This window comes from Pseudomonas sp. H3_A02, from assembly GCF_054671965.1.
Genome location: NZ_CP162807.1, coordinates 5289044 through 5346714 on the forward strand (window position 1 = coordinate 5289044; position 57671 = coordinate 5346714).

A 57671-nucleotide genomic window follows, 5' to 3' on the forward strand; every position below is an offset into this window, starting at 1 on the left:
CGATGCCTCGATCCAGAATATGTTGCAAGCCGAAATGGGCTTCTTGAAGTCGCCGCAAGGGGCGAATTTTGAGGTAAGTAAAGCAGTCGAGCATGAACTGTTGCCCGCGAAAACCGCGGTAGGTCTCGCCCAAGGCAACGCCGACCTCAAGGCCCTGCTAAACAAAGGCATCAAGGCACTGCATGAGGATGGCAGCTATGTAGCCATTCAGAAAAAACACTTTGGTGATCAGAATATCTACAGCGGTAAATAACACGCTGCGCCCATTTTCGGATGGGCGTTTTTCTTGATTGACGAAGGGCTGTCCAATGCTAGAAAACCTATTGCAGACTCTAGGCTTCAGCCTAAAGGGTTTCGGCCCGCTGTTGCTGCAAGGCTCCTGGATGACTGTCAAATTGTCCGCACTGTGCTTGTTGCTGAGCGTGGGCCTGGGATTGATCGGTGCCAGCGCGAAACTCTCGAAGTCAGCCTTGCTACGCATCCCTGCGCAAGCCTACACCACGCTTATCCGCGGCGTGCCCGACCTGGTCTTGATGCTGCTGATCTTCTATAGCCTTCAGACGTGGCTGACGAATCTGACCGATGCCTTTGGCTGGGAATATATCGAAATCAATCCGTTCAGCGCAGGGGTCATCACCCTGGGCTTCATCTACGGTGCGTATTTCACCGAAACCTTCCGCGGAGCGATTCTCGCCGTTCCAAAGGGGCAATTAGAAGCAGCCACGGCCTATGGCCTGACCCGCGCCCAACGATTCCGCCTGGTGCTTTTCCCGCAAATGATGCGCTTTGCATTACCGGGCATTGGCAACAACTGGATGGTGATCCTGAAAGCGACCGCACTGGTCTCGATCATTGGTCTGGCTGACTTGGTCAAGGTTGCCCAGGATGCAGGAAAGAGTTCCTATCAACTGTTCTTCTTCTTGGTCCTTGCAGCGTTGATCTATTTGGTTATCACCACCGCATCAAACTATGTCTTGCGCAGGCTGGAAAGTTTTTACGCCGCAGGAACTCGGGAGGCCGTGCGATGATCGAGCTATTGCAAGAATATTGGAAACCCTTCCTGTACCACGATGGTTATCACATCACGGGCTTGGCGATGACACTATGGCTGCTCAGTGCCTCGCTCTTCTTCGGCTTCTTGATGGCGGTCCCGCTGTCGATTGCCAGGGTATCAAGCAACCTTTTCGTGCGCTGGCCCGTGCAGTTCTATACCTATTTGTTCCGTGGCACGCCTCTGTATATACAGCTACTGATCTGCTACACCGGCATCTACAGCCTCGCTGCGGTGCGCTCCCAACCGCTGCTTGATGCATTCTTTCGCGATGCATTGAACTGCACCATCCTGGCCTTTGCCTTGAACACTTGCGCCTACACCACGGAGATCTTCTCCGGGGCGATTCGCAACATGAATCATGGTGAAGTCGAAGCAGCAAAGGCCTTTGGGCTTCGAGGATGGAAGCTTTACACCTACATCATCATGCCGTCTGCATTGCGTCGCTCACTGCCGAACTACAGCAACGAAGTGATACTGATGCTGCATTCCACCACGGTCGCTTTCACCGCCACGGTACCGGACATCCTCAAGGTTGCCAGAGATGCCAATTCAGCAACATTTCTGACCTTCCAATCGTTCGGCATCGCCGCAGCGATTTACCTCACTATCACTTTCTCTCTGGTCGGTCTGTTCCGTCTGGCTGAGCGCCGTTGGCTGTCGTTCCTCGGCCCAGCTCATTAATTCAGGGTGCTTGAATATGTACAAACTGACCGTAGAAAACCTGCATAAAAGTTATGGCGACCACGAAGTCCTCAAGGGTGCTTCACTGAACGCAAAGGCCGGCGACGTCATTAGCCTGATCGGTGCCAGCGGGTCGGGCAAAAGCACCTTTTTGCGCTGTATCAATTTTCTGGAAATCCCTAGCAACGGCGCCATGAGTCTCGACAATCAGCCGATACGCATGATCCATGACCACCACGGCATGCGCGTTGCAAACGCAGATGAACTGCAGCGACTGCGCACGCGACTGGCGATGGTATTCCAGCATTTCAATCTGTGGAGCCACATGACCGTGCTCGACAACATCACAATGGCCCCTCGCCGAGTGTTGGGGGTCAGCAAGAAGGATGCAGAGGAGCTGGCTCGGCGTTACCTGGACAAGGTTGGTTTACCATCGCGAGTTGCCGATCAATACCCGGCCTTTCTCTCGGGCGGCCAGCAGCAGCGCGTCGCGATAGCCCGGGCGCTGGCCATGGAACCGGAAATCATGCTGTTCGACGAACCGACGTCTGCCCTGGACCCTGAACTAGTAGGAGAAGTGCTGAAGGTCATTCAGGGCCTCGCCGAAGAAGGCCGAACCATGATCATGGTGACGCACGAAATGAGCTTCGCTCGTAAGGTATCGAACCAGGTGTTGTTCTTGCACCAAGGGCTCGTAGAAGAGCAAGGACCGCCTGAGGAAGTGCTGGGGAACCCCAAGAGCGAGCGTTTGCAGCAATTTCTCAGCGGCAATCTGAAATAACCGAAGTGCCTTAAGCCGGCTGGTCGCTTACCGCGCCTGAAAAATGTTCTCAGGCGCGATTGAGGCCGAAATGGTTCGCCGTTCTGTTGACTAGAAGAGCCCCGTGCGAGAGCAATCCCAGCGCCTTGCTATGGCTCAGCTCATGATCCCTGGCTGAAACTGTCACAGCGCGCCCAGTGCGCAAAGCTTGATGGCAAAACCTGCATCAATGCCATTCGAACGAAAAAACTAATCACGTGAAGATATTCATGCCGACAACAATAGCGGTCAAAAATCTGCTTGATTAAGCTTGTATATACATGATTATATTTACTCGCCAGATGTAGCGAAAACCAACAATAAGCTGCAAGTCATTTCGAGAGGATTACCGGTGAGCAAACCACTCCATTTCCGCAATATCGAAATCCGCGCCCCTCGCGGTAACACGCTGACCGCCAAGAGCTGGCTGACCGAAGCGCCGCTGCGGATGTTGATGAACAACCTCGATCCGGAAGTGGCCGAGAACCCCAAGGAGTTGGTGGTCTACGGTGGCATCGGCCGCGCGGCGCGCAACTGGGAGTGCTACGACAAGATCGTCGAAAGCCTCACCAACCTGAACGACGACGAAACCCTGCTGGTGCAATCCGGCAAGCCGGTGGGCGTGTTCAAGACCCACAGCAACGCCCCTCGCGTGCTGATCGCCAACTCCAACCTGGTGCCGCATTGGGCCAGTTGGGAGCACTTCAACGAACTCGACGCCAAGGGCTTGGCCATGTACGGCCAGATGACCGCCGGCAGCTGGATCTACATCGGCAGCCAGGGCATCGTGCAAGGCACTTATGAAACCTTCGTCGAGGCCGGTCGCCAGCACTACGACTCCAACCTCAAGGGCCGCTGGGTCCTGACCGCCGGCCTGGGCGGCATGGGTGGTGCGCAACCGTTGGCCGCGACCCTGGCCGGTGCGTGCTCGCTGAACATCGAGTGCCAACAGGTGAGCATCGATTTCCGTCTGAAAACCCGCTACGTCGACGAGCAAGCCAAAGACCTCGACGACGCCCTGGCGCGTATCGAGAAATACACCGCCGAAGGCAAGGCGATTTCCATCGCGCTGTGTGGGAACGCTGCCGAAATACTGCCGGAAATGGTCCGTCGCGGCGTGCGTCCGGACATGGTCACCGACCAGACCAGCGCCCACGATCCCCTCAACGGCTATCTGCCGGCCGGCTGGACCTGGGACGAATACCGTGCCCGCGCCAAGACCGAGCCCGCCGCCGTGGTGAAGGCCGCCAAGCAATCGATGGCCGTGCACGTCAAAGCCATGCTGGCCTTCCAGAAAATGGGCGTGCCGACCTTCGACTACGGCAACAACATCCGCCAGATGGCCCAGGAAGAAGGCGTCGAGAATGCCTTCGACTTCCCGGGTTTCGTCCCGGCCTACATCCGTCCGCTGTTTTGCCGCGGCATCGGCCCGTTCCGCTGGGCGGCGCTGTCCGGTGACCCGCAGGACATCTACAAGACCGACGCCAAGGTCAAGGAACTGATCCCCGACGACGCCCACCTGCACAACTGGCTGGACATGGCCCGCGAGCGCATCAGCTTCCAGGGCTTGCCGGCACGGATCTGCTGGGTTGGCCTGGGCCAGCGCGCCAAGTTGGGCCTGGCGTTCAACGAGATGGTGCGCAGCGGTGAGTTGTCGGCGCCGATCGTCATCGGTCGCGACCACCTCGATTCCGGCTCCGTGGCCAGCCCCAACCGTGAAACCGAGTCCATGCAGGACGGCTCCGACGCCGTTTCCGACTGGCCGCTGCTCAATGCCCTGCTCAACACCGCCAGTGGCGCGACCTGGGTGTCGCTGCACCACGGTGGCGGCGTCGGCATGGGCTTTTCCCAGCACTCGGGCATGGTGATCGTCTGCGACGGTACTGACGAAGCGGCCGAACGGATTGCCCGTGTACTGCACAACGACCCGGCGACCGGCGTGATGCGCCATGCCGATGCCGGTTACCAGATCGCCATTGATTGCGCGAATGAGCAAGGCTTGAACCTGCCAATGATCACTCTTGTTAAAGGAGCCAAAGCATGAAAACACTTAACGTTATCCCAGGCCAATTGAGCCTTGCCCAACTGCGTGCCGTTTACCAGCACCCAGTAAAAATCACCCTCGACCACAGTGCCTCTGCGCAAATTGAAGCCAGTGTCGCTTGCGTGGAGCAGATCCTCGCCGAGAATCGCACCGCCTACGGTATCAATACCGGTTTCGGCCTGCTGGCCTCGACCCGTATCGCCAGTGAAGATCTGGAAAATCTGCAACGTTCGCTAGTACTGTCCCACGCCGCTGGTGTGGGTGAGCCGATCAGCGATGCGCTGGTGCGGTTGATCATGGTGCTCAAGGTCAATAGCCTCAGCCGTGGTTTCTCCGGCATACGCCGCGTGGTGATCGATGCTCTGATAGCATTGATCAACGCCGAGGTGTATCCGCATATTCCGTTAAAAGGTTCGGTCGGCGCATCTGGTGACTTGGCACCTTTGGCGCACATGTCCCTCGTGCTGCTGGGAGAAGGCAAAGCCCGTCATAAGGGCGAATGGCTGGAAGCCACCGAAGCACTGAAGGTGGCCGGTTTGGCGCCGTTGACGCTGGCTGCCAAAGAGGGTTTGGCGTTGCTCAACGGTACCCAGGTGTCCACTGCTTATGCTCTGCGCGGTTTGTTCGAGGGCGAAGACCTGTTTGCAGGCGCCTTGGCCATCGGTGCGTTGACGGTCGAAGCTGTCTTGGGCTCCCGCTCGCCGTTTGACGCACGTATCCATGCCGCTCGCGGCCAGAAGGCCCAGATTGATACAGCTACTGCTTATCGCGACCTGCTGGGCCAAAGCAGTGAGGTCGCCGATTCGCACAAAGACTGCGGCAAGGTCCAAGATCCCTACTCTCTACGCTGCCAACCTCAAGTCATGGGCGCATGCCTGACCCAGCTCCGTCAGGCCGCGGAAGTATTAGTCGTCGAAGCGAATGCCGTATCCGATAACCCACTGGTCTTTGCCGTTGAAGGTGACGTGATCTCTGGCGGCAACTTCCACGCCGAGCCAGTGGCCATGGCCGCAGACAATATGGCATTGGCCATTGCTGAAATCGGCTCGCTGAGCGAGCGCCGCATTTCGTTGATGATGGACAAACACATGTCACAACTGCCGCCGTTCCTGGTAGCCAATGGCGGCGTGAACTCGGGCTTCATGATTTCTCAGGTGACAGCAGCAGCGCTGGCCAGCGAGAACAAGGCGCTGGCTCACCCCCATTCCGTAGACAGCCTGCCCACATCCGCAAATCAGGAAGATCACGTATCGATGGCACCCGCGGCCGGCAAACGGTTGTGGGAAATGGCTGAAAACACCCGTGGAATCCTGGCTGTGGAGTGGCTAGCGGCCTGCCAAGGCCTGGACTTGCGTGACGGCTTGAAGACGTCGCCCAAGTTGGAACTGGCCCGGAACAGTCTGCGAAGCAAAGTGGCCTATTACGAGAAGGACCGTTTCTTCGCGCCGGATATCAATGCAGCCAGTGAGTTATTGGCTTCCGGCTGCTTGAACGACTTGGTATTGAATAAGTTGTTGCCCAGCATCTGATAGATGATATCCGCCATGAACAAATGATGACTGCGTTAGGCACAGCGTTTTATGGCTGTGCCTAACGCGCGTAGGCGATCGCCTCGAAATACTGACACTCAAATCCACCGGGCCATCACAAGGATGACCGCTGGAAGTGCTAATCCTGCCAGCATGGTCTGGCAAGCGATGATCCCAGCCATAAGGGGGGCGTCTCCCCCTAATTGCCTTGCCATGATGTAGGAGGATGAGGCTGTGGGCAGTGCCTGGAATAGAAGTGCTGCAACCGCGGCCTTTCCTTCAAGTTCGAACAGGTGGCACGCCCAAAGCGTAACCAGTGGCATGATTAGAAACTTGGTCAGCGACGAGTAACCCACCGGGCGAAACCATTGCCTTATGCTTCCGAACTCAAGCGCAGCACCAACGCAGAGCAATCCGAGCGGCAGTGACGCTTGTCCCAAGGCCTTGAGCATCGGCTCAATACCGACAGGCAGTCCCCAGCCCGAGACCTGGACCAATCCGCCGGCGAAGCACGCGAGTATCAGTGGGTTCAATGCCAACTGCTTGAGGACTTTGCTAAATGGCATCCTGCCGGCTGATCCGTACTTCGCGAACACCATTACGCACAGCATGTTCACACTGGGCACTATGGCCGCGTTCGCGACCGCTGCCAGGGCTATACCCTGCACACCGAACAAGCCCGCGGCTGCCGACACGCCTACGTAGTTATTGAAACGTATCCCACCCTGAAAAACCGAAGTGAACGCAGCATCGTCCATGGTGATCAGCGACTTCGCGCCCAACAACATTAGCGATACCACCACAGTCGAGAACACGAGTACCGAAACCATGCTTTGAAAGGGCACGCCATCAAGGTTGGCGGTCGCCAGTCCGTGAAAGAAAAGTGAAGGCAGCAACACGTAGTACGCCAAGCGCTCTGCCTGTGCCCAAAAAGTATCCGTCAGAAAATGACGACGCTTGAGCCACGCGCCCAGCATGATCAGTAGTGCGATGGGCAACAAGGCAGTCAACAAGGAAAGGGTCATACGCGTGCCTTGGTTTTTTGTGCCGACGGTTCACATCCCACAATCAGTCGGCTCATCAGCGGCATGTCTACGGCAGGTCCAGTAATCATGGTGCCCTCAAGAACTCACTTGTACGAGGACCACGATAAGAGGTCGGACTCCAAAATAAAAACGTTTTAAACTTCAGCAATCAACAAGTATTACTCATGGTTTATCGTGCAAGACATGCGCTTTCACCGCGTTCGCCAGGGCTGCCGCCAGTCGCCCAAGGGGACGATCTTCGCGCTCCAGCAATACCACGCGCCTGGTTTTTTGAGGGATGCCGAAAGGCCCAACGGCCAGTGTTTTCAAGCTTGCGACTTGATGTCCAGAGAGCGGAATGATGGATACGCCCAGCCCGCTTGAGACCATCTGGATAATCGCATCCTGGCTATCCAGTTCCATGCTGGTCTGCACGCGCAGCCGCATAGCGCGAAGCTCTCGCTCAATGGTACGACCTGCCCAGGCGCGACGATCAAATCGAATGAACGGCTGGCTTTTGAGTAGAAGCTTCAAGTCCTCATGCGCATGGGACGCCGGCGCGATGATCCAGAACCCTTCCTCGTAAAGTACCGTGCTTGCCAGGCCATAAGGGTGTGGCTTCACCGGCTCCGTGGTGATCGCAACGTCAAGCTCGCCCGCCTCCATGCGCGAGGCCAACTCAGCGGACATTCCCGACGCAACAGTGATGCGCAGGTGAGGATGCTCAGCACGCATTGCCAACAACGCGAGGGGCAAGACGCTCGCCAGCGCTGTATGAATGGCACCGATTCTGAGCCTGCCGCGCAACTCAGTGTCGCCTCCAATCTCGGAGGAGATCCCGTCGTATAAGGCTAGAATTTCTCGCGCGTGCTCAACGGCAATATGGCCTGCATCCGTCAGCACCGGCAACCGTCGTGAGCGGTCAAACAGGAGCGTATTGAAATCCTCCTCCAATGACCGAACATGAAGGCTGACCGCTGATTGGGTCAGGTGCACGGCGTCCGCTGCCCGAACAAAAGAACCGTATTGGGCAATGGCAAGCAGTGTTCGAAGCGCGCGTAATGACATGGCCATTCATCCTGCAAATTGATGGCCGAGCTTACCAGTTGGGCAGGCGCATGGTTTGGATGAAGCCTCGTTCCTGCCTGGTGATAGTCGCGCGCTTTATACCGGAGTGACCGTGGATTTCTAAGAGCGATAATGACTGAAGCTTTGCGGTTTCAGTCATTTAGCTAGACAGTCCGGCAGTCTGCTCACTGTCGCTCGTCTTTCGGACCGGGCTCATGTCACGACAAAACATTCGCCTGTACTCAGACGGCGAGGTGCCGAGCTGAACGCCGAATTGTTGCCTCAAGGATAAGGGGGTGCCAAACCCTGCTTCACCCGCCACACACTCAATGGGCAGGTCAGTCGTTTCCAACAGTTCCTGCGCCCTGACAACGCGCTGGGCATTCAACCATTTAGAGACGGTGCTGCCGGTAGCCTCCCTGAAGCGCCGAGTGAAAGTGCGCCGACTCATCTTTGCCCTGTCCGCCAGGACGTCGAGCGTCAGGTCACTGGACAGATTCATCCGAGCCCATTCCAGTACGTCAGACAAATGCGTCTCTCTAGATAGGTGCGGCACAGGATATTCTATGTATTGAGCCTGCCCCCCCTGCCTATGTGGCGGTGTGACCAGCATTTTCGCGGTGCGATTCGCGGCCTCGGCTCCAAGTCGTTCGCGAACCAAATGAAGGCAACAATCAATTGCCGCCACGGTTCCTGCTGACGTCACGATATTCTCAGCGCTGACATAAAGCACCTCTGGCCTGAAACGAACATTTGGGAAGCGTCGCGCAAACTCGTCTCGAGCAGTCCAATGCGTGGTTGCTTCTTTGCCATCAAGTAGCCCGGCATCTCCAAGCACGAATGCGCCTAGACACAACCCAACGATGAGCTTTCCTTCGGAATTGGCAAGTTGAAGCGCTTTTACAAGTTCGGCAGATGCAAAAATCGCTTGATCGCCCCACGCAGGGATGATGATCAGGTCAGATGCCGCCATCAATTCCAGGCCCTGAGTGACCTCTAAACCGTCAAACGTATGGCAACGCTGTGCGGCCATTTTGCCGGCTGGTAAATTTTATGAGTGAGCCCAGCCATTGCTGTTCGAAGGACTACGACCGAACAAAGGCTGCCGGTCGTGAAAATCCACTATCGACTCATACTGCTTCAAACCGCAGGTCTTGAACTGCTCGGCGGTGTTTTCACACAGGCTGGGCCCGAAGTAGCCTGTCGACATGAGTGCAGACATTTTTTTGAATCTTGGAACGGGAAACGAGACTCGCATCTGGCGTCCGACCCATTGAAATCTAAGGGTTTTTTTCTTTCAGAAGCAAGAAAAGACTTGATTCTTGGCTTGTTTTTGACGTGCATCAAGGGCTAAGAGGGTGGCCTCGAATCTATGCGAATTTGTTCGATCTATAGCCCATCGGGCGGCAAAGTCCGCATTGGCAGCCGACTCGATGGCCGCTCACAACCGGATCCTGGCGATTAAAGCTGCATGCGGCGAATTGCCAATGACTATAAAAAGTCGCTTTTCGGTGATCCCAATTCCTCTACGCTGATTTCACGCATGCGGAATTTCTGCACCTTGCCGCTGACGGTCATCGGAAAATCGTCAACGAACTTGAAATGGCGCGGCGTCTTGAAGTGAGCGATCCGGCCTTTGCAATACTCGCGTAACTCGTCGGCGCTGACCTGGTGCCCCTCATGCAACCTGACCCAAGCTACAATCTCTTCTCCGTAGGCTTTGTCCGGCACACCGATGACCTGCACGTCTGCCACCGAAGGATGGGTAAAGAAGAACTCTTCGATTTCGCGCGGATAAACATTCTCGCCGCCCCGAATAATCATGTCCTTATTGCGCCCGATGATCCTCAGGTAACCCTCCTCATCCATGATTGCCAGGTCACCGGTGTGCATCCAGCCTGCGTCGTCGATGGCCTCCGCGGTCGCTTGCGGGTTGTTCCAGTAGCCGAGCATTACGCTGTAGCCTCGGGTACACAGTTCGCCGATCTGACCGCGAGCAACGATCCGGTTTTGCTCATCGACGATCTTGCTTTCCAGATGCGGCTGAGTGCGGCCGACACGGGTGACCCGGTGCTCGATATCGTCGTCCGGGCCGGTCTGGGTGGAGACCGGGCTGGTTTCGGTCATGCCGTAGGCGATCTGCATCTCCTTGAGGTGCAGGTCGTCGATCACCCGCTTCATGACTTCGATCGGGCAGGTGGAGCCGGCCATGATGCCCGTTCGCAGACGGCTCAAGTCCAATAATTGGCGCTCAGGGTGGTCGAGCATGGCAATGAACATCGTCGGCACGCCATACATGCCGGTCGCTTTCTCCTGTGCGGCGGCCCGCAGGGTCTCCAGCGGATCGAAGGCTGCGCTGGGGTAGATTATTGTCGTTCCGTGGGTGACACACCCCAGATTGCCCATGACCATGCCGAAGCAGTGATACAGAGGCACCGGTATCACTAACCTGTCGTGCTCGCTGAGCTTCAGGCTTTCACCGACCATGAAACCGTTATTCAGGATGTTGTAGTGACTGAGGGTGGCACCTTTGGGAAATCCAGTGGTACCCGAGGTGTACTGGATGTTGACGGGGTCGTCGAACTGCAGTTGCTCACCGCATTGCCGTAGTTGTTCCGCAGGCACTTGTTCCGCCAGGTCCAACAGGCCCTCCCATGACAACATACCGTCAGCCGGCGTGTCGCCGAGGCTGATCACGCCCTGCAATTCAGGCAACCGGTCGCTTTCCAGTGCGCCGACAGCGCAGCGGTGGAGTTCGGGCAGCAGCTCGTGAAGCATCGCGTGGTAGTTGGAAGTTTTGAACGAGTCGGCACAAATCAGCCAGCGACACCCCGATTGCTTGAGCGTGTACTCAAGCTCGGTCAGACGGTAGGCCGGGTTGATGTTCACCAGCACCGCCCCCACCTTGGCGGTTGCGAACTGGGTGATGCACCATTGCGCGCAGTTCGGCGACCAGATGCCTATCCGTTCACCGGCCTTGAGGCCCAGCGCGAGCAACCCTCGGGCGCAACGATCCACCTCCGCGGCCAACTGTGCCCAGGTATAGCGCAGCCCTTGATGCCGTACGACCAACGCTTCGCCATCGGTGAACCGTTCCACCGCTCGATCGAACGCCGCGCCGATGGTCATCGCCAGCAAGGGTGTGGTTTGCGGTCCACTGGTGTAACTGGGAACACTCATATCGATTCTCTCTGTACGATCCAGGTGTGGGCCGGGGGGTTTACCCCGCAGGTGCCCTGTTGAATGGCTTGTCCTCTTTGTTTTTAACGCGTGAATATTTGCGCCGTGGTAATCGCCATGTCGCCGCCGGGCAATTTGATGTTGCCGATCTGCTTCAAACTGTCGGCATCGAACACCGCTACGTCGTTGAAGGTACCCGCCAGATAAATCTTGCTGCCGGCCTTGTTGAACGAAATGCAGTAGTAGGAATGATCCAGCGTAGCGGCCTGAAGCAGTTTTTTCTGCTTGATGTCGTACTTGGCCAGCCGGTTGAGCACGCCGAACATCAGGTTCGGGTCTTTGGGCGAACGCATGCCACTGAAGTAGATTTCCGTCAGAGGGCCGAAGTCGGTGGTTTCGGTCTTGCCGGTTTTCAGGTCGATGCTGAACAGCCCATAGAGGTACTCGGCGGTCGCCGGGTCCTGCTTCTTGTCCTTGAATTTCGCTGCGGTGTAGAGCAGCGAAAAATCATGACGGTAGGTCTGCTGGTTCCACACGTAGAGCACATCCGGTGCGCTGTAATTGGCACGTTTCCAATGGCGACTGGGAATCAGCACGTCGAACTTGCCAGTGTTCACGTTGACCTTGTAGACATCCGCTCCCGCCACATACAACGTGCCATCGTCGCCGCTTTGCATGATGGTCAGCTGCCGGGGCGCCGGGAAACTGCGAATGGGTTTGGCGTCCATGCCGGCATCGGTGGCGTACACATCGAGCCGAGGTTGCTGCACCTCGTAACGATCGTTGAGCATCAACGTCGGATTGGCGATGGTGAACAGTTCCTTGCCGTCATGGCTGAGGGTAAAGGCGAACATCGACTTCGCTTTCTCCCCCGGTTTCTGGGTAATGCTGGCGTGGAAGACCTGCTTGCAGCTGTCCAGCTCAACGCCGTAGACATCCGCGTAGTGGTTGTTCAGCACGTAGGCGGTCTTGCGATCCGGCGACAGCTGCACGGTGCCAGGACCGAAGGCGTCGGGCATTTTGCAGGTCTTGAACAGGCTGTCGGTGGCCAGGTCGATCACGTGCAGGTTGTTCGGATAATTGGTGGTCACCATATATTCGTGACCGCTTTGGAGCGCGGTGTTTTCATCGGCCAAAACATTGAGCGATATAACGCCCAGGACACCGAACGCGGCCAAGCCGCAGGCTTTGATGCATTGCATGCTGGAATCCTTCTTCATGTCCGATCACTTGTCTTTCGGAAAGACAGTGCCGAGGTTGCGCCAGTTTTCGTTGGACGCCTGGGCATCCTTGTTCCAGTCCGGGTAGGTGCTCATCATGTCCGGCACCTGGGCCGGCCACCAGCATGGGTCGGAGCAGCCATACAGGTCGGCTTCCATTGGCTGGCACAGCGACGACACGCCGCCAAACGCGTCGATTTCCCAACCTGGATCAGTGGTCGAGGCACAGCCGGCGACGGAGCTCATCGCCACCACTTCTTCGATACGGTTTTCGGCCGCGGCCTGATCGAGCTTCTGGGCTTTGTTGTTGATTGCCTTGAGATGTTTCATATCAGTGAGCCTTGCGCGGAGTGATGTAGCTGCTGATAAACGCAGGGTTGTGAGCCATGATCCGGGTGTAGACCTCGATGCCGAAGTCGACCCAGTCACGCATCAGTTCGCAGTAGTGATAAGTCGGATGGGTCGGGTCGCCGTATCGGGCGTAGCTCTCGTGGTAGCAGCCGCCAGAGCAGAGATTGCGGATCTGGCAGTCTTCGCAACCGGTGTTGGTACGGTCCAGGCGCTGGGACAGGAAATCGTTCAACTCGACCTGTTTCACCCCGCTGTGAACGTTGCCGAACGTCGGCAGGCTCGAACCGGTAAAGCGGTGGCACAGGTTCAATTCGCCCTTGTGATCCACCGCCAGCATCTTCAGGCCGGCCCCGCAAGGCAGAGCCTTTTTGTGGCCTTCATGAATATCGGTGATCAACTGGTGCAGGTTGGAAAAACCGATGTTGCGGTGTTCCAGCGCCGCTTCCAGATAACGCCGACCGAGCTTCTTCATGTTGGCGAACACTTCGATCAGCTCGTCGCTGGACAGGTTGAAGCTACTGATATCGCCGGACGTCACCGGAGCAAAACCGACCTCCGCGAAGCCCAGTTCGTTGAACAAGTGATCCCAGATCGTTTCGACGTCGGTGACGCCAGTGGTCAGGGTTACCCGCGCGCCGACCGGGCGGCTGTTGTAGCGCGACAGCAGCATCTGGGCCTTGCGCCGTACCACGTCGTACGTGCCCTGCCCGCCCACGGTGATGCGGTTGCGGTCGTGCACGGTTTTCGGCCCGTCGATACTCACCGAGAGCCCGAAGCGGTGGGCGTTGAGGTAGTCCACGGTGTCTTCGGTGAGCAGCGTGGCGTTGGTGGTCATGACAAATTCGACGAACTTGCCCGCCTCGGCAAAACGCTTTTCACAGTAGTCGACCATGTACTCGATCAGCTTGCGATTGCTCAGCGGCTCGCCGCCGAAGAACACCACGGTGAAACGCTCTTCATCCGGGGATTCGCGCAGCAGCATTTCTACCGAAGCGACCGCTGTTTCAACGTCCATCTTCTTGCCGGCCGAGGGCTTGTCGAGGTCTTCTTTGTAGCAGTAGGTGCAGCTCAGGTTGCAGCCCGTGTTGACGTTGAGCACCACGGTATTGATCGCGGTGCGCTCGACGCGTTTGGTACCGATGTCCGGGGTCAGTGGTGAGCCGTCGCTGACCAGTTCCAGGGAGATCAGCTCACGCAGGGTTTCGGTGATTTCTTCTCCGTTGAAGCGCGCGGCCAAGCGTTGGATCAGGTCGTCCGATGAACAGCCGGGACCGCGCAAGGTATCGATGATGGTGCCCGTCAGCTCATCGCTGGCGAACAGCGAGCTGCTGGGAATGTGGAACAGCATGCGGTCGGCGTCGACATGCACTTCATGCAGATTGCGTTCGACCAGATTCAAAATAGCGCCCATTGCAAACCTCCTGTGCAAGCCCCAATTCATGAGGCCTGCGGTCATTCCGAAAAGTGTCTGGAACCGCTAAAAAACAGCCAACTTATGGAATGGGTGGATTGTTCCAGCGTTGGACGGTGACGATCATGTGGCCTTCGCCGGTCAGGGACCTCCCTGCGTCGTCGACGGCGGCGATCACCTTGAGATTGCCGGCATTGTTGGTGGACATCTTGCGCTGCGGGTTCGGCCCGGCATCGCCTGGGGTAAACACGCCGGTATCGGCCTGCATGGTGCCGGCAAACTTGACGTCTTCATCCTCTTTGGCGCGGTCATCGAAAGCCTCGACCGACCATTGCGCCGGGAACACGCCGATGCGATAGGGCCTACCGTCAGCGCCCTTGCCCCAGGCTTCAGCATCGAAACGACCCTGGACTTTCGGCGTCGAGCCACCGCCCTCGCCGATCCGCGCCACCGAGAATTCGGGCACGACTTTGACTTCAGCGATCTTGCTGTAGACCGACAGCGTCGGGCCTTTCAGCGTGCCGACCGTGACGTTGCGCAGGCCCGGTTGCGCATTGGCAGCCGCCTTGAGTTTGACCCGTAGGCGCTCGGGCGTTTGCTCTAGCACTTGGACCACTTCCACGCCTTTGCCGAAGTCAGGTTTGCCAGTGAGACCGCTGCCGATCAGGGTGACTTCGGTTTCGCTGCCCGCCTTCAGATAACCCGGCTGCACCGCCAGCAAACGATTGGAACCCTGTTTGGCGGCGACGAAGTCCAGCCCCCGCTCGTCGTGCTCGGCCTCGAACATCCGGCCCTGCATGGCGTTGCCCTGGGCGGCGAATACCTGGCGCATGGTCACGCCATCGATGGATACATTGCCGCGCCATTCGTAACCGGTGTAGACAATCGCACTGCCCTCACCATTGAACGGGCTGCCGTCGGCGTACTGACCTTTGACGTTGACCTTGAACGTGTCGCTGCCATCGGCAGTCACGCTCATGACGCCAGCCAGTTCGCCTTTACCCGGCAGGTGCCCGCTGAAGCTCCAATCGCCGACCAGCGCCTCGGCTTTCGGCGCGCTGCCCAGCCATGCTTTCCAGGCCGGGTTGTCCAGCGGATAACGCTTGGCCAGCAACGGCACCATCTCTTTGCGGGCCAGATCGAACCAATCGCGGTCACGGGACAGGGCCTGGTATTCGAGGGACGGCCACTGGCCGAGGTGGAAGTTCACCAGGCGCTCCCATTCCTGGGCGGGTCGGCGCTGCAGCGCAACCCGCGCACCGGAGTGGCAACGGCCGCACATCTGGCTGGTCTGGTCGTCGAATTTCTCGACGGTATTGAGCCGTCGCTCCAGCGCATAACGCACACCGTCGGTCTCGCTCGGCGCCAGGCCCTGGGTGTCGGCCAGGTATTTGACCAGGGTTCGACGATCGTCATCGCTGATCTGCAACCCGTGCATGACCTGCATCCGGGCAATGCTCATCAGCCAGCCTTCCGGCGTCTTGCGCTGGTGGCTGATACGGCTCAGGGCGTTATCGGCTTCGGGGGTGTGGCAGCCCTGACAGGTTTCCTTGAGGATGGTCTGGGCGTCGCGAGCTGCCAGGCTGTAAGGCGAATGCAGCGCCACACAGGCCGCCACGGCCAGCAGACTGACGCTCAGGCCTGATCGGAGTTTTCTCTTCATCAACGTCGAACCTCGCACGGTGCTTTCTTATTTTTGTGGCTTATCGTTTTTATGGTTTCTGCCGTCGGCGACAGCCCGCTAACGGAGGCAAGAGAAACGTCTGCGATGAGCAATACACGGAGCGTGCCAGCTTAACGACTATCTTATTAATCAATTAGTTACATGGTTATTTTGGCTTTCCAACGCGTCAGAACAAGACCGCCTGCGTCTAATATCGCGACAGCTGTTGCACTCTGAGACAAGCATAGATGTCCTCGGCTGAAACACTTCTTGTCCAGCGATGACGTTGGCGCACAACGGGATCTGCTCGTCGTCTCATGCGTTGTCGCGATTTGCGACAAAACCTGGGTGCCAACCGTCCCCTTTCATCGCTAGAACCCCCGCTAACAAAGGCCCATCCACCCGTTCCTGGTACTTGGCACAGCCATTGCCAACTTGGAGAAGTCCACGTTTCTCAGCACAACAAGAGGTCTCATCATGCCGCTGCCTTATCTGCTCCCCGCCACCTCGGCCTTCGTCCAACGCGCCCCACGCATGCTCATCGGCGGCGACTGGGTCGAGGCCGCCGACGGCCAGACCATGCCCCTGCACAATCCGGCCACCGGCGAAGTGCTGTGCTTGGTGCCAAGGTCCACCCCCGACGATGTCGACCGCGCAGTACTCGCCGCCCGCCAGGCTTTCGACGACTCCGCCTGGACGCGCACCCGCCCTAGGGAGCGGCAGAACCTGTTGTGGAAACTCGCCGATCTGATGCAGCGCGACGCCGAACTGCTGGCGCAACTCGAATGCCTGAACAACGGCAAGAGCGCGGCGGTGGCTCAAGTGATGGACGTGCAACTGTCCATCGACTTCCTGCGCTACATGGCCGGTTGGGCAACCAAGATCGAAGGCTCCAGCGTTGACGTGTCGCTGCCGCTGATGCCCAACGATCAATTCCACAGTTTCATTCGCCGCGAAGCGGTGGGCGTGGTCGGGGCCATCGTCGCCTGGAACTTTCCGCTGCTGCTGGCTTGCTGGAAACTCGGCCCGGCCCTGGCCACCGGTTGCACCGTCGTGCTCAAACCCGCCGACGAAACGCCGCTGACCGCGCTGAAACTCGCTGAGCTGGTGCTGGAAGCCGGTTATCCCGAGGGTGTGTTCAACGTGGTCACCGGCACTGGTATCACGGCGGGCTCCGCCCTGACTCACAATCCATTGGTGGACAAGCTGACGTTCACCGGCTCCACCGCCGTAGGCAAGCAGATCGGCAAGATCGCCATGGAATCCATGACCCGGGTCACCCTGGAATTGGGCGGCAAATCACCGACCATCGTCATGGCCGATGCCGACCTGAAGACCGCTGCCGCGGGTGCCGCCAGTGCGATCTTCTTCAACCAGGGCCAGGTTTGCTGCGCCGGCTCCCGGCTGTATGTGCAGCGCAAGCATTTCGACAGTGTGGTGGCGGATATCGCCGACATCGCCAATGCAATGAAGCTCGGCAATGGCCTGGACCCCAGTGTCGAAATGGGCCCGCTGATCTCCGCACGGCAACAGGAACGGGTTTATGGCTACATCGAAAAAGGTCGGGAAAGCGGCGCGACCATCGCCTGCGGCGGTGAATCATTCGGGCCGGGGTTCTTCGTCAAACCCACGGTGATTGTCGATGTCGATCAGCAGCATTCATTGGTACAAGAAGAAATTTTCGGTCCGGTGCTGGTGGCGATTCCGTTCGACGACGAGGCTGACGCGCTGCGCATGGCCAATGACAGCCCTTATGGCCTTGGGGCGAGCATCTGGTCGAACGACTTGGCGGCGGTGCACCGGATGATTCCGCGCATCAAGTCGGGTTCGGTGTGGGTCAACTGCCACAGCGCCCTGGACCCGGCGTTGCCGTTTGGCGGCTACAAGATGTCGGGGGTCGGGCGTGAGATGGGGTATGCGGCGATCGAGCATTACACCGAGTTGAAGTCGGTGTTGATCAAGCTGTGATTGGCGGCGTTCCTTAGACCGCTATCGCGAGCAAGCTCGCTCCCCCGTTGGATTTGTGTTCAACGCAGAGCCACTGTGGGAGCGAGCCTGCTCGCGATAGGGCGGTCCAGACAACCCAAATGTCAGGGCTTGAACCCCTGCCCCAGCAACCAGCTCCGAACCATCCTTCCCTGCTCCACTGACAACCCCGTCAACACCCGCTCGACCGGTTCGCTGCGCAACCGCCGCACCAATGGCGCCAGCTCAACCCCTTGCACATGCCAGATCCCCAGCGGCTGATCCGACGTGATCACCACTTCGGCCTCATCCACGAATCCATCCCTGAGCACCGGCGCAGACTCAATCTTCAAAGCGGAAAAATCCGCCGCGGCGTGGGCGACCTCAGCATCCGGCCATTGCCTTCGCGCCTGCCAGAACGGCTGGTCCGGCCAGCGCTGCTCATCGGCATAGAAGTCCCGGCCAATGCGCGCGAAGCGTAAAAATAACTGCTCTACCCGCTGCTGATGAAAACGCTGTGCCAGCAACCTCCGTTCAGGTTTGCGCAACAGCGTGTTGATCACCGTTGGCGCCTGCAACGCCGAAGACAATGACTGAAAGATGCCATTCCCCGACAGCGGATCCACCGCCATGGCGGCGTCGCCCACACGAATCCAATGGTCGCCACAGACCTGCGGACACAAAATCGCCGTGCTGCTTCGGGCATGCAGGTGCAGATCGGCTTGCGGTTCACCCCCGAAAAACGCCTGGGTCAATGCCGACTGCTGGAACCGCTGACGGCAGTAATCGAGCAACAGCGCCTTGCCCGGCAACTCGGCACTGACCACGTCCACTGTCCATTGCCAATAGCACTGGCCGTCGGCCCGACGCGCCATCCAGGCCCAGCCGTCCGCAAGGCTTTCCACAGCACTGGCGGTGGTACCCGGCGCACCTTGCCAGCGATTGAGCAGACTGACCGTCTCCGGCCCACGCAAGCCCTTGCCAAGGGCCGGTGCCTGGCGTCCGCGGGCCTCCACCAGGAAATCCGCGAGCAGCGCATCACGCCCTTGCAGTTCGATTCGATGTCCCGAAACGTGCGACTGCACCGTCAGCACTCGGCCCTCGATCAACTCAACGCCGGCCAGGCGCAAGTCCTCGCGCAAGCCGCGATCGAAGCTCGGGCGATCCAGCAAAAATTCAATGTTCTGAGCATGCTCCTGACCGTTCCAGGACACCTGTCGCTGGGAAGGCTGCGCCGCATCCGGCAATGCCTGATGCAGCCCCGCACCGCGCAGTGCCTCCAGCACCCGCATGGACACCCCTTCGAGCGCCGCAAAGCGCCGCCACTCACTGACCAGCGTGACGGGGTATCCAAGCCGCCGCAACCCCAGGGCCACCGCCGCCCCCGCAGGCCCCGCGCCAAGAATCACAATCGGCTTCATGGGCCGGCCCGCCGTTCAGGGCCGTGATAATGGGCGTTCTTTTGCAGCCACTCGACAATCTGTTCGTTGCTCGCCTCGGGATTTTCAACGAGAAAACCCACAATATGCCCGCTCAATGCCGCACAGCCGAGACTCGCGCCCGACTGCCCCGGGTAGGTACCGTAAACACACGCGGCAAAATCTGCCTGGGCGCTGTCGAGCCACGACCATTGCTGCTCGGTGCAACGAGCGTCGCCAGTGACCCGCAGCACCTGCGGATAATCCGCCGGGAACACTCCTAAGCCCTGAGCCGGGCTTGACGCACACAATAGAATGCCCTGCGCCACCGCTGCTGCGCAGGCTTCACGCAACAAGCTTCGATCCTGCCGCAAACCGAGGCTCAGATTGATCAACCGCACGTCCTGCGCCACCAGCCAATCGATGGCGGTAGCGATCTGCAAGGCGCTGGTGACGCCACGCTGGTCGAACACCTGAGCGACGCAAAAAACCGCCGCCGGTGCACGCCGGCTGATGGCCTCGATCACCGCGCTGCCATGACCTAGCGGATCGTCGCGCAAATCGCTTTCGGCCAGGCCATCCTCCCGCAGCGAGAACCGTCGACCGGCAATCACCCGCACTCGTTGCGCTGCGCAATGACCACTGTCCACCACCCCAATCCGCAGCTCAGGCCTCATGCTGCACCGTTCTTGACGTAAGCACGCCATCCAGCAGTTCAAAGCACAAATCGGCATCGGCCAGGGTCGAGGGGCGATGGCTGATCAGGATCCGCGTACGCCCGGCGAACAACCGGTCGATGGCCGCGATCACTTCCCGCTCGGTGGCTTCGTCGACCGCCGAAGTCGCTTCGTCCAGCACCAGGATCAACGGATCCTGCAACAGCGCCCGGGCGATGGCGATGCGCTGTTTCTGTCCGCCGGATAACTGCTGGCCACGCTCGCCCAAAGGGCTATCGAGGCCTTCGGGCAGTGATTCGATGAGACTGTCGAGCTGCGCCAGCCGCGCCACTTCGGCAATCGCTTCGCGACTGGCGTCCGGCACCGCGTAGGCCAGGTTGTCGGCGAGGCTGCCGCGAAACAGCACGATGTCCTGACTGACCACGGCGATCCGCCGACGCAACTGGAACAGGTCCAGTTCCCGCAGATCGACCTCCCCCAGCAAGACCCGACCGGACTGCGGATCGTGGTGCCGCTGCAGCAGATCGATCAGGGTCGACTTACCGACACCAGAGCCGCCGCTCAGGGCGACTTTCAAACCATAGGGAATTCGCGCTTGAATACCACGCAAGGTGGTCGGGCGACCGGGGTGGCTGAAGTGCACGTTGTCGAAACGCAGTTCGCCAGAATCCGGCATCGGCTGCGGCGCAACAGGGGTGAGTACAGTCGGCTCTTCACCGCGCAGTTCCATGACCCGCCCAAGGCTCACGGTCATCCGCTGAATCGCGACGTAGAGCCCAAGCAGGCTCTGGACCGGGCCGACAGCCATGCCCAGATAGGTGGAAAACGCGATCAGCGCGCCCAATTGCCAAGTCCCTTGCACCACCCAGTATCCCCCAATCAAAAACGCACAGGCCCGCGACAACGATGTCAGCGTGCCGGGCACCGCTTGGGTGAAAAACTCAGTGACTTGCAGGCGCAGGAGCTGACTCATATACCCTTGGCCCAACGTCTCCAGCCGCCGCGCCTCGCGCTGCTGCTGACCGGCGGACTGAATGAATTTCATCACCGGCAAGGTCTCGACCATGAACGAGGACATGTCCGCGGAACGCTCGCGCAACTGCCGCACATCGCGCTCGACCTTACGCCGCATCCAGCGTAGCCAAAACACGTCGAGTGGAATCAGCACCAAGGCCAGCAGCGAAAGCTGCCACGACAGGGTCACCAACATCGCCACGGCAACCACCAGGCCAATCACGCTCGACACCGCCGAGAACAGCGAGTCCACGGCAAAGCGCTGGATCTCCGCGACATCGCCGTCGAGACGCGACATCAAATCGCCGATTCGCCGTTGGCCGAAGAAACCCGGCGAGAGCGCCTGCAAATGCCGATAAAGGTCATCGCGCAGGGCAAACAGAATCCGTCCGGATAATCGCGTGTGCAGGTAACGATTGATGCCCGACAGCGCCGTCCCCAACAACCCGGCGACAATCATCAACCCGGCGATCAGCACCAGCATCGCAAAATTGCGCGCCAACAGGCCGTCGTCGATCAGCAGCTTGGTTAGCCAGGGTTGCACCAATACCAGCGACGAGGCGCAGACCGACAGCCCAAGCAGCCCGGCAATCGCCAACCGGTGCGGGCGCACGAAGCTGTAGAGCCAGCGCAGCGCCGCTTGCAGGGCCGCGGGGTTCTGGCTGTCGATCAGCCGAACGATCAACCGCAACATCACGAACGCAACAGTTTGAGCTTGCGATACAGGGTCGCGCGGCTGATACCCAGGGCATCGGCGGCGGCCGAGACGTTACCTTGATGCATGTCCAGGGACTGGCGAATCAGTTCCAGCTCATGTTCACGAATACTGCCGCTCTGAGGGCGTTCGCCGGCGCTCAGTTCGTCGAGCATACTGTCGGGCAGATGGTCGAGGGTGAGTAGGGTGTCCCCCGGCTCACGCATGGCCAGCGCGGTGCGCAGGACCATTTCCAGTTGGCGGATGTTGCCCGGCCAATGATAACCGCCTAGCAGGCGGATCAAATCGTCATGCAGGACCACCGTCGGCGCGTCGAGCTTGGCCAGCAAATGATCGACCAGGCCATTGAAGTCGTCGCGCTCGCGCAGGGCCGGGAGCATCACGCTGACGCCGTTGACCCGGTAGAACAGATCCTCGCGAAAATGTTTGTCTTCCACCAGCCGCTTGAGGTCGCGGTGCGTGGCGCAGATCAAGGCAATGTCGATCTCTTGCTCTTCTCCAGCACCCAGCGGCGCGACCTTGCGGTCCTGCAATACCCTGAGTAAACGGGCCTGCAAAGCCAGCGGCATGTCGCCGATTTCATCGAGAAACAACGTACCGCCGTGGGCCTGTTGCAAGCGCCCTACCATGCCGCCCCGACGCGAACCGGTAAAAGCGCCTTCGCGATAGCCAAACAGCTCCGACTCGATCAGGCCTTCGGGGATGGCTGCGCAGTTCACCGCGACAAAAGGTTTGTCGCAGCGCGTTCCAGCCATATGCAACGCTCGGGCAATGACTTCCTTGCCGGTGCCCGTTTCGCCCAGCAGCAACACTGGCAATTCATTGGCCAGGCCTTGGCGGGCCATGCGCAGCGCCCGGGCGTAACGAGCATTGTTGCCGGCCAGGGATTCGAGATCGGGTTGCGGTTTAGCGGTTTTAGTCGGGGTGCGCGATGGCGTGCTGACATTGATCAAGCGCTGCGGCGCGCGCAGGGTTTTGTAGAAAAATTCACCCTTGGCGGTTTGCAGACTGCCGATGCCGCTCTGATGCAAACGCGATAACAGCTGCAGGCCATCGACACCCAGGAACTCTTCACAGCGTCGGCCAACCAGCGCCGAACGCTCGGCATGGAGCAACTGGCACGCCTGGGCGCTGACCGCAAGGATCTGCCCGCCGAGACTCACCGCGAGCAAGCCCTGCCAAGGGGATTCAAGGTATTGCCGACGGCTGTGGAAGGCGAGGACGATCTGATCCGGGTAACAAGCGTTGAACACACGGCTTTCGATCTGGCTGACGGCCATGGTCAGCAACGCGGTGCTGTCGTGAACGCGGCCGAGCGGGCCTTCGCGGGTCAGGTCAAGGACCCCAAGGATGTCGCCCTGCGGGCAATAAATCGGCACCGAGGTGCAGGAGAAATTGGTCAGACGGTCGAGGTAATGTTCGCCGCAATCAATCATCGTTGGCCGGGCTTCCACCAGCGCGGTACCCAGCGCGTTGGTGCCCCGCGCCGCTTCGCTCCAGCAAGCGCCCAGCGTGATGTCTTGCAGCCCGCTCCCTTTGAAACCATCGGTGCGCCCTTCGGCGGCAAGGATGGTAGCGTCGGAATTGGCGAGGATGATGAGCCCTTCCTTGCCCTGGCGTTCGGCCAGATAATCGATGGCCGGCGTCGCCGCATCGATCAACAATCGATTGCTTTCCAGCAGCACTTCAAGGCTCGCGTTCGATTCCAGCGCCAGTTCTTGCTTGGCATTGAAATGCACGCCATGGCTGAGACTGCGCCGCCACGACGCATCGATTTCCGCACGCAGTACGCCATCGGGAACGGTGCCCTCAAGATGCAGTTTTTCCCGGGCCAGGCGGGCTTCGCGATGAAGTTTGGGATGAGTTGTCTTTATCAGCATCAGCAAGCGCTCCGGATCGGTCCGCCCTGCGCCCTTCTGAGTTCAGCGCCTTGTTGCCATCTTTACGTTAACGTCAGGGCATTGGCAAGTGCGTTACGGCATTTCCAATGCTTAGGGGACAACGTGACCATCCATCGCCCGACCAGACGACCAATGGGCTTTCCCTTCAGAGGTAATAGACGACGTTCGTTACGATGACGAACCTATACGATTAGCTTGTCAGGCCCAAAGCCCCCCCATGCCAGCCCCGATAACAGCATCGCGGCCGCTTTCCGGGTGTCTTTCGAATGGAACGGCCAATAGTTGATGATCATGAGCCGCGCCATGGAGTAACGTGCGAATCCAGACTTGACCGACATCGCAACAACTCTACCTGTAGATGATCGCCACGGCGCGAACGAAACCTGCCGAGGCATGCTTGATCTTATACGGAAAGCAGGACACCTCGAATCCGTGGTCCGGCAAACTCTCCAGATTCGCCAGCTTTTCCATCTGACCATAACCAATGTCACGACCGGCCTTGTGTCCCTCCCAAATGATCGAGGCATCGCCGCTGGCAAGAAAGCGCTCGCGGGTTGACTTGAAGGGAGCATCCCAACTCCAGGCATCAGTGCCGACCACTCGCACGCCACGTTCGAGCAGGTATAGCGTGGCCTCGCGGCCCATCCCAATGCTGGCATCCAGATAAGCCGGTTGACCGAAGATTGCCCCGGCACGCACGCTTCTGGGCGATCTGAACCAGGGAAAAAAGTCTTTCGATCATCAATGAACCACCTAAAATCGCTTGGCTACGAGGATTGACTGTAATTAACGAAAATCACGGATAGATATCCAAATCTCAAACGATGTGTTCGTGGGCAAAATGGCATAATATGCCAATAATCAAAAAACCTGTCTGCCCAAAGCTGGAGCTAATTATGGCGACGCGAAACGTTGTGCTCACCCCTCACCAGGAACAGGTTATCCATGACCTGGTGCAGTCCGGCCGTTATCAGAATGCCAGCGAAGTGATGCGAGAAGGTTTGCGTCTATTGGAGCAGCGCGTCGCCGAAGACACCGCCAAAATTGAAGCCCTGCGTCAGGCGACCTCGATCGGCATCATGGACCTTGAATGCGGGCGCTTTACGCGGTTGAACGAAGGGGATCTGGAGCACTACCTCGAGGGCTTGAGTCTGGAGGCAACCCTCCCCGCGAGCGAGAAACACTGAGCATGCCGCAGTATCGGATTTCCAACGCGGCGCGCGCCGATATTGTCGACATCCTCAGGCTCTCCCAGACGCAGTTCGGCGATCAAGCACGCCAGCGCTACCAGGCACTGATCCTCGCGGCGCTGCAAGCGATTGCCAACACGCCTTATCGCGTTGGCAGCCACGACCGCGATAAGCTTGCACCGGGCCTTCGCAGCTATCACCTCGTCTATTCACGCCAGCAGGCCAAACAACTTCATGGAGTGGTCAAAAGTCCGCGACATATCGTGTTCTATCGTGTGGGAGACGGCGACGTGATTGAGATCGTCCGACTCCTCCATGACGCCATGGAGGTGCCGTTGCATCTGCCCAACGATTGACCACAAACGCCAAAGGCATAAATCCCAGGCACAAAAAAGCCACTCATCTGAGTGGCTTTTCTGTGAATCTTGGAGCGGGAAACGAGACTCGAACTCGCGACCCCGACCTTGGCAAGGTCGTGCTCTACCAACTGAGCTATTCCCGCGTCTTGGTGTGGCGCATTCTATAGATTCAGATTACGCCGTCAACCCTTTGATTCAAAAAAGTTTTATTTCGGCTCTACATCCGTCCGCAGATGCGGCCACGCCGCGCGCAGGTATTGGACCATCGACCACAGCGTCAGCCCAGCGGAAACCAGCAGCAATGCATAGCCCAACAGCACCCAGAAGCTGAAGTCCGACGGGTTGGCCAGCAGGATCACCAGCGCCAGCATCTGCGCGGCGGTTTTCCATTTGCCCAGGTTCGACACCGCGACCTGGGCGCGGGCGCCCAGCTCGGCCATCCATTCACGGAGCGCCGAGACGACGATTTCGCGGCCGATGATCACCGCCGCCGGCAAGGTCAGCCAGAGGTTGCCGTGTTCTTGTACCAGCAGCACCAGTGCCACCGCGACCATCAACTTGTCGGCCACCGGGTCGAGGAAGGCACCGAACGGCGTGCTCTGCTCCAGGCGTCGAGCCAGGTAACCATCCAGCCAGTCCGTCGCGGCGGCGAAGGCGAAGACCGAGGCGGAGGCCACGTAGCTCCAGTGGTACGGCAAATAGAACAGCAATATGAAGATCGGAATGAGCAGGACGCGTAGAACGGTAATCAGATTTGGGATATTCATCGGCACAACTGGCTACAAGGTTGACGGGCATTCTACTCGCTGTGCAGGTTTGCATAAATCGACTCTGCGAGCTTTTTACTGATACCGGGTGCTTTGGCTATCTCCTCGATGCTGGCACGAGACAGTTCCTGCAATCCACCAAAATGTTTCAACAAGTCGCGACGGCGCGTCGGACCGACGCCTGCCACACCCTCCAGTGTAGACGTACGGCGCGTCTTGCCACGACGGGCACGGTGTCCAGTGATGGCGAAACGGTGGGCTTCGTCGCGGATCTGCTGGATCAGGTGCAGCGCCGGCGAATCGCCCTTGAGGGTGAACTCATGGGCGGCATCGTTCAGGTACAAGGTCTCGAAGCCGGCCTTGCGCGTCGCGCCCTTGGCCACGCCCAGCAGGATCAGGTCGGGGACCATCAGCTCATTGAGCACATCGCGGGCCATGGACAACTGGCCTTTGCCGCCGTCCACCAGAAGGATATCCGGCAACTTGCCCTCCCCGTCCTTCAGCTTGCCGAAGCGTCGCATCAATGCCTGGTGCATCGCCGCGTAGTCATCGCCGGGCGTGACGCCTTCGATGTTATAACGGCGGTAATCGGACTTGATCGGGCCTTCCGGACCGAACACCACGCAGGACGCCACGGTCGCCTCGCCGCTGGAATGGCTGATGTCGTAGCACTCCAGCCGTTGCGGCGGCTCGTCCAGGTTGAGGACATCGGCCAGGGCATCGAACCGCGCCGCCACGTGCTGACGGTTGGCCAGGCGCGCACCCAGGGCCTGCTCGGCGTTGGTCACGGCCAGTTGCTGCCAACGGGCACGGGTGCCGCGAACGCGGTGGCTGATGGTCAGTTCGCGACCGCGAAGCTTGTCGATGGCTTCGATCAGAGCCGGAAAATCCTCATGGACCACATTGACGATCAACTCGGCGGGCAAGTCGCGTTCCGGGCTGCTGATGTAGTACTGGCCCAGGAATGCCGCCATGACCTCGGCCACGTCTTCCTCGATACCCACTTGGGGGAAGAAGTTCTTGCTGCCCAACACGCGACCACCGCGCACGCTGATCAAATGCACGCAGGCGCCGCCCGGGTTGATGAACGCGGCGATCACATCGACATCGCCGCTGCCACCTTCCATGCTTTGCTGGTCCTGCACCCGGCGCAGCAGGCCGATCTGGTCGCGCAGCTCGGCGGCCCGTTCAAACTCAAGGTTGACCGCCGCGTCCTCCATGGCTGCCGACAACTCGTCGGTCAGCGCATTGCTGCGCCCTTCCAGGAACATCACCGAATGACGCACGTCCTCGGCATAGACCTGCGGCTCGACAAACCCCACGCAAGGCGCCTTGCAGCGCTTGATCTGGTACTGCAGGCAGGGCCGGGTGCGATTCTTGTAGTAGCTGTCTTCACACTGGCGAACGAAAAAGGTCTTCTGCAGCAGGCTGAGGCTTTCACGAATCGCGCCGGCGCTGGGGTAAGGGCCGAAATACCGCCCCTTGGCCTTCTTCGCCCCGCGATGAATGCTCAGGCGCGGAAAGGCCCCGTCGGACAGGAACACGTAAGGGTAGGATTTGTCGTCGCGCAGCAGGATGTTGTACGGCGGGCGCCATTCCTTGATCAGCGTCTGCTCGAGCAGCAGCGCCTCGGTTTCATTGGCGGTGATCGTCGTTTCGACTTGCGCGATGCGCCCCACCAGGGCGGCAGTCTTCGGCGCTAGGCCGGTTTTGCGGAAATAACTGGCCAGGCGTTTCTTGAGGTTCTTGGCCTTGCCGACATAAAGCAGGCGCGCGTCGCTGTCGAACATGCGGTACACGCCGGGGCGACCGCTGCAGGTGGAGAGGAACGCGCTGGGATCAAACAATTCAGTCATTTTCAGGCGCTGGCATCGACCATGCCGTGGCGCACGGCCAACAGTGTCAATTCGACGTCACTGCTGATCGAAAGCTTCTCGAAGATACGGTAACGGTAGGTGTTAACGGTTTTAGGCGACAGGCACAGCTTGTCGGAGATGATCTGCACCTTCTGGCAACCGACAATCATCAGGGCAATCTGGATTTCCCGCTCCGACAGTGCATCGAAGGGCGAATCGTTGGTCGGCTGGAACGACTTGATCGCCAATTGCTGGGCGATCTGCGGGCTGATGTAGCGTTGCCCGGCAAAAACCAGACGAATGGCCTGGACCATCTCGTTCAAGCCGGCGCCCTTGGTGAGGTAGCCCGCCGCGCCCGCTTGCAACAGCCGGGTGGGGAATGGGTCCTCTTCGCAGACGGTCACCGCGACCACCTTGATGTCCGGGTGACTGCGCAGCAGCTTGCGCGTGGCTTCAAGACCGCCGATGCCGGGCATCTTGACGTCCATCAACACCACGTCGGGTTTCAATTCACGCGCCTTGATCAGGGACTCTTCCCCGGATTCAGCCTGGCCAACTACCTGCAAGCCATCGATGTCAGCCAGCATTCGTGTAATGCCCGTACGGACGAGATCATGGTCATCGACCACTAACACCCTAATCAAGCAGACACCTCACGATTTGGTCTTATTTGGGTTGCACAACACCTTAGCAAAAAGCATCCGGCAGACCTAGCGCAAAGGGACAGATAAAAGTTACAACGCATCTTTATCGGCACGGCATCCGAGGCTTCAAGCACCGACGTCTCGCTGCATCCTCAGGAAACACTCGTCCTCGCCCACGACACGCAGCCCCATGCGTTCGTACAACGCCCTGGCCGGATTATCCTTGAACACCGTCAGGCGCAGCGCCGGCCGACGTTCCAGCGCCACCAGGTCCCAAACCTGTCCGATCGCCCAGGTCCCGGCGCCCTGCCCGCGGAACGCCTCGCTTATTTGCAACTCCCGGATATACAACGCCCGGGCATCACGACTGAGGCTCACAAAGCCCAGCGCCTGGCCTGCACGGCTGATTATCCAGTTCTGGCGAATGATCCAGGCCAGATCGAATGCTTCGTCCTGCCAGAGCAAATCATGCCTGAGGTAATAAGGAAGCATGTTGTCGCAGGTCAGTTGCCGGGCGAAGTCGATGTCCCCGTTCGTTGCAGCACGCCACTCAAAGCTCATGAGGACTTCATCCGCCGTTGGTCACCGGCACGACTTGCCCGGCCCAGCCGTTGGCGTCGCGGCGGGCAACCACCAACAGCTCGCCCGTGCCTGGAGCCGCTGCGAGCAGCGAGCCATCAGGGCCCCAGATGGCGCTGCGGCCAGCCGATTCCCAACCGCCAGTGACGCCGCCATGATTAGCCATCAGCACGGTCATGGCATGCTGTCGGGCATAGCCTTGCAACAACGTCGTATCGGCCACGTAGCCACCCTCGGTGATCAACACCCCCGCTGCATACAGCGTAGCGCCCTGCCCGGCTGCCGCGGCCGCATGGCTGGCGTGGGAAAAATCGGCACACACCGCCAGGGCGATGTGATCCTCCCCCATTGTCAGCATCGAGCCACCATGGCCCGGAGCGAAGGCGACTTCTTCCCCTGGGTGCAGATGTTGCTTGCTGTACACCCCGAGGGAGCCGTCAGCGCCGAGGACCAGCGCGCCGATCAACACCGGAGCATCGGCCGACAGTCGAATGGGCATGCCCACCACGGCGGTCAGGCCGAGTTCCCGCGCCAGGTCACGCAGCGGTTGCAGTACGGCATCCTCCGGCAGGATCGCCAGATCCGCCGCCAGGCCACGTTCGTAACCGGAGAGCGACAATTCCGGGAAGACCAGCAACTGCACGCCCTGCTCAGCGGCAGCCTGCATGAAACGCTGATGACACGCGAGGTTGGTGCGAATGTCTCCCGCGACGGAAATCGACTGGGCGGCGGCGAAGGCTGGAACGGTCATGGGTCCTCCCTGGGAGGTGGTGCAAACTTGAAGTGTGTCATAAAGCCCGGCGGACTCAAGCCAGAGCGAACAATTGCATGCCCTCGATAGAATTTTCTGATTGAACCGCCGCCCCGCCCTCTAGTAAGCTCAGGGCCATTCATCGGAGACAGACCATGTTCAACGCCCTCTCACCGCTTAACACCGCCAGCGCCCCGCGCTCGGTTGCGGCTGCCCGGGCGAACAGTGTTCAAACTCCGGTCAGCTTTTATTTTGGGTATTGGTTTAGCCACTGGCGCGCCTGATACCCAACCGGCGCCCACTTTAAACGGGTCGCCTTCCAGAGTTTTCCAAACCCCCGGTCGGCCTCCCGACCGGGGGTTTTGTTTTTCCGGCCCCAGACATTCGCAACACCAGACAACTTGAGGATTGAGCCATGAACTACGCCACTTATTACCGTTACGACAGTTTTTCCGCCTGGCGATTTACCAGCCCCCGCTCGGGACAGCCTGCCGCCTCCGATCGGTCACCTACCGGTGGCAAGCCTCAATTTCGGGCCCATACGGCCAACTGTCGAACACCCCACTAGGACCGGCGCGGGAACGAACCCGCCGCCCGTCCAGGAAGCCAAAATCATGAATTCGTCCGTCTCTGCTTTGCCGCTGTCCACGCTCAACCCTGCCAACGAAGCCCTGACCCTGCGTCTGCCAAGCTCGTTGCAACTCAAGCATCAATTGCCGCTCAACACCGCGTTGAGCCACCAAGTGGACGCCCATCGCCAGGCGATCCGCGCGATCCTAGACGGTGAAGACTCCCGCCTGCTGGTCATCGTCGGCCCCTGCTCGATCCATGACCCCAAATCCGCCCTCGAATACGCCACCAACCTGGCTCGCCTGGCCCGCGAAGTGAGCGACAGCATGCTGCTGGTCATGCGCGCCTACGTGGAAAAGCCCCGCACGACTGTGGGTTGGAAAGGCCTGGCCTACGATCCAAGCCTGGATGGCAGCGACGATATGGCCGCCGGCCTGACCTTGTCCCGGGAGCTGATGCGCGAAATGCTGCAACTGGGCCTGCCCGTCGCCACCGAACTGTTGCAACCCATGGCCGCCAGTTACTTCGATGACCTGCTCAGTTGGGTCGCCATTGGCGCTCGCACCACCGAATCACAGATCCACCGGGAAATGGCCAGCGGCCTGGGCATGCCGGTAGGGTTCAAGAACGGCACGGACGGCGGGGTTGGCATTGCTTGCGATGCGATGCGCTCTGCCGCCCACCCCCATCGGCATTTCGGCGTCGACAGCCAGGGACATCCGGCGATCATCCAGACACCGGGCAACCCCGACACCCACCTGGTGCTGCGCGGTGGCCATCGCGGACCGAACTATGATCGCCAGAGCGTCACGCAGATACACAGTGACCTGACCCGCCTCAAGATACCGGCGCGGATCATGGTGGACTGCAGCCACGCCAACAGCGGCAAAGACCCGTTGCGCCAGCCGCAGGTGTTCAATGACGTGCTGGAACAACGGCTGCAAGGGAACCGCTCCCTGATCGGCATGATGCTCGAAAGCCACCTGTTCGAAGGCTGCCAGCCACTGGGTCCGTCGATGCGCTACGGCGTCTCGGTCACCGATGGCTGCCTGGGCTGGGAGTCCACCGAGCAGCTGTTGCGCGAGGCTCATCGCCGGTTGCAATTGCCCGCCTGAGTCCCGAACCCACCTTCCCCTGGAACCAGGGGTAAGCATGGGCCCCTTTGTGGGAGCGAGCTTGCTCGCGATGGCGTCAGTTCAGCCAGCATTGATGTTGCCTGACCCAATGTCATCGCGAGCAAGCTCGCTCCCACAAAGGCTGTGCAGGCCTTAGATCAGCGTCTTGGAACGCACCCGGACCGTCACCCACTCGGACCGCTGGCTGACGTCATCCAGGCGCTCGACCTGATAGAACACATTCACCGACCTGCCGCGCTGGTCCTGCCAGTAACTTGCAGGCATCACAAACACCACCGGTTTACCTGCCGTGGCCTCAGTGATTTCGCGCTCCAGGACATAAGCGGAGTTGCCGTTGCACTGCAACCAGACCAGCTCGCCCGCCTCAAGCCCGGGATCATCGATGACAATCGTTACCCCCTCTTGCAGCTCGTCGGCCTCCAGCCACCCTTCGTTCATCTCCCGAATCTGAAGGGCCTTCAGCGCAGGGCGCTGCAGCGGGCCGATATGCAACGACAAAGGCTCAGCCCGACGCACCGAGTGTCCACGCCTGACGACATAAGCCAAGGCCAGGTCGTGTCCCACATGGGGCGCGATCAGCGAATGATCGATCCAGAGCGATACCTCACGGCCAACCGCATGGGCTTCTATATCCAGTACATCGCGCCACAGCGCTTTGAAATCCTTGCTGGCAGTCAGGATCACGCGATCGCCGACCGCCATCCTGGCGTAGGGTCGAATGCTCACCCAGGTGCCTTCAGGCACCCGGTTCGGATCGAGGCTGCCTCCCACCGCATCGTTGGCAATGGCGGGCAGCAGTTGCGGCGATGCATCCCCGATCTCCAGTTGCAGGTGCTCCGAAACCAGCGCGGTCGGCAACCGCTTGCCCGTCACCTGGTAGGAGATCTCCAGCGAGCCGCCGTCCAACTCGGCGATATGCGGTTCGCGCACGACGAACACAACGTCTCGCCCCACCTGCCGCTCCGTGACGAACCCGGCCACTTCATGCCGGTAGGGTTCGCCATCGTTGTTGAGGCCGTGCCAACGCAGCAACACCTCATCCCCACACGTCATCATGGGATAAGGCTTGACGGTCACCACGGTGTTGCGCCAAGCGGGGTTGATCACCCCGTCCCTGGCCGCTGCCAGGACCGGTGGCGGCAGCCTTGTTGCAGAGGTTGAACGGAATCGTTGAAGCGATGGATAGGTGATCATGTACAGGCTCCAGTCCTTGGATGAAGGCATCGTTTGCATAACGGTGCCCGGGGGAGCCATTAAAACCCGCTCGCGCCAAACCCGCTGCCAGACAAGACGACAGCTGAAGTGGTCCTTGGCGTTCGAACCTGTAGCTGCAAACGACAGCGGCTATAGGAGGCCTCCTACATCCTCAAGTAGCGGCGGATTACTTCGCTCTCTTCCCACTTTTTTTATGCCGGTTTCCTTGGATCAGGGCGGTTTCTTCCTACACCGCACAGAATGAGCCTGCTTTAGAGTGAAGTCGCAAACTCAAGGTGAACCTCTTCGAAAAAGGTACGAACATGCAACGGAATGCAACCACTCAATTTCCCATCCTGTTGGTCCATGGGTTGTTCGGGTTTGACAAGGTCGGCGGCGTCGAACTTTTCCATGGCATCAAACAGGCCCTACGCGCAGGCGGTGCTCGGGTGTTCATCCCGCACTTGTCGGCCATCCACTCCAACGAGGCCAGAGGCGAGCAACTGCTGGCCCAGATCGATCGGGTGCTGGTCGGCACCGGCACCACCCGGGTCAACCTGATCGGCCACAGCCAGGGTGCGCTGGCCGCTCGCTATGCCGCCGCGCTGGCGCCCGACAGGGTGGCATCGGTCACGTCGGTCAGCGGCCCCAATCATGGTTCTGAACTGGCCGACTTCTTGCGCAAGGCCCTTACTCCCGGACGGCTGCCAGGGCATGTGGCGAGAGGCGTCGCCACGCTGTTCGCCGATTTCATTTCATTTTTGAACGGCCAGGCGCAGCTATCGCCGGCCGCCGTCGCCGCGCTGGCGACGCTGACCACCGAGGGCGTGGGCGCCTTCAATGACAAATATCCCCAGGGCCTGCCGAAGCACTGGGGCGGGGACGGCCCGGCCAGGGTCAACGGCGTGCGCTACTACTCGTGGAGCGGCACGCTGCGAAAATCGACGGACGAAGAACAAGAGCCTTTGCAGGCTTTCTGCCGGGCCTTTTCCGAGTACTTCATCACCGAAGCCGGGCAGAACGACGGTCTGGTCGGGCGTTTCAGCTCGCACCTGGGCAAGGTCATTCGCTCCGACTATCCCATGGACCACCTGGAGGCTATCAGCCCGGGAGGCGGCAAGACATGCAAGGGGGTAGCCCCCACAGAGCTTTACCTGCACCACGCCGAGCGCTTGCGCAAAGCCGGCCTTTGATCGCCAAGCCCAAGGTTTTGACGCAATTTTGACAACACCCCGCCAATGAATCCGGTAGGCTCAGCACCTTTAAATACATCGAAAGGAATTTGCCCCATGGCCAAAGCCACTGCCCGCCACATCCTGGTTTCCACCGAAGACAAGTGCAACGAACTCAAGGCCCAGATCGAGGCTGGCGCCGATTTCGCTGAAATTGCCAAGGCCAACTCCTCCTGCCCGTCCAGCCGTCAGGGCGGCGACCTGGGTTCGTTCGGCCCGGGCCAGATGGTCAAGGAATTCGACACCGTGGTGTTCAGCGCACCGCTCAACACCGTCCAAGGCCCGGTCAAGACCCAGTTCGGCTACCACCTGCTGGAAGTCACCAGCCGCCAGGATTGATGGTCCCTTGTGGGAGCAAGGCTTGCCGCCGCGATGAACGATAACGCGGAACATCTGTTGGACCGCGGCGCAGCAATCGCGGGCAAGCCTTGCTCCTACAGGCATTGCTCCCACAGGCCTTGCTCCTACAGATAATCCCTCGCCACAAGGGCTGGCGATTCAGGCGCCGCTCGCGTACAAATCGTCTCATCGATCACCCGGCTCTAAGGCTGACAATGCGACTGGCGTTCCCTTCACTGCTATTGATTGCCGTGGTCCTGCTGACAGGCGCTGCCGCCGTCGATGCGGCACCGCAACATGCCCTGACCGTCTATGGCGAACCCGCCAAATATGCCGAAGGCTTCGGCCACTTCGCCTACGCCAACCCCCAGGCACCAAAGGGCGGAACCATGCGCCGCTCGGCTGTGGAGATTGGTCACTTCGACCACATCCTGCCCTACATCGACAAAGGCATCGGCGTCAGCCAGATCGACGGGATGCTGTATTCGCCCCTGGCCCAGCGCTCTCTGGACGAGCCCTATACCGTCTATGGCCTGGTGGCGCAGAAGATGGAGCGTGCCGACGATGGCCTGTCCCTGCGCTTCTACCTGAACCCCAAGGCCCGCTTCGCCGATGGCAAGCCCATCACCGCCCAGGATGTGCGCTACAGCTTTGAGCTGTTGATGACCCAAGGCAGCCTGCGCTATCGCACCCAGTTCGCGGCGGTCAAGGACGTCGTGGTCGAGGACGAGCGCACCGTGCGCTTCAACTTCAAGAACAACGAAAGCCGCACCCTGCCCCTGGACATCGCCACCCTGCCGGTCTTTCCCGAACATTGGTGGAAGAGCCGCGATTTCGCCAACGGCGGCGGCTACGAGGCGCCCCTGGGCAGTGGCCCCTACCGGGTGAGCAAGGTCGATTCCGGTCGCAGCATCACGTTCGAGCGCAATGCCGATTGGTGGGGCAAGGACTTGCCGGTCAGTCGCGGGCTCTACAATTTCGACCACTTCAGCATCGAGTACTTTGGCGACACCGACGTCGCCCGCCAAGTGCTGCGCGGCGGCGCCTATGACTACAATCGCGAGTTTTCCGCCACCGGCTATTCCATCGGCTATGACGGCCCAGCCCTGCAAGACGGCCGTCTGCAAAAAGCCCACCTGGCCAAAGAGGCGCCCCAAACCGCCCAGGGTTTTGTCTTCAACCTGCAAAAACCGCAGTTCCAGGACCGCCGCGTGCGCCAGGCCCTGGCCATGCTCTGGGATTTCGAATGGAGCAACCGCCAGATGATGCGCAACGTCTATGTGCGTCAGCAGAGTTACTTTTCCAACACTGACCTCGCCGCCCGCAAACTGCCCGATGCCGGCGAGCTGGCGATTCTGGAGCCGTTGCGCGGGCAGATTCCCGACGAAGTCTTCACCCAGGTCTTCCAGGCCCCGAAAACCGATGGCAGCGGTGTGATCCGCGATAAGCAACTGCAAGCCCTGGCCCTGCTGGAACAGGCCGGCTGGAAACCCGACGGCGACCGTCTGGTGAATGCCGAGGGCGAACCGCTGAGCTTCACGTTCCTGAACAGCCAGAACGGTATCGACCGCCTGCTGCTGCCTTACAAACGCACCCTGGCGCAAATCGGCATCGACATGAGCATCCGCCGCATCGACGCGTCCCAATACGTCAATCGCCTGATGAGTCGCGACTACGACATGATCATCACCGGCTACCCCGTCAGCACCTCGCCGGGCATGGAACTCTATAATTACTTCGGTTCGGCGGCCGCCAACGATCCGGGGGCCAACAACTACATGGCCTTGAAGAACCCGGCGGTGGACGCGCTGATCGACGGCTTGGTCAAGGCCACCACCCAAGCCGACATGCTGCGCCATGTCCATGCCCTGGACCGGGTGCTGCAATGGAATTATTACTGGATTCCCAACTATTACCCGCCGGGCAGCTCGACCGTGTGGTGGAACCGCTTCGGCATGCCAAAGGTTCAGGCCAGCAATGACGAGGCCATCGAAAGCTGGTGGGAAGTGAGCACCACACCGCTGACCAACGAGCAGATGCGCGCCGAACGCATCAGGCGCGGCACACCCGGAGGGCCGCATTGATGTGGGCTTATATCGCGCGACGCCTGTTGTTGATCATCCCCACCCTGGTAATCATCCTGCTGGTGAACTTCGTCATCGTGCAGGCCGCGCCCGGCGGGCCGGTGGAACAGGCCATCGCCCATCTGCAAGGCATCGGCGGCGGCAGTGTCGGCAGCTCGGGCAGTGAGATGAGCGGCAGTTCCCGCGCCAGTCGCGGCCTGGACCCGCAACTGATCAAGGACATCGAGAAACAGTACGGCTTCGATAAACCGGCCCACGAGCGCCTGTGGCTGATGCTCAGCAGTTACGCCCGCCTCGACTTCGGCAAGAGTTTCTTTCGCGGTGCCACGGTCACCGACCTGATCCTGGAAAAGATGCCGGTGACCATTTCCCTTGGGCTCTGGGCAACGCTGATCACCTACCTGGTGTCGATCCCCCTGGGTATCCGCAAGGCCGTGCGCCACGGCTCGGCATTCGATGTGTGGAGCAGCACGGCGATCATCATTGGCTACGCCATGCCGGCGTTCCTCTTCGCGATGTTCCTGATCGTAATGTTCGCCGGCGGCACCTCGCTGAACTGGTTTCCGGTGCGCGGGCTGGTCTCGGACAACTTCGAGTCGCTGTCGACGCTGGGCAAGATCGCCGATTACTTCTGGCACCTGGTGCTGCCGGTCACCTCGCTGGTGATCGGCGGCTTCGCCACCCTGACGATCCTGACCAAGAACTCGTTCCTCAATGAAATCACCCGCCAGTATGTGGTCACGGCGCGGGCCAAGGGCATGAGCGAACAGCGGGTGCTCTACGGCCACGTGTTCCGCAATGCGATGCTACTGGTGGTCTCTGGCATTCCCCAGGCGTTCATCAGCGTGTTCTTTGCCGGCTCCTTGCTGATCGAGGTGATCTTTTCCCTCGACGGCCTGGGACGCATGAGCTACGAGGCCGCGGTGTCCCGGGATTATCCGGTGGTGTTCGGCTCGCTGTTCATCTTCACGCTGTTCGGCCTGCTGATCAAACTCATCGGCGACCTCTGCTACACCCTGGTGGACCCGCGCATCGACTTCGCCGCGAGGAATGCCTGATGTTCAAGCTTTCTCCCTTGGGCCGTCGACGCTTCGAACGTTTCAAGAAAAACCGTCGGGGCTGGTGGTCGCTGTGGCTGTTCATCAGCCTGTTCATCCTGAGCCTGGGCGGCGAGTTGATCGCCAATGACAAGCCACTGGTGGTCAGCTATCAGGGCTCGCTGTATTTCCCGGTGTTCAAGCGCTACACCGAGCAGGAGTTTGGCGGGCAGTTGCCGTTCCAGGCCGACTACCGCAGCAGCTACGTGCAGAACCTGATTCACAAGGATGGCGGCTGGCTGTGGTTTCCACCGATCCCGTTCAGCGACGACACCCCCAACTACGACCTCAATCAACCGGCGCCGAGCCCACCCTCGACGGTGAACTGGCTGGGCACTGACGACCAGTCCCGGGATGTGCTGGCCCGGGTGATCTTCGGCGCGCGGGTGTCGATCCTGTTTGCCCTGGCCCTGACCGCCATCAGCGCGCTGATCGGTATCGCCGCCGGTGCGTTGCAGGGCTATTACGGCGGCTGGGTGGATCTGCTCGGGCAACGCCTGCTGGAAGTCTGGTCCGGACTACCGGTGCTCTACCTGTTGATCATACTGTCTGGTTTTGTGGAGCCGAATTTCTGGTGGCTGCTGGGGATCATGGCGCTGTTTTCCTGGCTGGCCCTGGTGGACGTGGTCCGCGCCGAGTTCCTGCGCGGGCGCAACCTGGAATACGTCAAAGCCGCCAGGGCTCTGGGCTTGTCCGACCGCAAGGTGATCGTGCGGCATATCCTGCCCAACGCGATGAACGCCACCTTGAGCTATCTGCCCTTCATCCTTACCGGGGCGATCTCCACCCTGACCGCCCTGGATTTTCTTGGCTTCGGCATGCCGGCCGGGAGCGCCTCTCTGGGGGAACTGATCGCCCAGGGCAAGCAAAACCTGCAAGCACCGTGGCTGGGACTGACGGCGTTTTTCACCTTGGCGCTGATTCTTTCCCTGCTGGTGTTTATCGGCGAGGCGCTGCGCGACGCCTTTGATCCACGCTCTTGAAAACAGCCATGAAGCGGAACCTTGAGATGAGCAAAAACCTGATCGAAATCCGCGACCTGAGCGTGGCCTTCAACGACCAGACGGTGGTGCGCAACCTGTGCTTGGATATCCGCCCCGGCGAATGCCTGGCCCTGGTGGGCGAGTCGGGCTCCGGCAAGTCGGTGACGGCCCATTCGATCCTGCAACTGCTACCCGAGACCGGCACCCGCACCACCGGCAGCATTCGCTATCGCGGCCAGGAACTGCTGGGCGCCGAGGCCAAGACCCTGCGGGAGTTGCGCGGCAACCGCATTGCCATGATCTTCCAGGAGCCGATGACCTCGCTGAACCCGCTGCACAGCGTCGAGAAACAGATCGGTGAAACCCTGATGCTGCACCGGGGCCTGGGCGGCAAGGCAGCGCGTCAGCGCATTCTGGAACTGCTGGCCCTGGTGGGCATCCAGAAACCCACCGAGCGACTCAAGGCTTACCCCCATCAACTGTCCGGCGGCCAGCGGCAACGGGTGATGATCGCCATGGCCCTGGCCTGCGAGCCGGAACTGTTGATTGCCGACGAACCGACCACGGCGCTGGACGTGACCGTGCAACGCAAGATCCTGCTGTTGCTCAAGTCCTTGCAGCAACGCCTCGGCATGTCCTTGCTGCTGATCAGCCACGACCTCAACCTGGTGCGCAGCATCGCCCAACGGGTGTGCGTGATGAAGGCCGGGGAAATCGTCGAGCAGGCGCCGTGCGAAACCCTGTTCAGCGCCCCGAAACATCCCTATAGCTGCGAGCTGCTGCACGCCGAACCGGAAGGCGAAGCCCTGCCCCGGGACGAGCGCGAAGACGTGTTGCAGGTGCGGGACCTGCGCGTGAGCTTTGCCCTGGGCGGCGGACTGTTCCGGCGCAAGGAATATTTGCGCGCCGTGGACGGTATCAGCCTGAGCATCCAGCGCGGCAAGACCTTGGGCATCGTCGGCGAATCCGGTTCCGGCAAGTCCACGCTTGGCCAGGCGATCCTGCGACTGATCGAGTCCGAAGGCAGCATCCACTTCCAGGGCCAAGCCCTTGAGCAGTTATCCCACAAGGCACTGCGGCCGTGGCGCAAGAAAATGCAGGTGGTGTTCCAGGACCCGTTCGGCAGCCTCAGCCCGCGCATGTCGGTGCAGCAGATCATCAGCGAAGGCCTCGAAGTCCACAGCCCGTCCAGCCCCGAGCAATGTGAAGCACAGGTGATCCAGGCCCTCAAGGAAGTCGGCCTCGACCCGCAGAGCCGCCACCGCTACCCCCATGAATTTTCCGGTGGCCAGCGCCAACGCATCGCCATCGCCCGGGCCCTGGTGCTCAAGCCGGCCCTGATCCTGCTGGACGAACCGACCTCGGCCCTGGACCGCACCGTGCAGAAACAAGTGGTCGCGCTGCTGCGCCAGCTCCAGGAAAAGCACGGCCTGACCTACCTGTTCATCAGCCATGACCTGGCGGTGGTCCGCGCCCTGGCCCACGACATGATCGTGATCAAGGACGGCAAAGTGGTCGAGCAGGGCGCCAGCCATGACGTGTTCGACGCGCCCCAGCATCCCTATACCAAGGAGTTGTTGGCGGCGGCGCAGCCGCAGTAATCCCGGGTTCGCTCAGGCGCCACGTCGTTGATCCAGCGCTTGAGCGAATTCTCCCATCACCTCCACAACCTGCTGCGCGCCTCGATGAATATCCAGAATGACAGTGCCGGCCTGGTTAGCCAGTTCCACCCCCTGCTCTGCCTTGAGCATGCTCGATTGCATGCTGCTCACCGCTTGCCTGGCCAATTCACGGTTCTTGGCGACGACCTGAGTAATGGCCACAGTTGACTGGCTTGTACGTCGCGCCAGATTGCGCACCTCATCGGCCACCACCGCGAAGCCGCGTCCCTGCTCCCCGGCACGAGCCGCTTCGATGGCTGCATTGAGGGCAAGCAGATTGGTCTGTTCGGCGATGCCCCGGATGGCATCGACGATGCTACCGATTTCCTCGGACTGCGCGCTCAGGGCACCTATCCCGGCTGACACCTGTTGAAGCTCATCGGCGATGCTTTGCACCACCGTAACGGTTTGCTGAACCACACACGTGCCGATCCGGGTTTGCTCATCGGTCTGCCGGGACGTCTCGAAAGCAAGTCCGGCCGCTTTTGATTCACTTTGGCGCTGCTCGACTTCGCGAGTGCTGTCAGTGGCGAACTTGACCACGCCATACAAGCGCCCCCGTGCATCGTAGAGAGGGTTGTAGGTAGCCTGCAGCCAGACAGTCGCGCCTCGATTGTCGACGCGTTCGAAAAGGCCGGTCCTGTATTCACCGCGATTGAGCCCGGCCCAGAAGCCACGATAAGCCTCGCTCTGGGCCTCGCTTGGTTTGCAGAAAATCCGGTGATGCTGGCCCCGAATCTCTTGCAGGCGGTACCCCATGACGTTCATGAAATTCTCGTTGGCATTCACGACCTGACCGCTCAGATCAAATTCGATAACCGCCATGGAGCGGTCGATCGCTTGCATGAAGCTGGTTTCGGCCTGGGCGCGCAACACCTGCTCGTTGATATCGCGAACGATCAGGATGATGCGCTGCACCTTTGCATGTTGATCCAACACAGGGACGTAACTTGCATGCACCCACAGCCAGCTTCCATCACGCCGCAAATGCAGAAACTGGCTGTCGGCAGAAGAGCCCTGCCCCAACTGCCGCCATAACGCCGAGCACTCGGCGCTGCGCGAATAGGCAGGCTCACAAAACATCGAATGATGCTGACCGAGGGTTTCGCTGAGTGAATACCCCATCATTTTCAAAAAAACCGGGCTGACGTCGAGCACCTCACCCGTCGGGGTGAACTCGATGATTGCCATGCATTGCTGCAAGGCCGTCCGTTCGGCTTCGAGAATAGCCTGCCTGGCCTGGATTTCGTGCAAGGCGTCCTGATGCTTGCGAGTACGAATGAACATGGGTGGGGCTCCCGGAGGCGGTGAATGCGTGGCTGTAGCCACACGAAGGCAGAGATGCCCTCGCTAGATAGCCGCATTAAGCCACTACCGCAGGAAAACTTGTACAATTTTATTATTATGTATAACTATCGTCAGTCATACGGATCTCTATGGCACAGCCCAAGCCATTCAGCACCAGCCCATTTTCCAATGCTTGCTGTCGCGCAACTCGCGCCAGTCGAACACCGTTACACGAGCGCTGTACACAGCTTCAAGCTCAACCTGAATGGGTGTTCCCTCCTCATCACAGAGCAGCTTGGTGACGAGAAAATGCTTTTCCCGATCAGTCGGCGCACAGGCCGTCCATTTGGAGAGCTGCAGCTTGCGAGGGTTGAATTTATTCATGAGCGCTCTCAAAAATGTACAAAATAAGAATAACTGTACAACTTTCTCCAGCTGCCCACTACTGCGCAGACTTGCCGAGACCTCGTGTTGCCAGCGAGGCGCGCCACGCCACGGCAAAGAATGCGGGCGGAGTAGTGCTCGGCCAGCCGCTCCCGGCATAATGCCGCTCTTTGGCAACCCCTTTGATCGGAGGATGCCGGCAAATCCCACCTTCTGGAAATGCCCGATGAACCCCACCGAAAGCCTCAAGGATTACAAGCGCGTGCGCACGCTGGCGATCCGTTCGTTGTTCGAGATCATCGAGCAGTCCAGCGAAGGCACGGTGATTGTCGACCGTGACGCGAATATCGTCTGGATGAACGAACGCTACGCCCGACGCTTCGGCCTGAACTCGGCGCAGGAAGCGATTGGTCGGGCGTGCGAGAGCGTGATTCCCGGCAGCCTGTTGCGCGAAGTGGTGCGCACCGGGCGGCCGATCCTGCTGGACATGCAGGACACCCCCAAGGAGCCGCTGGTGGTGATGCGCCTGCCGATCCACGACAGCGCGGGCGCGGTGATCGGTGCCATCGGCTTTGCCTTGTTCGATGAATTGCGCAGCCTGTCGCCGATGCTCAAGCGCTATCTGAGCATGCAGGAAGAACTGGCCTCCACCCGTTCGCTGCTGCGGGCGCGGCAAACCAAGTACAACTTTGCCCATTTCATTGGCACCAGCAACGCCGGTCTTGAGGTCAAGCGCCGTGCCCGGCGCAGCGCCAGCGCCGATTCGCCGGTGCTGCTGCTCGGCGAAACCGGCACCGGCAAGGAACTGCTGGCCCAGGCCATCCACAGCGCTTCGCCGCGGGCGCACAAGGCGTTCGTCAGCATCAACAGCGCGGCGATTCCTGAATCACTGCTGGAAGCCGAATTCTTTGGTACCGCGCCTGGGGCCTTTACCGGGGCCGACCGCAAGGGCCGCGCCGGCAAGCTGCAGATCGCCCAGGGTGGCACGCTGTTCCTCGACGAGATTGGCGACATGCCGCTGCCGCTGCAAAGCAAACTGCTGCGAGTGCTCCAAGAAAAAGAGTACGAACCGGTGGGCTCCAACGAGGTGCTGCAAAGCGACGTGCGAATCATCGCCGCCACCTCCATGGACCTGGAAGCGGCGATCAAGCGCGGAGAGTTCCGCGCCGACCTGTATTACCGCCTCAACGTACTGCCGATCCAGGTCCCGCCGCTGCGCGAACGCCTGGATGATTTGCCGGCCCTGAGCGAAGCGATCCTGGAAGAGCTGCGCAGCCAGCACGAACTGAACCCCGCCGCCCTCGACCTGCTGCGGCAACACGCTTGGCCGGGCAATATCCGCGAACTGCGCAATGTGCTGGAACGGGCCGCGCTGCTCAGCGATGACCTGGTGCTCACGGCGGCGGACATTCGCGCAGCCATCGGGACCTTCATCCCGGTGACACGCCCGGCGGACGTGAGCTTCGAACCCCTGCCCCATGAAACCTTCAGCCAGGCCCGGGCGCGCTTCGACCGGCACTTGATCGAAACCACCCTCGCGCAATGCGGGGGCAAGGTGGTCGAAGCGGCCGGGCGGTTGGGGCTGGGGAGGTCGACGTTGTACAAGAAGATGGTGGCGTTGGGGATTGCGGAGTCTCAATAAAGAGATTCAATTCTCAAAATATAGACTATTGGTTTTTGGAGCGCTTTACGCTCATCGCGAGCAAGCTCGCTCCCACAGGGGACGGGGTTCTCTTGAGCTACGCGGTCAACTGTGGGAGCGAGCTTGCTCGCGATGAGGCCAGCCCAGCCCCTAAAAATCTCCAGATAGAGACAAAACCCTCGCACCCGCCCTACAAATCCAAATAATTTCCTTATATTTCAGATAGTTATACACCTGGCACAAAACTCGCTAAAGCCCCTCCAAGCTTCACCACAACAATAACAATCCCAGGAGACACACCATGAGTGTGATCATTGCCTTGGCAGCCCTCGCGCTGCTGATGGTTGCCGCCTACCGTGGCTACAGCGTTATCCTCTTTGCTCCCATCGCCGCCCTCGGTGCCGTCCTGCTCACCGACCCGTCCGCCGTCGCCCCTGCCTTCACCGGGGTGTTCATGGAGAAAATGGTCGGCTTCATCAAACTGTATTTCCCGGTGTTCCTGCTCGGCGCGGTGTTCGGCAAGCTGATCGAGCTGTCGGGGTTCTCTCGCTCCATCGTCGCCGCGGCGATTCGCTTGCTGGGCACACGCCAGGCCATGCTGGTGATCGTGCTGGTCTGCGCCGTGCTGACCTATGGCGGTGTGTCGCTGTTTGTCGTGGTGTTCGCGGTGTACCCGTTCGCCGCCGAGATGTTCCGCCAGAGCAATATTCCCAAGCGCCTGATCCCGGCCACCATCGCCCTCGGCGCGTTCTCGTTCACCATGGACGCCCTGCCCGGCACGCCGCAGATCCAGAACATCATCCCCAGCACGTTCTTCAACACCACCGCCTGGGCCGCACCGTGGCTGGGGGTGATCGGTACGATCTTCGTGTTCAGCCTCGGCATGCTGTTTTTGCAACGCCAGCGCAACAAGGCCCAGCGCGTGGGCGAAGGCTACGGCACCGAGTTGCGCAACGAGCCGGAAACCGCCGAAGACATCAAGCTGCCGAACCCCTGGATCGCCGTTTCGCCGCTGCTGGCGGTAGGGGTCATGAACCTGCTGTTCACCCAGTGGATTCCCCAATGGTATGGCAAGACCCACAGCCTGGCGCTGCCAGGCATGGCGACACCAGTGACCAGCGACATCGCCAAGCTCACCGCGATCTGGGCGGTGCAGGCGGCGTTGCTGGTGGGCATCATCATGGTCCTGCTGTTCGGCTTCCGGGCCATTCGCAGCAAACTGGCCGAAGGCAGCAAGAGTGCCGTGGGAGGTGCGTTGCTGGCGGCGATGAACACCGCGTCGGAATACGGCTTCGGCGCGGTCATCGCATCCTTGCCGGGCTTCCTGGTGCTGGCCGACTGGCTCAAAAACATTCCCAACCCATTGGTCAATGAAGCGGTGACGGTCACACTGCTGGCGGGCATCACCGGCTCTGCCTCGGGTGGCATGAGCATCGCCTTGGCGGCAATGTCTGAAAGCTTCATCAGCGCCGCCCACGCCGCCAACATTCCCCTGGAAGTGCTGCACCGGGTGGCCGCCATGGCCAGCGGCGGCATGGACACCCTGCCCCACAACGGCGCGGTGATTACCCTGCTGGCGGTGACCGGGCTGACCCACCGTGAAGCCTACAAAGACATTTTCTGCATTACGCTGATCAAGACCCTCGCGGTGTTCTTCGTGATCGCTGTGTTCTACGCCACTGGCATTGTGTGAGGCTCCCCATGACAACCCCTCTTTCGGGCAAGACCGCCCTGGTCACCGGCTCTACCAGCGGCATCGGCCTGGGCATCGCCCTGAGCCTGGCCAAGGCCGGCGCCAACCTGATCCTCAACGGCTTCGGCGATGCCTCGACGGTGATCGCCGAGGTGAAACAGTTCGGCGGCAAGGTCGGTCATCATCCGGCCGATGTCAGCGACTCGGCGCAGATCGCCGACATGCTCGCCTACGCCGAGCGCGAGTTCGGTGGCGTGGACATCCTGGTGAACAACGCCGGGATCCAGCACGTGGCCGCGGTGGAGGATTTCCCGGTGGAGCGCTGGGACTCGATCATTGCCATCAACCTGTCCTCGGTGTTCCACGCCACCCGCCTGAGCCTGCCAGGCATGCGCGCCAAGGGCTGGGGGCGGATTATCAACGTCGCCTCGGTGCACGGTCAGGTCGGTTCGGTAGGCAAGGCGGCGTACGTCGCGGCCAAGCATGGGGTGATCGGCCTGACCAAGGTGGTCGGCCTGGAGACCGCCACCAGCAACGTGACCTGCAACGCCATCTGCCCGGGCTGGGTGCTGACGCCGCTGGTGCAAAAACAGATCGACGACCGCATTGCCTCCGGCGTCGACCCGCAACAGGCACAGCATGACCTGTTGGCCGAGAAGCAGCCGTCCCTGGAATTCGTCACCCCGCCGCAGTTAGGAGAACTGGTGCTGTTTCTGTGCAGCGAAGCTGGGAGCCAGGTGCGGGGTGCGGCGTGGAATATTGATGGTGGATGGTTGGCCCAGTAAGCTCCTGCGAAGCCCTGTAGGAGCAAGGCTTGCCCGCGATGAAGTCGATGCGATTTTCAGAATCGAGGCGCCTGTTTCGCGAGCAAGCTTTGCTCCCACACCAGATTGAGCCGCTCTATAGTTTGTGTGTGCATAAAAAAAAAGAGGCCCCCATGTCCGACATCCTCTGGCAACCCAGCCCCGAACGCATCGCCCAGTCGCGCATGAACGCCTTTCGTCGGTTCGTCAACGCGCGGCATCACCTGCAACTGAACGACTACCCTACCCTACACGCCTGGAGCATCGACCAGCGCGAGGCCTTCTGGCAGGCCATTGTCGATTTCTTCGAGATTCACTTTCACCAAGCGCCCGACGCGGTACTGGTGGAGGGCGCGCAAATGCCCAGCGCTCGGTGGTTCCCTGGCGCCACGCTGAACTTCGCCGAACACCTGCTGCGTCGCCGCGATGACGCCGTCGCGGTGGTGGCGCTGGCCGAAAACGGCGGCCAGGAGCAACTGACCTGGAGCGAACTCGCCGTCCACGTTGCCGGCCTGCAAAAAAGCCTGCAAGCCGCCGGCGTCACCCGGGGCGACCGGGTCGCGGCGTGCATGCCCAACACCTGGCAGACACTGGTGGGCATGCTCGCCAGCACCAGCCTGGGCGCCATCTGGTCGTGCTCGTCACCGGACTTCGGCACCCAGGGCGTCATCGACCGGTTCGGCCAGATCGAGCCCAAGGTGCTGATCACCTGCGCCGGTTATCGCTATGCCAGCAAGCTCATCGACCAGCGCGCCAAGGTCAATGAAATCCTCGAACGGCTGCCGTCGCTGCAACAACTGATCGTGTTGCCTTATGCCCAACCTGACGCCCGCGTCGAAGACTTCAAGACCCCGGCCGCGGTTGCGTTGTGGAACGACTTCTATCAACCCGGTGGCGAGCCGGAATTCGTCAGCGTTCCGTTCGACCACCCGCTGTACATCCTCTACTCCAGCGGCACCACCGGGGTCCCTAAATGCATCGTCCATGGCACCGGTGGCGTGCTGCTGCAACACGTCAAGGAACATGGCCTGCACGTCGACCTCGGCCTCGAAGATCGGCTGTTCTACTACACGACCTGCGGCTGGATGATGTGGAACTGGCTAGTGTCGGCCCTCGCCGTGGGCAGCGCGGTGGTGCTCTACGATGGCTCGCCGTTCCACCCCGGTCCCGAGCGCTTGCTGGACCTGATCGATGAGCAGCGCATCAGCGTTTTCGGCACCAGCCCAAAATTCCTCGCGGCTCTGGAAAGCGAAGGCCTCAAGCCCCGGCAGACGCATCGTTTGGGCAGCCTGAAAACCCTCCTGTCCACCGGTTCGGCACTGGCGCCCCATAGCTACGACTACGTGTACCGGGACTTCAAGCCCGACGTCTGCCTGGCCTCGATGTCCGGCGGCACCGACATTGTCTCGTGCTTCGTCAACGGCAACCCACTGTCACCGGTGCGCCGGGGCGAAATGCAAGGCAAGAGCCTGGGCATGGCCGTGCAGGTCTGGAGCGAGGCCGGCAACCCGGTCATCGCTGAAAAAGGTGAGTTGGTGTGCACCCGGCATTTCCCGGCAATGCCCATTGGTTTATGGAATGACCCTCGACAGGAAAAACTGCGCGCGTCCTACTTCGCCCAGTTCCCCGGCGTCTGGGCCCAAGGTGACTACGCCGAAGAACTGCCCCACGGCGGCCTGTTGATCCATGGACGCTCCGACGCCGTGCTCAACCCGGGTGGCGTGCGCATCGGCACGGCGGAAATCTATCGGCAGGTGGAAAAGGTCGAGCAGGTGCTGGACAGCGTCGCCATCGGCCAGCAATGGCAGGGTGATGTCCGGGTGGTGCTGTTCGTGCGCCTGCGCGATGGCGTGACGCTGGATGATGCCTTGGAACAACGGATCCGCCAGGTCATCCGCGCCAACACCACACCACGGCATGTGCCGGCGAAAATCCTCGCGGTCAGTGATATTCCGCGAACCATCAGCGGCAAGGTGGTGGAGTTGGCGGTGCGCAATGTGGTGCATGGCGAGGTGGTGAAGAACACCGATGCCCTCGCCAACCCCGGGGCGCTGGAGCAGTTTCGGGATCGGCCGGAGCTTGCGAGCTGACCGTCAGGGCCTCACCTGTGCGGAGCAAAAACCTGTGGGAGCAAAGCTTGCTCGCGATGAACGGTAACGCGGTAGGTCTGAAAAACCGCGTCGCCAGCATCGCGAGCAAGCTTTGCTCCCACAGGCTTTGCTCCCACAGTTTTGCCCCCCAGGTGTTGCTCCCACAAGTGTTGTTCTCACAGAAATTTTCAATCCATAAGCCCCCACTCCCCCGCCGCCGGATCGGCCGGTGGCGCCGCAGTCCCCGACTCGCTATGCAACTTCAAACGCAACCGCAGGTTGTTCGCCGAGTCGGCGTTTTTCAGGGCTTCCTCCTCATCGATGGCGCCTTCGACCACCAGGTTGAACAGGGCCTGGTCAAAGGTTTGCATCCCCAGTTCCTCGGACTTTTCCATGATGCCCTTGAGCTCGCCGAGTTCGTTGCGCCGGATCAGGTCGGCCACCGTCGGTGAGCCCAGCATCACCTCCACCGCCGCCCGCCGCTGGCCGGCACGGGTGCGCACCAGGCGTTGGGAAACGAACGCCTTGAGGTTGTTGCCCAGGTCGTTGAGCAACTGCGGCCGGCGCTCTTCCGGGAAGAAATTGATCACCCGGTCCAGGGCCTGGTTGGCGTTATGGGCATGCAAGGTGGAAATCACCAGGTGCCCGGTATCGGCGAACGCCAGGGCATGCTCCATGGTTTCCCGATCGCGGATCTCGCCGATCAGCACCACATCCGGCGCCTGGCGCAGGGTGTTTTTCAGGGCCGCATGAAAACTGCGGGTGTCGACACCGACCTCCCGTTGGTTGATGATGGATTTCTTGTGCCGATGGATATACTCCACCGGATCCTCGATGGTGATGATGTGGCCGCTGCTGTTGCGATTGCGGTAATCGATCAGCGCCGCCAGGGAGGTCGACTTGCCTGAGCCGGTCGCACCGACGAACAGCATCAACCCCTGTTTCTCCATGATGCTGTCCAACAGCACCCGGGGCAGTTTCAGGTCTTCGAAGCGCGGGATGTCCAGCTTGACGTTGCGGATCACCATGGACACGTCATTGCGCTGCTTGAAGACATTGACCCGGAACCGCCCGACGCCGGCCAGGGAGATCGCCAGGTTCATTTCCAATTCCCGATCGAACTCAAGCCGCTGTTCGGCGTCCATCAAAGACTCGGCGAGCCGGGCAATGTCGCCGACCTTGAAGGCTTCGTTACCCAAGGGCTTGAGCACGCCCTCGAAACGCGCGCACGGCGGCGCCCCCGTGGACATGTAAAGGTCGGAACCATTTTGGCTCGCCAGGATTCGCAATAACGGATCGATTTCCATGGACTGAAACTTCCGCGAGACATCAATGAAACAAGTTGAGCCGAACATGAAACCCTTCAGACCCACCCGCACTTACTTTCCTCAAAGGATAGTAGACCCCGTGGTACAGACACGACAGCCAGGGATCGCGTGATGAACGTGACATCCGCCGGCAGCGATACACAGCGACTGGTCAGCCTGGTGGACTGGGCCAAGACCCCGTTGGGCGCTGCCCGAAACTGGCCCCAGAGCTTGCACACCGCCGTGGACATCGTGCTCCATTCGCCCATGCCGATGGCCTTGCTGTGGGGACCGCAACTGTCCCATCTCTACAACGACGCCTTCGGCCGACTGGCCGGGGACAAGCACCCCCAGGCGTTCGGCCAGCCGACCCATGCAGCATGGCCCGAACTCAAAGAAACGAGCGAAGGGATTTACCACCGCGTGTTGCAAGGCCAGACGCACACCTGCCGCGATCAGCACTGGCGCGTGCCTTTCGCCGGTCGCCTCTGCGATGTCTGGCTGGACCTGACCTACAGCCCGGTGCGTGACGAAAGCGGCAGCGTCGCCGGCATCCTGGTCACCGCCATCGAGACCAGCGAACGACGCCGCCTGGCCATGGAGTTCGAACGGCGCTCCGAGGCCAGCCTCAAGGCCCAGCACGAAAGTGAAGAGCGCCTGCAACTGGCCTTGGCCGCCGCCGACGCGCTGGGTACCTGGGATTGGGACATCAGCGAAGACCGCTTCATTGCCGACGCGCATTTCGCTTTATTGCATGGCGTCGATCCGAACCTGTCGCGCCAGTTGCCCATCAGCGCCTACCTCGAAGGTGTGCATCCCGAGGATCGGGCGATGGTTGCCCGCAGCATCAAGCACTGCATCACCCACGGCACCGAATACGCCGAGGAGTACCGGCTGCTGCAACCCGACAATGAGTTGCGCTGGGTGTACGTGCGCGGCCGTTGCTACAAGGACCGCCACGGCCGGCCCAAGCGCTTTCTTGGCGCGGCCCTGGACCTGACCGAACGCAAGCGCACCGAGCAAGCCCTGCGCCAGAGCCAGACCGAGCTGCAGTTGATCATCAATGCCATGCCGATCCTCATCAGCTACGTGGACCGCGAAGAGCGTTTCCGGCTGAACAACAGCGCCTACCTGAACTGGTATGGCCTGACCCCGCAGGAGCTCTATGGCAAGACCGTCCGCGAAGTGCTCGGCGAAGAGGCCTATGCCGCCCGCGCCCAACAGATCGCCGACGCCCTGGCCGGCAAGCCGTGCAGCTTCACCGTGCAGATGGACCATCGCGACGGTCGCCCGCGCCATTCACTGATCAACTACCTGCCCCGCCACGGCGCGGACGGTGCGGTGAACGGTTTCTACATCTTCGTGATCGACGAGACCGAGAGCCGCAAAACCGAGGAAGCCCTGCGCAACCTCAACGAAACACTGGAGGAACGGGTCATCGCCCGGACCCAGCAATTGGCCGAAGCCAACCAGCGCCTGCAAAGCGAGATGTTCGAACGCGAGCGCGCCGAAGAGGCCCTGCGCCATGCGCAGAAAATGGAGGCCGTGGGCCAACTCACCGGCGGCATTGCCCATGACTTCAACAACATGCTCACCGGCATCCTCGGCAGCCTCGACCTGATGCAACGCTACATCGCCGCCGGGCGCACCGCCGAGATCGGTCGCTTCACCGAGGCGGCAGTGGCCTCGGCCAACCGCGCCGCGTCCCTGACCCATCGACTGCTGGCGTTTTCCCGCCGTCAGTCCCTGGACCGCAAGCCGCTGGACGCCAACGAGCTGGTGTGCTCGCTCGAAGACCTGCTGAGCCGGACCACCGGCGATCACATCGTGCTGCGCCTGCAACTGACCCACGAGCTGTGGCCAGTCAGCACCGATGCCAGCCAGTTGGAAAACGCCCTGCTCAACCTGGTGATCAACGCCCGGGATGCGATGCCCGACGGCGGCGAGTTGGTCGTCGAAACCGCCAACGTCTACCTAGACGGCACGGACATCAACACCCTGGAGCCGGTCAAGGCCGGCGACTACGTGATGATCGCCGTCAGCGACAACGGCAGCGGCATGACCCCCGCCGTGCTGGCCAAGGCCTTCGACCCGTTCTTCACCACCAAGCCCATCGGCCAGGGCACCGGTCTGGGGTTGTCGATGATCTACGGGTTTGCCCAACAGTCGGGTGGGCACCTCAACCTGGACAGCGTGCCGGGCCAGGGCACGCGGGTGCAGTTATACCTGCCGCGCCTGCACGTTTCGCCGGCTCAACAACCGGCCGCGCCGGAGACGCTCGACGTACCGCCGGCCATCGCCGGGGAAACCGTATTGCTGGTGGAAGATGAACCCGCCGTGCGCATGCTGGTGCTCGACCTGTTGAAGACCTTGGGCTACACCGCCCTTGAGGCCCAGGACGCCGTGACGGCCCTGCCCATGCTGGAATCGGACCAGCGCATCGACCTATTGGTGACCGACGTCGGGCTACCGGGCATGAATGGCCGGCAACTGGCGGAAATCGCCCGTCAGCACCGGCCGGGGCTGAAAGTGCTGTTCATGACCGGTTACGCGCAGAAAGCCGCCGAACGCCAGGGGTTCCTCGACCAGGGCATGGACATGGTCGCCAAACCCTTCACCCTTGATCTGCTGGCCAACAAGATTCGGACGATGATCAACCATGGCAGCTGACTTGAGGCATAATCGCCGCCCCGTCGCACCGTTCAGGTCATCGCTGCAATGAAAGCCCAAGCCCGCCATATCCTGGTGAAAACCGCCGAAGAAGCCGAACAGCTCAAGCAACGCATCGCCAAGGGCGAAGCCTTCGATGTGCTGGCCAAGAAATACTCCACCTGCCCCTCGGGCAAACGCGGCGGCGACCTGGGCGAAGTGCGGCCGGGGCAGATGGTCGGTGCGATCGACGCGGTGATCTTCAAGAAGCCCTTGCGGGTGGTGCATGGGCCGATCAAGAGCAAGTTCGGCTATCACCTGGTGCAGGTGTTCTACCGGGACTAACGATCGCCCAATCTCCCTGTGAATTCCTCTGTGGGAGCGAGCTTGCTCGCGATAGCGCCGGATCAGCCAGTATCCATGTCGACTGACCCACTGCTATCGCGAGCAAGCTCGCTCCCACAGGTTCTGTATCTCCTCTATCTAGGCATCAACGCCCCCGGCACCTGGATCACCCGGCTCGCCAATCGATGCCCCGCCTCGGCCGCCTCCACCGGGCCACCGCCCAGCAAGCGGCTCGCCAGGTAAGCGGCGCTGAAGGAATCTCCCGCCGCCGTGGTGTCGACAACACGCTCGACCCGCAGGGCAGGCACCTCATAGGACTTGCCGTCGCAACGAATCAGGCAGGCCTCGGCGCCGCGCTTGAGCACCACCTCGGGCGTGCCGAGTTGTGCATAGGCGGCGAACACCGCCTCGCTGTCGGCATGACCGAACAAGGCCTGCTCGTCCTCCACGGTCAACAGCGCCAGCTCCACGTAAGGCAGTACGCTGCGATACGCCGCCCGCGCCGCTTCGACCGAGGCCCAGAGCCTTGGCCGGTAGTTATTGTCGAACACCACCTGAGCCCCGCGCCGCCGCGCTTCGATCAGGGTTTCGATGAGTTTGCCACGCCCCTGCTCACCGAGCACCGCCAGGGTAACGCCGCTGAAATACAGCACATCGTAATCAGGCAATGCGGCTAGGATGGGCGCGGCGGCCGGGGTGGTAAAACAATCGCGCACCGCCGCCTCGTTGCGCCAGTAGAGGAATCGCCGCTCGCCCGCCGCATCGGTCTGGATGCAATACAGACCCGGCAGGCGTCCAGGCAAACGCTGGACCCGTTGCAGCCCGATGTTTTCTTCGGCCCAGCGCTCACACATGGCATCGCTGAAACTGTCGTCGCCCAGGGCGGTGACGTAATCCACCGCGCCGCTGTCGCCCAAGGCGCGGGACAGGTACACCGCGGTGTTCAGGGTGTCGCCGCCGAAGCTTTGCAGCAGGCTGCCGTCGGCGCGTTGTTGCAGTTCGATCATGCATTCGCCGATCAGGGCGATGCGGGGTTTGGGGTGGTTCATGGATGATCCTGGTGGTTCGATGGTGTCTGGCAGGCCGCCATCGCGAGCAAGCTCGCTCCCACATTTGGGCCGTTGTGAACACACAATCCGTGCCTGCCAAACATCCCTTGTGGGAGCGAGCTTGCTCGCGATAGCCGCAACTCGGTCTGAAGGCTAGAAACAAGTCTCCATGCTCTCCACCACCCGCAACTGCTCATCCACCAGACACCCCACCCGCCACTTGTCGAACGTCAGGCACGGATGAGAAGTCCCAAACGAAATAATGTCGCCCACACGCAGCTCAACCCCCGCTGCCACACTCATGAACGCATGCTGGTCCATCACCGCCGTCACCTTGCAACCGCTGACGTCGTCACCCGCCACCGCGTCCGACCCGGGCGTGTAGCGCTTGAGCGGCACCGGCAGTCCGGCGTCGTAGGCCACGTCACGCTTGCCCAGGGCGATCACCGCGAAGCCCGGCTCCGGCAGCGATTGCACGTGGGCCCAGACTTCCAGGGCCGGGCGCAGACCTTCGTGCAGGTCGCTGCGGCGTTCCAGTACGCAACACTGGGCCTCTTTGTAGATGCCATGGTCATGGGCCACGTAACTGCCGGGACGCAGCACGCTGAGGAAACGCCCGTGGGCATTCTGGGCTTCGAAGGATTCGGCGATCAGGTCGTACCAGGCCGACCCCGAGGCGGTGATGATCGGCTTGTCGATGGCAAAGGCACCGGTGTCCTGCAACTGCACCGCCAGCCGGACCAACGATGCCGCGAATGCGCGGATGCCGCTGACGGCATGGTCGCCGTGGATCACCCCTTCGTAGCCTTCGATACCGGTCAACGCCAGCGCCGGTTGACTGCGAATCGCCTCGGCCAGGGCCAACACCTCGGCCTCGGTCCGGCAGCCACACCGACCACCGACGACGCCGTACTCGATCATCACATTGAGCCGCACGCCGCGAGAAGCGAAGTAGGCACCCAGGTCGGCGACGTTGTCCGGATGATCGACCATGCAATGGAATTCGAACGTTGGGTCGGCCAGCAGATCGGCGATCAGCGCCATATTCGGCGTGCCCACCAATTGGTTGGCCATCAACACCCGGCGCACGCCATGGGCGTAGGCGGCACGGGTTTGCACGGCGGTGGCGAGGGTCAGGCCCCAGGCACCAGCCTCCAGCTGTCGGCGAAACAGCGCGGGGGTCATGCTGGTCTTGCCGTGGGGCGCCAGTTCGGCACCGCTGCGGGTGACGAAATCTTGCATCCAGCGGATGTTGTGCTCCAGGGCCGCGCGGTGCAGCACCAGCGCCGGCAGGCTGACGTCCCGTAGCAAGTGGGCGCCGACGGTGGCGGCGCCTTTTTCGACGCAGGCATTAAGGATGGCATATGACATGTTCGAACTCCTCGCGCACGGCCACTAGTGCCGCAGCTGTCTATTCATTGATACGACGAGCCAGGTTGTTGGCGCTTTCGATCAGCACCCGGCGGTAGTCGGCGTAATTGTTCTTGGCATCGGCCCGTGGGGCGACGATGCACAGGGTGGCGATGGCCACGCCGCCGGGGTCTTTGACCGGTGCGGCGAAGCAGTGGGTGAAGGTGTCGGCGACGCTGTCGAAAGAGAAAAAACCATCGATGCCGGCCTGGCGGATTTCCTTGAGAAATTGCTCCACGGGCAGGCGCTCGCCATCCGGCAAAATGAAGTCGTCGGGGTCGATCAGGTCGACAATCTGTTGGTCACTCAGATGTGCCAGCAGCAGGCGCCCGGACGCCGTCCACGGGATCGGCGCGTTTTCACCGATGTCCGATGAAATGCGGAAATGCCGCTCACCTTCCTTCATCAGCGCGACGGTGTATTTGCGCCCGTTGAGCAGGCACATCTGCGCCGTTTCCCGGGTCTGACTCACGATCTCCTGCAAGGCCTGGTCAGCCTCGCGGCTCAGGTCGAAATGCCGCAGGTGCGCCTGCCCGAGAAAATACAACTGGCGGCCCAGATAGACGTGACCGTCCTTGCCCACCGGCTCGAGGATGCGTCGTTCCAGCAGCGACGCCACCAATTCATAGACCGTGGACTTGGGGCTGCCGATACCGCTGGCAATATCGTTCGGGCGCAGCGGCTGGCCGATTTCCTTGAGGAAATCGAGGATATCGAACGCCCGATCCAATCCCCGGGCCCGGCGTTTGATGGTGTCTTCGGTCATGTTTTCGGTTCCCATTCAATTGGCCGGGAGTTTAACCAGACTGCTGCGCCGCCTGATAGATCGCTATCGCGGGCAAGCCATGCTCCCACAGCAGGATGCGTTCCCTTGTGGGAGCAAGGCTTGCCCGCGATGAGCCCCCCGTGGTTCAGGTCTTTTTCTTGTAGGCGATGCAATCGATCTCGACCTTGCAATCGACCATCATGCTGGCCTGCACGCAGGCCCTGGCCGGGGCATGTTCCGGGCTGAAGTATTCGCCGAACACCTTGTTGAAACTCCAGAAATCCCGTGGGTCTTCCAACCACACGCCGCAGCGCACCACATCTTCCAGGCCGTACCCGGCCTCTTCGAGAATGGCCACCAGGTTCTTCATGGTCTGGTGGGTCTGCTCGACGATTCCGCCGACAATGATCTCGCCGTTCACCGCCGGTACCTGGCCGGACACGTGCAGCCAGCCATCGGCCTCCACGGCGCGGGCAAATGGCCGTGGCTGGCCGCCGCCTGCGGTGCTGCCGGTGCCGTAGCGCGTAATGCTCATGGGTATCTCCTTGTTGAGTGAAGGTTAAAAACGGGTGTTCTTGAGAAATTCCGCCAGACGCGGTGATTGCGGCCGCTCGAACAGTTCTTTGGGTGGCCCTTGCTCTTCGATGCGGCCCTGGTTCATGAACACGATTTTGTCGGAGACCTCGAAGGCGAAGCGCATTTCGTGGGTCACCAGCAGCATGGTCATGCCGTCTTCGGCCAGGCCCTTGATCACGTTCAGCACCTCGCCGACCAATTCCGGGTCCAGGGCCGAGGTGACTTCGTCGAACAGCATCAGGCTGGGGTTCATGGCAATCGCCCGGGCAATCGCCACGCGCTGCTGCTGGCCGCCGGACAACTGGCCGGGAAAGTGATCGCGTCGCTCCAACAGGCCCACCCGCTCCAGCCATTTCTCGGCCAGGGCCACCGCCTCGTCCTTGGGCAGCTTTTTCACTTTGAGCAGGCCCAGGGTGACGTTCTGCAATGCGGTCAAATGCGGGAACAGGTTGAATTGCTGGAAGGCCATGCCGGTCATGGCCCGGTGCCGGGCGATGACCTTCTCGGGGTGGCGCACACGCTTGCCGTCGATGTCGTCGTAGCCGATGGACTCACCATCGAGGACGATCCGCCCACCCTGGAATTCTTCGAGCATGTTGACGCAACGCAGCAGCGTGGTCTTGCCCGAACCGCTGGAGCCAATCAGCGTGACCACGTTGCCGCGCTGCATGCTCAGGTCCACGCCCTTGAGCACTTCCAATGGGCCGTATTGTTTGCGCAGGCCGCGAATGTCCAGCAGCGGCTGGGTGTTGGAGAGTTCTGTGTTGGAGAGGTTCGTATTGGGGAGATTCGAAACGTCAGTCATGGCAACGCCACCCGCTTTTCAATGTGCCGCCCGAGCAACTCGATGGCGTAATTGATGATGAAAAAGAGAAAACCGGCGAACAGGTAAAACTCCAGGGTCATGAAGGTCCGCGCGATGATCTGCTGGGTGCTGAGCAGCAGTTCGGCGACGCCGATCACCGACAACAGGGTCGAGGCCTTGACGATCTCGGTGGAGGAATTGACCCAGGTCGGCAGGATCTGCCGCAACGCCTGGGGCAACAGCACATAGCCCAGCGACTGGTAGAACGTCAGGCCGATGGCCTGGCTCGCCTCCATCTGTCCACGGGGCAATGCCTGCAAGGCCCCGCGCACGATCTCGGCCACGTGGGAGCCGCAGAACAGCGTCAGGCCCAGCACGCCGGCCTGGAACGCACCGATCTGCCAGCCCAGGGCCGGGGCCATGTAGAAGCAGGCCAGCACCAGCACAAACACCGGCGTGCCGCGGATCAGGTCGACGTAGAAGCGAAACGGCGCGCGCATCCAGGTCCGACCATAGGTCAGCACCAGGCCGGCGACCAAGCCAATCAACGTGCCCAACACGATCGCCAACAACGAACACTGCACACTGGTCAGGAAGCCAGCCCACAGGGTATCCCGGGCGACCCATAACTCATGCAACCAACTGGGTGATTCGTACATGGCAGACTCCTAACGGCGGATCGCCAGGCGCTGCTCGAAATACCGCAGC

The 57671-nt window shown here is 60.7% G+C and carries 50 protein-coding genes, 1 tRNA gene and 1 pseudogene (2 of these 52 running past the window's edge); 22 read left to right on the plus strand and 30 right to left on the minus strand.

The window, feature by feature from the left end; all coding sequences use genetic code 11:
- The 6 genes from AB4N80_RS23205 to hutH form a co-directional block, all read left to right on the plus strand.
- A protein-coding gene (locus tag AB4N80_RS23205; protein ID WP_043042098.1) for a transporter substrate-binding domain-containing protein crosses the window boundary here: on the plus strand, positions 1 to 253 show its end. Its footprint begins 530 nt before the window's first position; only the last 253 of its 783 coding nucleotides appear in the window; its start codon lies beyond the left edge, outside the window; its stop codon occupies positions 251 to 253.
- A gap of 55 nt (positions 254 to 308) precedes the next feature.
- The gene (locus AB4N80_RS23210) at positions 309 to 1028 is read left to right on the plus strand and encodes an ABC transporter permease (RefSeq protein ID WP_025214430.1); all 720 of its coding nucleotides are present in this window, start codon (positions 309 to 311) and stop codon (positions 1026 to 1028) included.
- The gene (locus AB4N80_RS23215) at positions 1025 to 1735 is read left to right on the plus strand and encodes an ABC transporter permease (protein WP_053121601.1); all 711 of its coding nucleotides are present in this window, start codon (positions 1025 to 1027) and stop codon (positions 1733 to 1735) included. Before AB4N80_RS23210 ends, AB4N80_RS23215 begins: the two co-directional genes overlap by 4 nt.
- A gap of 16 nt (positions 1736 to 1751) precedes the next feature.
- A complete protein-coding gene (locus AB4N80_RS23220; protein WP_460079014.1) occupies positions 1752 to 2516 on the plus strand; it encodes an ABC transporter ATP-binding protein in 765 nt (254 codons plus the stop codon).
- A gap of 370 nt (positions 2517 to 2886) precedes the next feature.
- The gene (gene hutU, locus AB4N80_RS23225) at positions 2887 to 4578 is read left to right on the plus strand and encodes a urocanate hydratase (RefSeq protein ID WP_258632702.1); all 1692 of its coding nucleotides are present in this window, start codon (positions 2887 to 2889) and stop codon (positions 4576 to 4578) included.
- Positions 4575 to 6107 carry a histidine ammonia-lyase gene (hutH, locus tag AB4N80_RS23230; protein ID WP_030141447.1) on the plus strand — a complete coding sequence of 511 codons (1533 nt, stop codon included), beginning with the start codon at positions 4575 to 4577 and terminating at the stop codon, positions 6105 to 6107. The genes hutU and hutH overlap by 4 nt, the downstream gene beginning before the upstream one ends.
- Positions 6108 to 6205: 98 nt before the next feature.
- Here the strand turns inward: hutH and AB4N80_RS23235 are convergent, their stop codons facing one another.
- From AB4N80_RS23235 to peaA, 8 genes are all read right to left on the minus strand, one after another.
- Positions 6206 to 7132 carry an AEC family transporter gene (locus tag AB4N80_RS23235; protein ID WP_258632700.1) on the minus strand — a complete coding sequence of 309 codons (927 nt, stop codon included), beginning with the start codon at positions 7130 to 7132 and terminating at the stop codon, positions 6206 to 6208.
- A 183-nt stretch (positions 7133 to 7315) separates the two neighbouring features.
- The gene (locus AB4N80_RS23240; protein ID WP_258632698.1) at positions 7316 to 8200 is read right to left on the minus strand and encodes a LysR family transcriptional regulator; all 885 of its coding nucleotides are present in this window, start codon (positions 8198 to 8200) and stop codon (positions 7316 to 7318) included.
- A gap of 160 nt (positions 8201 to 8360) precedes the next feature.
- A complete protein-coding gene (locus AB4N80_RS23245) occupies positions 8361 to 9233 on the minus strand; it encodes a GlxA family transcriptional regulator (RefSeq protein ID WP_460079019.1) in 873 nt (290 codons plus the stop codon).
- Between the two features lie 458 nt (positions 9234 to 9691).
- Positions 9692 to 11380, minus strand: coding sequence for an AMP-binding protein (locus AB4N80_RS23250; protein WP_354336925.1), 1689 nt, complete (start codon positions 11378 to 11380; stop codon positions 9692 to 9694).
- An 83-nt stretch (positions 11381 to 11463) separates the two neighbouring features.
- A complete protein-coding gene (gene peaD / locus AB4N80_RS23255) occupies positions 11464 to 12582 on the minus strand; it encodes a quinohemoprotein amine dehydrogenase subunit beta (RefSeq protein ID WP_186631228.1) in 1119 nt (372 codons plus the stop codon).
- 24 nt (positions 12583 to 12606) lie between these two features.
- The gene (qhpC, locus tag AB4N80_RS23260) at positions 12607 to 12930 is read right to left on the minus strand and encodes a quinohemoprotein amine dehydrogenase subunit gamma (RefSeq protein WP_007933151.1); all 324 of its coding nucleotides are present in this window, start codon (positions 12928 to 12930) and stop codon (positions 12607 to 12609) included.
- Between the two features lies 1 nt (position 12931).
- Positions 12932 to 14362, minus strand: a complete 1431-nt coding sequence (gene peaB / locus AB4N80_RS23265; RefSeq protein WP_068934532.1) for a quinohemoprotein amine dehydrogenase maturation protein — start codon at positions 14360 to 14362, stop codon at positions 12932 to 12934.
- 82 nt (positions 14363 to 14444) lie between these two features.
- Positions 14445 to 16025: a quinohemoprotein amine dehydrogenase subunit alpha gene (gene peaA / locus AB4N80_RS23270; RefSeq protein ID WP_354336923.1), complete on the minus strand. Its 1581-nt coding sequence runs from the start codon at positions 16023 to 16025 to the stop codon at positions 14445 to 14447.
- 477 nt (positions 16026 to 16502) lie between these two features.
- On the opposite strand from peaA, the gene AB4N80_RS23275 reads away from it, so the two are divergent.
- Positions 16503 to 17993: an aldehyde dehydrogenase family protein gene (locus AB4N80_RS23275; RefSeq protein ID WP_354336922.1), complete on the plus strand. Its 1491-nt coding sequence runs from the start codon at positions 16503 to 16505 to the stop codon at positions 17991 to 17993.
- Positions 17994 to 18115: 122 nt separating this feature from the next.
- On the opposite strand, the gene qhpG is transcribed toward AB4N80_RS23275, so the two are convergent.
- The 5 genes and pseudogenes from qhpG to AB4N80_RS23300 form a co-directional block, all read right to left on the minus strand.
- Positions 18116 to 19411, minus strand: a complete 1296-nt coding sequence (gene qhpG / locus AB4N80_RS23280; RefSeq protein ID WP_354336920.1) for a flavin-dependent monooxygenase QhpG — start codon at positions 19409 to 19411, stop codon at positions 18116 to 18118.
- A complete protein-coding gene (gene qhpE, locus AB4N80_RS23285; protein ID WP_354336918.1) occupies positions 19408 to 20085 on the minus strand; it encodes a subtilisin-like serine protease QhpE in 678 nt (225 codons plus the stop codon). The genes qhpG and qhpE overlap by 4 nt, the downstream gene beginning before the upstream one ends.
- Positions 20075 to 21793: an ABC transporter ATP-binding protein gene (locus tag AB4N80_RS23290; RefSeq protein WP_354336916.1), complete on the minus strand. Its 1719-nt coding sequence runs from the start codon at positions 21791 to 21793 to the stop codon at positions 20075 to 20077. The genes qhpE and AB4N80_RS23290 overlap by 11 nt, the downstream gene beginning before the upstream one ends.
- Complete coding sequence (locus AB4N80_RS23295) at positions 21793 to 23697, minus strand: sigma-54-dependent Fis family transcriptional regulator (protein ID WP_354336935.1); 1905 nt, start codon at positions 23695 to 23697, stop codon at positions 21793 to 21795. The genes AB4N80_RS23290 and AB4N80_RS23295 overlap by 1 nt, the downstream gene beginning before the upstream one ends.
- 366 nt (positions 23698 to 24063) lie before the next feature.
- Positions 24064 to 24417 (minus strand): annotated as a pseudogene (locus AB4N80_RS23300) (cyclase family protein); the annotation flags it as partial.
- A gap of 194 nt (positions 24418 to 24611) precedes the next feature.
- On the opposite strand from AB4N80_RS23300, the gene AB4N80_RS23305 reads away from it, so the two are divergent.
- Together AB4N80_RS23305 and AB4N80_RS23310 are read left to right on the plus strand one after the other, a co-directional pair.
- Positions 24612 to 24902 carry a type II toxin-antitoxin system ParD family antitoxin gene (locus tag AB4N80_RS23305; protein ID WP_122568228.1) on the plus strand — a complete coding sequence of 97 codons (291 nt, stop codon included), beginning with the start codon at positions 24612 to 24614 and terminating at the stop codon, positions 24900 to 24902.
- Positions 24903 to 24904: 2 nt separating this feature from the next.
- Positions 24905 to 25261, plus strand: a complete 357-nt coding sequence (locus AB4N80_RS23310; RefSeq protein WP_068934520.1) for a type II toxin-antitoxin system RelE/ParE family toxin — start codon at positions 24905 to 24907, stop codon at positions 25259 to 25261.
- 70 nt (positions 25262 to 25331) lie between these two features.
- Here the strand turns inward: AB4N80_RS23310 and AB4N80_RS23315 are convergent.
- The 6 genes from AB4N80_RS23315 to AB4N80_RS23340 form a co-directional block, all read right to left on the minus strand.
- Positions 25332 to 25407, minus strand: a tRNA-Gly gene (locus tag AB4N80_RS23315).
- Between the two features lie 63 nt (positions 25408 to 25470).
- Positions 25471 to 26031 (minus strand): CDP-diacylglycerol--glycerol-3-phosphate 3-phosphatidyltransferase, encoded by a 561-nt coding sequence (gene pgsA / locus AB4N80_RS23320; RefSeq protein ID WP_018608070.1) that lies wholly within the window; start codon positions 26029 to 26031, stop codon positions 25471 to 25473.
- 32 nt (positions 26032 to 26063) lie between these two features.
- Complete coding sequence (gene uvrC, locus AB4N80_RS23325) at positions 26064 to 27887, minus strand: excinuclease ABC subunit UvrC (RefSeq protein WP_122568227.1); 1824 nt, start codon at positions 27885 to 27887, stop codon at positions 26064 to 26066.
- A gap of 2 nt (positions 27888 to 27889) precedes the next feature.
- A complete protein-coding gene (gene gacA, locus AB4N80_RS23330) occupies positions 27890 to 28531 on the minus strand; it encodes a response regulator transcription factor GacA (RefSeq protein ID WP_003200277.1) in 642 nt (213 codons plus the stop codon).
- Positions 28532 to 28657: 126 nt separating this feature from the next.
- On the minus strand, positions 28658 to 29092 hold the full coding sequence (locus tag AB4N80_RS23335; protein ID WP_122568226.1) for a GNAT family N-acetyltransferase: 435 nt from the start codon (positions 29090 to 29092) through the stop codon (positions 28658 to 28660).
- A gap of 7 nt (positions 29093 to 29099) precedes the next feature.
- Positions 29100 to 29861, minus strand: a complete 762-nt coding sequence (locus tag AB4N80_RS23340) for a carbon-nitrogen hydrolase family protein (protein ID WP_460079032.1) — start codon at positions 29859 to 29861, stop codon at positions 29100 to 29102.
- Between the two features lie 614 nt (positions 29862 to 30475).
- Here AB4N80_RS23340 and AB4N80_RS23345 point away from each other — a divergent pair.
- Positions 30476 to 31546: a 3-deoxy-7-phosphoheptulonate synthase gene (locus AB4N80_RS23345; RefSeq protein WP_305492095.1), complete on the plus strand. Its 1071-nt coding sequence runs from the start codon at positions 30476 to 30478 to the stop codon at positions 31544 to 31546.
- Positions 31547 to 31699: 153 nt separating this feature from the next.
- On the opposite strand, the gene AB4N80_RS23350 is transcribed toward AB4N80_RS23345, so the two are convergent.
- Complete coding sequence (locus tag AB4N80_RS23350; protein WP_305492094.1) at positions 31700 to 32761, minus strand: hypothetical protein; 1062 nt, start codon at positions 32759 to 32761, stop codon at positions 31700 to 31702.
- A gap of 323 nt (positions 32762 to 33084) precedes the next feature.
- Between AB4N80_RS23350 and AB4N80_RS23355 the strand changes: the two genes are divergently transcribed.
- The 6 genes from AB4N80_RS23355 (at position 33085) to AB4N80_RS23380 (ending at position 40097) form a co-directional block, all read left to right on the plus strand.
- A complete protein-coding gene (locus tag AB4N80_RS23355) occupies positions 33085 to 33954 on the plus strand; it encodes an esterase/lipase family protein (RefSeq protein WP_460079036.1) in 870 nt (289 codons plus the stop codon).
- A gap of 96 nt (positions 33955 to 34050) precedes the next feature.
- Positions 34051 to 34332: a peptidylprolyl isomerase gene (locus tag AB4N80_RS23360; protein WP_122568222.1), complete on the plus strand. Its 282-nt coding sequence runs from the start codon at positions 34051 to 34053 to the stop codon at positions 34330 to 34332.
- A 215-nt stretch (positions 34333 to 34547) separates the two neighbouring features.
- Positions 34548 to 36416, plus strand: a complete 1869-nt coding sequence (locus AB4N80_RS23365; RefSeq protein WP_460079041.1) for an extracellular solute-binding protein — start codon at positions 34548 to 34550, stop codon at positions 36414 to 36416.
- Positions 36416 to 37474, plus strand: a complete 1059-nt coding sequence (locus tag AB4N80_RS23370) for a microcin C ABC transporter permease YejB (protein ID WP_122568220.1) — start codon at positions 36416 to 36418, stop codon at positions 37472 to 37474. The genes AB4N80_RS23365 and AB4N80_RS23370 overlap by 1 nt, the downstream gene beginning before the upstream one ends.
- Entirely contained in the window at positions 37474 to 38496 is a 1023-nt protein-coding gene (locus AB4N80_RS23375) for an ABC transporter permease (protein ID WP_122568219.1), read from the plus strand. Before AB4N80_RS23370 ends, AB4N80_RS23375 begins: the two co-directional genes overlap by 1 nt.
- Before the next feature lie 26 nt (positions 38497 to 38522).
- The gene (locus tag AB4N80_RS23380; protein ID WP_122568415.1) at positions 38523 to 40097 is read left to right on the plus strand and encodes an ABC transporter ATP-binding protein; all 1575 of its coding nucleotides are present in this window, start codon (positions 38523 to 38525) and stop codon (positions 40095 to 40097) included.
- A gap of 12 nt (positions 40098 to 40109) precedes the next feature.
- Here AB4N80_RS23380 and AB4N80_RS23385 read toward each other — a convergent pair whose 3' ends face one another.
- Complete coding sequence (locus AB4N80_RS23385) at positions 40110 to 41444, minus strand: methyl-accepting chemotaxis protein (RefSeq protein ID WP_122568218.1); 1335 nt, start codon at positions 41442 to 41444, stop codon at positions 40110 to 40112.
- Positions 41445 to 41612: 168 nt separating this feature from the next.
- A complete protein-coding gene (locus AB4N80_RS23390) occupies positions 41613 to 41828 on the minus strand; it encodes a TIGR02450 family Trp-rich protein (protein ID WP_122568217.1) in 216 nt (71 codons plus the stop codon).
- A 226-nt stretch (positions 41829 to 42054) separates the two neighbouring features.
- Here AB4N80_RS23390 and AB4N80_RS23395 point away from each other — a divergent pair, with 226 nt between their 5' ends.
- The 4 genes from AB4N80_RS23395 (at position 42055) to AB4N80_RS23410 (ending at position 48056) form a co-directional block, all read left to right on the plus strand.
- Positions 42055 to 43470, plus strand: a complete 1416-nt coding sequence (locus AB4N80_RS23395) for a sigma-54 interaction domain-containing protein (RefSeq protein WP_305492092.1) — start codon at positions 42055 to 42057, stop codon at positions 43468 to 43470.
- Between the two features lie 301 nt (positions 43471 to 43771).
- Complete coding sequence (locus AB4N80_RS23400; protein WP_305470513.1) at positions 43772 to 45163, plus strand: GntP family permease; 1392 nt, start codon at positions 43772 to 43774, stop codon at positions 45161 to 45163.
- A gap of 8 nt (positions 45164 to 45171) precedes the next feature.
- Positions 45172 to 45948 carry a 3-hydroxybutyrate dehydrogenase gene (locus tag AB4N80_RS23405; RefSeq protein WP_460079050.1) on the plus strand — a complete coding sequence of 259 codons (777 nt, stop codon included), beginning with the start codon at positions 45172 to 45174 and terminating at the stop codon, positions 45946 to 45948.
- A 152-nt stretch (positions 45949 to 46100) separates the two neighbouring features.
- A complete protein-coding gene (locus AB4N80_RS23410) occupies positions 46101 to 48056 on the plus strand; it encodes an acetoacetate--CoA ligase (protein ID WP_460079053.1) in 1956 nt (651 codons plus the stop codon).
- A 188-nt stretch (positions 48057 to 48244) separates the two neighbouring features.
- On the opposite strand, the gene AB4N80_RS23415 is transcribed toward AB4N80_RS23410, so the two are convergent.
- The gene (locus tag AB4N80_RS23415; RefSeq protein ID WP_122568414.1) at positions 48245 to 49363 is read right to left on the minus strand and encodes a PilT/PilU family type 4a pilus ATPase; all 1119 of its coding nucleotides are present in this window, start codon (positions 49361 to 49363) and stop codon (positions 48245 to 48247) included.
- A 132-nt stretch (positions 49364 to 49495) separates the two neighbouring features.
- Here AB4N80_RS23415 and AB4N80_RS23420 point away from each other — a divergent pair, with 132 nt between their 5' ends.
- Together AB4N80_RS23420 and AB4N80_RS23425 are read left to right on the plus strand one after the other, a co-directional pair.
- The gene (locus tag AB4N80_RS23420) at positions 49496 to 52033 is read left to right on the plus strand and encodes a hybrid sensor histidine kinase/response regulator (RefSeq protein ID WP_460079057.1); all 2538 of its coding nucleotides are present in this window, start codon (positions 49496 to 49498) and stop codon (positions 52031 to 52033) included.
- A gap of 48 nt (positions 52034 to 52081) precedes the next feature.
- On the plus strand, positions 52082 to 52357 hold the full coding sequence (locus tag AB4N80_RS23425) for a peptidylprolyl isomerase (RefSeq protein WP_019690952.1): 276 nt from the start codon (positions 52082 to 52084) through the stop codon (positions 52355 to 52357).
- Positions 52358 to 52491: 134 nt separating this feature from the next.
- Here AB4N80_RS23425 and AB4N80_RS23430 read toward each other — a convergent pair whose 3' ends face one another.
- The 7 genes from AB4N80_RS23430 to AB4N80_RS23460 form a co-directional block, all read right to left on the minus strand.
- Entirely contained in the window at positions 52492 to 53406 is a 915-nt protein-coding gene (locus AB4N80_RS23430) for a sugar kinase (RefSeq protein WP_305492089.1), read from the minus strand.
- A gap of 153 nt (positions 53407 to 53559) precedes the next feature.
- Positions 53560 to 54777 carry an amino acid deaminase gene (locus tag AB4N80_RS23435; RefSeq protein WP_460079061.1) on the minus strand — a complete coding sequence of 406 codons (1218 nt, stop codon included), beginning with the start codon at positions 54775 to 54777 and terminating at the stop codon, positions 53560 to 53562.
- Positions 54778 to 54817: 40 nt separating this feature from the next.
- Positions 54818 to 55582: an IclR family transcriptional regulator gene (locus tag AB4N80_RS23440; protein ID WP_122568413.1), complete on the minus strand. Its 765-nt coding sequence runs from the start codon at positions 55580 to 55582 to the stop codon at positions 54818 to 54820.
- Between the two features lie 145 nt (positions 55583 to 55727).
- Positions 55728 to 56117 (minus strand): RidA family protein, encoded by a 390-nt coding sequence (locus AB4N80_RS23445; protein ID WP_122568209.1) that lies wholly within the window; start codon positions 56115 to 56117, stop codon positions 55728 to 55730.
- A 24-nt stretch (positions 56118 to 56141) separates the two neighbouring features.
- Entirely contained in the window at positions 56142 to 56963 is an 822-nt protein-coding gene (locus AB4N80_RS23450) for an amino acid ABC transporter ATP-binding protein (RefSeq protein ID WP_122568208.1), read from the minus strand.
- Positions 56960 to 57622, minus strand: coding sequence for an amino acid ABC transporter permease (locus tag AB4N80_RS23455; RefSeq protein ID WP_028236639.1), 663 nt, complete (start codon positions 57620 to 57622; stop codon positions 56960 to 56962). The genes AB4N80_RS23450 and AB4N80_RS23455 overlap by 4 nt, the downstream gene beginning before the upstream one ends.
- 9 nt (positions 57623 to 57631) lie before the next feature.
- On the minus strand, positions 57632 to 57671 hold the 3' end of the coding sequence (locus tag AB4N80_RS23460) for an amino acid ABC transporter permease (protein WP_122568207.1). 623 nt of this gene lie beyond the right edge of the window; the window shows 40 of its 663 coding nt (coding positions 624–663); its start codon lies off the right edge, out of view; it ends in the stop codon at positions 57632 to 57634.

Coding starts and splice junctions, on each gene's coding strand:
- AB4N80_RS23210 (WP_025214430.1), top strand. CDS start 309: ATGCTAGAAAACCTATTGCAGACTCTAGGCTTCAGCCTAAAGGGTTTC.
- AB4N80_RS23215 (WP_053121601.1), top strand. CDS start 1,025: ATGATCGAGCTATTGCAAGAATATTGGAAACCCTTCCTGTACCACGAT.
- AB4N80_RS23220 (WP_460079014.1), top strand. CDS start 1,752: ATGTACAAACTGACCGTAGAAAACCTGCATAAAAGTTATGGCGACCAC.
- hutH (WP_030141447.1), top strand. CDS start 4,575: ATGAAAACACTTAACGTTATCCCAGGCCAATTGAGCCTTGCCCAACTG.
- AB4N80_RS23235 (WP_258632700.1), bottom strand. CDS start 7,132: ATGACCCTTTCCTTGTTGACTGCCTTGTTGCCCATCGCACTACTGATC.
- AB4N80_RS23240 (WP_258632698.1), bottom strand. CDS start 8,200: ATGTCATTACGCGCGCTTCGAACACTGCTTGCCATTGCCCAATACGGT.
- AB4N80_RS23245 (WP_460079019.1), bottom strand. CDS start 9,233: ATGGCCGCACAGCGTTGCCATACGTTTGACGGTTTAGAGGTCACTCAG.
- AB4N80_RS23250 (WP_354336925.1), bottom strand. CDS start 11,380: ATGAGTGTTCCCAGTTACACCAGTGGACCGCAAACCACACCCTTGCTG.
- peaD (WP_186631228.1), bottom strand. CDS start 12,582: ATGCAATGCATCAAAGCCTGCGGCTTGGCCGCGTTCGGTGTCCTGGGC.
- qhpC (WP_007933151.1), bottom strand. CDS start 12,930: ATGAAACATCTCAAGGCAATCAACAACAAAGCCCAGAAGCTCGATCAG.
- peaB (WP_068934532.1), bottom strand. CDS start 14,362: ATGGGCGCTATTTTGAATCTGGTCGAACGCAATCTGCATGAAGTGCAT.
- peaA (WP_354336923.1), bottom strand. CDS start 16,025: ATGAAGAGAAAACTCCGATCAGGCCTGAGCGTCAGTCTGCTGGCCGTG.
- AB4N80_RS23275 (WP_354336922.1), top strand. CDS start 16,503: ATGCCGCTGCCTTATCTGCTCCCCGCCACCTCGGCCTTCGTCCAACGC.
- qhpG (WP_354336920.1), bottom strand. CDS start 19,411: ATGAAGCCGATTGTGATTCTTGGCGCGGGGCCTGCGGGGGCGGCGGTG.
- qhpE (WP_354336918.1), bottom strand. CDS start 20,085: ATGAGGCCTGAGCTGCGGATTGGGGTGGTGGACAGTGGTCATTGCGCA.
- AB4N80_RS23290 (WP_354336916.1), bottom strand. CDS start 21,793: ATGTTGCGGTTGATCGTTCGGCTGATCGACAGCCAGAACCCCGCGGCC.
- AB4N80_RS23305 (WP_122568228.1), top strand. CDS start 24,612: ATGGCGACGCGAAACGTTGTGCTCACCCCTCACCAGGAACAGGTTATC.
- AB4N80_RS23310 (WP_068934520.1), top strand. CDS start 24,905: ATGCCGCAGTATCGGATTTCCAACGCGGCGCGCGCCGATATTGTCGAC.
- pgsA (WP_018608070.1), bottom strand. CDS start 26,031: ATGAATATCCCAAATCTGATTACCGTTCTACGCGTCCTGCTCATTCCG.
- uvrC (WP_122568227.1), bottom strand. CDS start 27,887: ATGACTGAATTGTTTGATCCCAGCGCGTTCCTCTCCACCTGCAGCGGT.
- AB4N80_RS23335 (WP_122568226.1), bottom strand. CDS start 29,092: ATGAGCTTTGAGTGGCGTGCTGCAACGAACGGGGACATCGACTTCGCC.
- AB4N80_RS23340 (WP_460079032.1), bottom strand. CDS start 29,861: ATGACCGTTCCAGCCTTCGCCGCCGCCCAGTCGATTTCCGTCGCGGGA.
- AB4N80_RS23345 (WP_305492095.1), top strand. CDS start 30,476: ATGAATTCGTCCGTCTCTGCTTTGCCGCTGTCCACGCTCAACCCTGCC.
- AB4N80_RS23350 (WP_305492094.1), bottom strand. CDS start 32,761: ATGATCACCTATCCATCGCTTCAACGATTCCGTTCAACCTCTGCAACA.
- AB4N80_RS23355 (WP_460079036.1), top strand. CDS start 33,085: ATGCAACGGAATGCAACCACTCAATTTCCCATCCTGTTGGTCCATGGG.
- AB4N80_RS23360 (WP_122568222.1), top strand. CDS start 34,051: ATGGCCAAAGCCACTGCCCGCCACATCCTGGTTTCCACCGAAGACAAG.
- AB4N80_RS23365 (WP_460079041.1), top strand. CDS start 34,548: ATGCGACTGGCGTTCCCTTCACTGCTATTGATTGCCGTGGTCCTGCTG.
- AB4N80_RS23370 (WP_122568220.1), top strand. CDS start 36,416: ATGTGGGCTTATATCGCGCGACGCCTGTTGTTGATCATCCCCACCCTG.
- AB4N80_RS23375 (WP_122568219.1), top strand. CDS start 37,474: ATGTTCAAGCTTTCTCCCTTGGGCCGTCGACGCTTCGAACGTTTCAAG.
- AB4N80_RS23380 (WP_122568415.1), top strand. CDS start 38,523: ATGAGCAAAAACCTGATCGAAATCCGCGACCTGAGCGTGGCCTTCAAC.
- AB4N80_RS23385 (WP_122568218.1), bottom strand. CDS start 41,444: ATGTTCATTCGTACTCGCAAGCATCAGGACGCCTTGCACGAAATCCAG.
- AB4N80_RS23390 (WP_122568217.1), bottom strand. CDS start 41,828: ATGAATAAATTCAACCCTCGCAAGCTGCAGCTCTCCAAATGGACGGCC.
- AB4N80_RS23395 (WP_305492092.1), top strand. CDS start 42,055: ATGAACCCCACCGAAAGCCTCAAGGATTACAAGCGCGTGCGCACGCTG.
- AB4N80_RS23400 (WP_305470513.1), top strand. CDS start 43,772: ATGAGTGTGATCATTGCCTTGGCAGCCCTCGCGCTGCTGATGGTTGCC.
- AB4N80_RS23405 (WP_460079050.1), top strand. CDS start 45,172: ATGACAACCCCTCTTTCGGGCAAGACCGCCCTGGTCACCGGCTCTACC.
- AB4N80_RS23410 (WP_460079053.1), top strand. CDS start 46,101: ATGTCCGACATCCTCTGGCAACCCAGCCCCGAACGCATCGCCCAGTCG.
- AB4N80_RS23415 (WP_122568414.1), bottom strand. CDS start 49,363: ATGGAAATCGATCCGTTATTGCGAATCCTGGCGAGCCAAAATGGTTCC.
- AB4N80_RS23420 (WP_460079057.1), top strand. CDS start 49,496: ATGAACGTGACATCCGCCGGCAGCGATACACAGCGACTGGTCAGCCTG.
- AB4N80_RS23425 (WP_019690952.1), top strand. CDS start 52,082: ATGAAAGCCCAAGCCCGCCATATCCTGGTGAAAACCGCCGAAGAAGCC.
- AB4N80_RS23430 (WP_305492089.1), bottom strand. CDS start 53,406: ATGAACCACCCCAAACCCCGCATCGCCCTGATCGGCGAATGCATGATC.
- AB4N80_RS23435 (WP_460079061.1), bottom strand. CDS start 54,777: ATGTCATATGCCATCCTTAATGCCTGCGTCGAAAAAGGCGCCGCCACC.
- AB4N80_RS23440 (WP_122568413.1), bottom strand. CDS start 55,582: ATGACCGAAGACACCATCAAACGCCGGGCCCGGGGATTGGATCGGGCG.
- AB4N80_RS23445 (WP_122568209.1), bottom strand. CDS start 56,117: ATGAGCATTACGCGCTACGGCACCGGCAGCACCGCAGGCGGCGGCCAG.
- AB4N80_RS23450 (WP_122568208.1), bottom strand. CDS start 56,963: ATGACTGACGTTTCGAATCTCCCCAATACGAACCTCTCCAACACAGAA.
- AB4N80_RS23455 (WP_028236639.1), bottom strand. CDS start 57,622: ATGTACGAATCACCCAGTTGGTTGCATGAGTTATGGGTCGCCCGGGAT.